This is a genomic window from Kluyvera sp. EC_51 (assembly GCF_019584505.1).
Classification (GTDB): domain Bacteria; phylum Pseudomonadota; class Gammaproteobacteria; order Enterobacterales; family Enterobacteriaceae; genus Kluyvera; species Kluyvera sichuanensis.
Genome location: NZ_VDAG01000105.1, coordinates 1 through 57,671 on the forward strand (window position 1 = coordinate 1; position 57,671 = coordinate 57,671).

General features: G+C 56.4%; 48 protein-coding genes and 1 riboswitch (1 of these 49 running past the window's edge). Of the genes, 27 read left to right on the top strand and 21 right to left on the bottom strand.

Annotated features, from left to right (window positions below; genetic code table 11):
* Positions 1 to 124 precede the first annotated feature (124 nt).
* The 6 genes from apaH to lptD are packed head-to-tail and all read right to left on the bottom strand — an operon-like array spanning position 125 to position 6,876.
* Complete coding sequence (apaH, locus tag FHC49_RS20330; RefSeq protein ID WP_185668594.1) at positions 125 to 973, bottom strand: bis(5'-nucleosyl)-tetraphosphatase (symmetrical) ApaH; 849 nt, start codon at positions 971 to 973, stop codon at positions 125 to 127.
* 3 nt (positions 974 to 976) lie between these two features.
* Entirely contained in the window at positions 977 to 1,354 is a 378-nt protein-coding gene (gene apaG, locus FHC49_RS20335) for a Co2+/Mg2+ efflux protein ApaG (protein ID WP_123650718.1), read from the bottom strand.
* Positions 1,355 to 1,357: 3 nt separating this feature from the next.
* Positions 1,358 to 2,179: a 16S rRNA (adenine(1518)-N(6)/adenine(1519)-N(6))-dimethyltransferase RsmA gene (rsmA, locus tag FHC49_RS20340; RefSeq protein WP_035895418.1), complete on the bottom strand. Its 822-nt coding sequence runs from the start codon at positions 2,177 to 2,179 to the stop codon at positions 1,358 to 1,360.
* Entirely contained in the window at positions 2,172 to 3,164 is a 993-nt protein-coding gene (pdxA, locus tag FHC49_RS20345) for a 4-hydroxythreonine-4-phosphate dehydrogenase PdxA (RefSeq protein ID WP_185668593.1), read from the bottom strand. Before pdxA ends, rsmA begins: the two co-directional genes overlap by 8 nt.
* Positions 3,164 to 4,450 (bottom strand): peptidylprolyl isomerase SurA, encoded by a 1,287-nt coding sequence (gene surA, locus FHC49_RS20350; RefSeq protein ID WP_185668592.1) that lies wholly within the window; start codon positions 4,448 to 4,450, stop codon positions 3,164 to 3,166. Before surA ends, pdxA begins: the two co-directional genes overlap by 1 nt.
* Before the next feature lie 53 nt (positions 4,451 to 4,503).
* Complete coding sequence (gene lptD / locus FHC49_RS20355; protein ID WP_220440728.1) at positions 4,504 to 6,876, bottom strand: LPS assembly protein LptD; 2,373 nt, start codon at positions 6,874 to 6,876, stop codon at positions 4,504 to 4,506.
* Positions 6,877 to 7,119: 243 nt separating this feature from the next.
* Here lptD and djlA point away from each other — a divergent pair, with 243 nt between their 5' ends.
* Positions 7,120 to 7,944 carry a co-chaperone DjlA gene (djlA, locus tag FHC49_RS20360; protein WP_185668590.1) on the top strand — a complete coding sequence of 275 codons (825 nt, stop codon included), beginning with the start codon at positions 7,120 to 7,122 and terminating at the stop codon, positions 7,942 to 7,944.
* A 52-nt stretch (positions 7,945 to 7,996) separates the two neighbouring features.
* Here djlA and rluA read toward each other — a convergent pair whose 3' ends face one another.
* From rluA to araB, 6 genes are all read right to left on the bottom strand, one after another.
* Entirely contained in the window at positions 7,997 to 8,656 is a 660-nt protein-coding gene (gene rluA, locus FHC49_RS20365) for a bifunctional tRNA pseudouridine(32) synthase/23S rRNA pseudouridine(746) synthase RluA (protein WP_185668589.1), read from the bottom strand.
* Positions 8,657 to 8,667: 11 nt separating this feature from the next.
* On the bottom strand, positions 8,668 to 11,574 hold the full coding sequence (rapA, locus tag FHC49_RS20370) for an RNA polymerase-associated protein RapA (protein ID WP_220440729.1): 2,907 nt from the start codon (positions 11,572 to 11,574) through the stop codon (positions 8,668 to 8,670).
* Positions 11,575 to 11,706: 132 nt separating this feature from the next.
* Positions 11,707 to 14,064 carry a DNA polymerase II gene (gene polB, locus FHC49_RS20375; protein WP_370631779.1) on the bottom strand — a complete coding sequence of 786 codons (2,358 nt, stop codon included), beginning with the start codon at positions 14,062 to 14,064 and terminating at the stop codon, positions 11,707 to 11,709.
* 77 nt (positions 14,065 to 14,141) lie between these two features.
* Positions 14,142 to 14,837, bottom strand: coding sequence for an L-ribulose-5-phosphate 4-epimerase (gene araD, locus FHC49_RS20380; RefSeq protein ID WP_220440731.1), 696 nt, complete (start codon positions 14,835 to 14,837; stop codon positions 14,142 to 14,144).
* A 126-nt stretch (positions 14,838 to 14,963) separates the two neighbouring features.
* On the bottom strand, positions 14,964 to 16,466 hold the full coding sequence (araA, locus tag FHC49_RS20385; RefSeq protein WP_185668585.1) for an L-arabinose isomerase: 1,503 nt from the start codon (positions 16,464 to 16,466) through the stop codon (positions 14,964 to 14,966).
* A gap of 11 nt (positions 16,467 to 16,477) precedes the next feature.
* A complete protein-coding gene (araB, locus tag FHC49_RS20390) occupies positions 16,478 to 18,184 on the bottom strand; it encodes a ribulokinase (RefSeq protein ID WP_220440732.1) in 1,707 nt (568 codons plus the stop codon).
* Positions 18,185 to 18,522: 338 nt separating this feature from the next.
* Here araB and araC point away from each other — a divergent pair, with 338 nt between their 5' ends.
* Positions 18,523 to 19,368 (top strand): arabinose operon transcriptional regulator AraC, encoded by an 846-nt coding sequence (gene araC, locus FHC49_RS20395; RefSeq protein WP_185668583.1) that lies wholly within the window; start codon positions 18,523 to 18,525, stop codon positions 19,366 to 19,368.
* A gap of 129 nt (positions 19,369 to 19,497) precedes the next feature.
* On the top strand, positions 19,498 to 20,265 hold the full coding sequence (locus tag FHC49_RS20400; protein WP_220440733.1) for a DedA family protein: 768 nt from the start codon (positions 19,498 to 19,500) through the stop codon (positions 20,263 to 20,265).
* 10 nt (positions 20,266 to 20,275) lie between these two features.
* On the opposite strand, the gene thiQ is transcribed toward FHC49_RS20400, so the two are convergent.
* The 4 genes from thiQ to sgrR form a co-directional block, all read right to left on the bottom strand.
* Positions 20,276 to 20,974: a thiamine ABC transporter ATP-binding protein ThiQ gene (gene thiQ, locus FHC49_RS20405; protein WP_185668581.1), complete on the bottom strand. Its 699-nt coding sequence runs from the start codon at positions 20,972 to 20,974 to the stop codon at positions 20,276 to 20,278.
* Entirely contained in the window at positions 20,958 to 22,568 is a 1,611-nt protein-coding gene (gene thiP, locus FHC49_RS20410; RefSeq protein ID WP_185668580.1) for a thiamine/thiamine pyrophosphate ABC transporter permease ThiP, read from the bottom strand. The genes thiQ and thiP overlap by 17 nt, the downstream gene beginning before the upstream one ends.
* Positions 22,544 to 23,527 carry a thiamine ABC transporter substrate binding subunit gene (thiB, locus tag FHC49_RS20415; RefSeq protein WP_185668579.1) on the bottom strand — a complete coding sequence of 328 codons (984 nt, stop codon included), beginning with the start codon at positions 23,525 to 23,527 and terminating at the stop codon, positions 22,544 to 22,546. The genes thiP and thiB overlap by 25 nt, the downstream gene beginning before the upstream one ends.
* A 30-nt stretch (positions 23,528 to 23,557) precedes the next feature.
* Positions 23,558 to 23,657, bottom strand: a riboswitch (TPP riboswitch).
* A gap of 35 nt (positions 23,658 to 23,692) precedes the next feature.
* A complete protein-coding gene (sgrR, locus tag FHC49_RS20420) occupies positions 23,693 to 25,348 on the bottom strand; it encodes an HTH-type transcriptional regulator SgrR (RefSeq protein WP_220440734.1) in 1,656 nt (551 codons plus the stop codon).
* An 87-nt stretch (positions 25,349 to 25,435) separates the two neighbouring features.
* On the opposite strand from sgrR, the gene sgrT reads away from it, so the two are divergent.
* The gene (sgrT, locus tag FHC49_RS20425) at positions 25,436 to 25,588 is read left to right on the top strand and encodes a glucose uptake inhibitor SgrT (protein ID WP_185668577.1); all 153 of its coding nucleotides are present in this window, start codon (positions 25,436 to 25,438) and stop codon (positions 25,586 to 25,588) included.
* Between the two features lie 83 nt (positions 25,589 to 25,671).
* Positions 25,672 to 26,850: a sugar efflux transporter gene (locus tag FHC49_RS20430; protein ID WP_220440735.1), complete on the top strand. Its 1,179-nt coding sequence runs from the start codon at positions 25,672 to 25,674 to the stop codon at positions 26,848 to 26,850.
* A gap of 103 nt (positions 26,851 to 26,953) precedes the next feature.
* Here the strand turns inward: FHC49_RS20430 and leuD are convergent, their stop codons facing one another.
* From leuD to leuL, 5 genes are all read right to left on the bottom strand, one after another.
* Positions 26,954 to 27,559 (bottom strand): 3-isopropylmalate dehydratase small subunit, encoded by a 606-nt coding sequence (gene leuD / locus FHC49_RS20435; RefSeq protein WP_185668575.1) that lies wholly within the window; start codon positions 27,557 to 27,559, stop codon positions 26,954 to 26,956.
* A 12-nt stretch (positions 27,560 to 27,571) separates the two neighbouring features.
* Positions 27,572 to 28,972: a 3-isopropylmalate dehydratase large subunit gene (leuC, locus tag FHC49_RS20440; protein ID WP_220440736.1), complete on the bottom strand. Its 1,401-nt coding sequence runs from the start codon at positions 28,970 to 28,972 to the stop codon at positions 27,572 to 27,574.
* 2 nt (positions 28,973 to 28,974) lie between these two features.
* Positions 28,975 to 30,066, bottom strand: a complete 1,092-nt coding sequence (gene leuB / locus FHC49_RS20445; RefSeq protein WP_185668571.1) for a 3-isopropylmalate dehydrogenase — start codon at positions 30,064 to 30,066, stop codon at positions 28,975 to 28,977.
* Positions 30,066 to 31,637 (bottom strand): 2-isopropylmalate synthase, encoded by a 1,572-nt coding sequence (leuA, locus tag FHC49_RS20450; protein WP_220440737.1) that lies wholly within the window; start codon positions 31,635 to 31,637, stop codon positions 30,066 to 30,068. The genes leuB and leuA overlap by 1 nt, the downstream gene beginning before the upstream one ends.
* Positions 31,638 to 31,728: 91 nt before the next feature.
* A complete protein-coding gene (gene leuL / locus FHC49_RS24795) occupies positions 31,729 to 31,815 on the bottom strand; it encodes a leu operon leader peptide (RefSeq protein WP_100249930.1) in 87 nt (28 codons plus the stop codon).
* A gap of 601 nt (positions 31,816 to 32,416) precedes the next feature.
* On the opposite strand from leuL, the gene leuO reads away from it, so the two are divergent.
* From leuO to secA, 22 genes are all read left to right on the top strand, one after another.
* A complete protein-coding gene (gene leuO / locus FHC49_RS20460) occupies positions 32,417 to 33,388 on the top strand; it encodes a transcriptional regulator LeuO (RefSeq protein WP_185668567.1) in 972 nt (323 codons plus the stop codon).
* 392 nt (positions 33,389 to 33,780) lie between these two features.
* Positions 33,781 to 35,505 carry an acetolactate synthase 3 large subunit gene (ilvI, locus tag FHC49_RS20465; RefSeq protein ID WP_185668565.1) on the top strand — a complete coding sequence of 575 codons (1,725 nt, stop codon included), beginning with the start codon at positions 33,781 to 33,783 and terminating at the stop codon, positions 35,503 to 35,505.
* A gap of 2 nt (positions 35,506 to 35,507) precedes the next feature.
* On the top strand, positions 35,508 to 35,999 hold the full coding sequence (ilvN, locus tag FHC49_RS20470; protein WP_220440751.1) for an acetolactate synthase small subunit: 492 nt from the start codon (positions 35,508 to 35,510) through the stop codon (positions 35,997 to 35,999).
* 145 nt (positions 36,000 to 36,144) lie between these two features.
* Positions 36,145 to 37,149, top strand: coding sequence for a catabolite repressor/activator (gene cra, locus FHC49_RS20475; protein ID WP_185668563.1), 1,005 nt, complete (start codon positions 36,145 to 36,147; stop codon positions 37,147 to 37,149).
* A gap of 592 nt (positions 37,150 to 37,741) precedes the next feature.
* Positions 37,742 to 38,200 (top strand): division/cell wall cluster transcriptional repressor MraZ, encoded by a 459-nt coding sequence (mraZ, locus tag FHC49_RS20480; protein WP_185668561.1) that lies wholly within the window; start codon positions 37,742 to 37,744, stop codon positions 38,198 to 38,200.
* Positions 38,201 to 38,202: 2 nt separating this feature from the next.
* A complete protein-coding gene (gene rsmH, locus FHC49_RS20485; RefSeq protein ID WP_185668559.1) occupies positions 38,203 to 39,144 on the top strand; it encodes a 16S rRNA (cytosine(1402)-N(4))-methyltransferase RsmH in 942 nt (313 codons plus the stop codon).
* Positions 39,141 to 39,506 (top strand): cell division protein FtsL, encoded by a 366-nt coding sequence (ftsL, locus tag FHC49_RS20490; RefSeq protein WP_220440738.1) that lies wholly within the window; start codon positions 39,141 to 39,143, stop codon positions 39,504 to 39,506. Before rsmH ends, ftsL begins: the two co-directional genes overlap by 4 nt.
* A gap of 15 nt (positions 39,507 to 39,521) precedes the next feature.
* Positions 39,522 to 41,291 (top strand): peptidoglycan glycosyltransferase FtsI, encoded by a 1,770-nt coding sequence (locus FHC49_RS20495; protein ID WP_185668557.1) that lies wholly within the window; start codon positions 39,522 to 39,524, stop codon positions 41,289 to 41,291.
* Positions 41,278 to 42,765: a UDP-N-acetylmuramoyl-L-alanyl-D-glutamate--2,6-diaminopimelate ligase gene (murE, locus tag FHC49_RS20500; RefSeq protein WP_185668555.1), complete on the top strand. Its 1,488-nt coding sequence runs from the start codon at positions 41,278 to 41,280 to the stop codon at positions 42,763 to 42,765. Before FHC49_RS20495 ends, murE begins: the two co-directional genes overlap by 14 nt.
* Positions 42,762 to 44,120 carry a UDP-N-acetylmuramoyl-tripeptide--D-alanyl-D-alanine ligase gene (gene murF, locus FHC49_RS20505; RefSeq protein WP_220440739.1) on the top strand — a complete coding sequence of 453 codons (1,359 nt, stop codon included), beginning with the start codon at positions 42,762 to 42,764 and terminating at the stop codon, positions 44,118 to 44,120. The genes murE and murF overlap by 4 nt, the downstream gene beginning before the upstream one ends.
* Positions 44,114 to 45,196 carry a phospho-N-acetylmuramoyl-pentapeptide-transferase gene (gene mraY, locus FHC49_RS20510; protein ID WP_035893027.1) on the top strand — a complete coding sequence of 361 codons (1,083 nt, stop codon included), beginning with the start codon at positions 44,114 to 44,116 and terminating at the stop codon, positions 45,194 to 45,196. The genes murF and mraY overlap by 7 nt, the downstream gene beginning before the upstream one ends.
* 2 nt (positions 45,197 to 45,198) lie before the next feature.
* A complete protein-coding gene (murD, locus tag FHC49_RS20515; RefSeq protein WP_220440740.1) occupies positions 45,199 to 46,515 on the top strand; it encodes a UDP-N-acetylmuramoyl-L-alanine--D-glutamate ligase in 1,317 nt (438 codons plus the stop codon).
* Entirely contained in the window at positions 46,515 to 47,786 is a 1,272-nt protein-coding gene (gene ftsW, locus FHC49_RS20520) for a cell division protein FtsW (protein ID WP_185668550.1), read from the top strand. The genes murD and ftsW overlap by 1 nt, the downstream gene beginning before the upstream one ends.
* The gene (murG, locus tag FHC49_RS20525) at positions 47,783 to 48,850 is read left to right on the top strand and encodes an undecaprenyldiphospho-muramoylpentapeptide beta-N-acetylglucosaminyltransferase (RefSeq protein WP_220440741.1); all 1,068 of its coding nucleotides are present in this window, start codon (positions 47,783 to 47,785) and stop codon (positions 48,848 to 48,850) included. Before ftsW ends, murG begins: the two co-directional genes overlap by 4 nt.
* Positions 48,851 to 48,903: 53 nt before the next feature.
* Entirely contained in the window at positions 48,904 to 50,379 is a 1,476-nt protein-coding gene (murC, locus tag FHC49_RS20530) for a UDP-N-acetylmuramate--L-alanine ligase (protein WP_185668546.1), read from the top strand.
* Positions 50,372 to 51,292 carry a D-alanine--D-alanine ligase gene (locus FHC49_RS20535; protein ID WP_220440742.1) on the top strand — a complete coding sequence of 307 codons (921 nt, stop codon included), beginning with the start codon at positions 50,372 to 50,374 and terminating at the stop codon, positions 51,290 to 51,292. The genes murC and FHC49_RS20535 overlap by 8 nt, the downstream gene beginning before the upstream one ends.
* Before the next feature lies 1 nt (position 51,293).
* Complete coding sequence (gene ftsQ / locus FHC49_RS20540; protein ID WP_220440743.1) at positions 51,294 to 52,130, top strand: cell division protein FtsQ; 837 nt, start codon at positions 51,294 to 51,296, stop codon at positions 52,128 to 52,130.
* A complete protein-coding gene (gene ftsA / locus FHC49_RS20545; protein ID WP_185668543.1) occupies positions 52,127 to 53,389 on the top strand; it encodes a cell division protein FtsA in 1,263 nt (420 codons plus the stop codon). The genes ftsQ and ftsA overlap by 4 nt, the downstream gene beginning before the upstream one ends.
* Before the next feature lie 63 nt (positions 53,390 to 53,452).
* On the top strand, positions 53,453 to 54,604 hold the full coding sequence (ftsZ, locus tag FHC49_RS20550; protein ID WP_035893043.1) for a cell division protein FtsZ: 1,152 nt from the start codon (positions 53,453 to 53,455) through the stop codon (positions 54,602 to 54,604).
* Positions 54,605 to 54,704: 100 nt separating this feature from the next.
* Complete coding sequence (lpxC, locus tag FHC49_RS20555; RefSeq protein WP_185668542.1) at positions 54,705 to 55,622, top strand: UDP-3-O-acyl-N-acetylglucosamine deacetylase; 918 nt, start codon at positions 54,705 to 54,707, stop codon at positions 55,620 to 55,622.
* Between the two features lie 260 nt (positions 55,623 to 55,882).
* Complete coding sequence (gene secM / locus FHC49_RS20560; RefSeq protein WP_220440744.1) at positions 55,883 to 56,389, top strand: secA translation cis-regulator SecM; 507 nt, start codon at positions 55,883 to 55,885, stop codon at positions 56,387 to 56,389.
* A 64-nt stretch (positions 56,390 to 56,453) separates the two neighbouring features.
* A protein-coding gene (gene secA / locus FHC49_RS20565) for a preprotein translocase subunit SecA (protein WP_185668540.1) crosses the window boundary here: on the top strand, positions 56,454 to 57,671 show its start. It continues 1,488 nt past the right edge of the window; the window shows 1,218 of its 2,706 coding nt (coding positions 1-1,218); its start codon is at positions 56,454 to 56,456; the stop codon falls past the right edge of the window.

The window sequence follows — 57,671 nt, forward strand, 5'->3', positions numbered from 1 at the left end:
CTTACTATGACCGGAAAAGCCGTAGTATTATCCGGATAGACTAGGAAAGTGTTACCTATGTTCCCGGTCTGAAGTGTTACCTATGTATCCGGTCGTACAGAAGCGCCGCCGGGGATGCACCGAACTACGACGCTACCGCCTCGCTCTCACCCGGCGCCAGCTTACGGTTCGACGGTTGTACAAAGTACTGTTTATCTTCCCAGCGCAGGCAGGTTAAATCTCCGCCCCAGCAGCAGCCGGTATCCAGCGCGTAAATCCCTTCTGGCGTACCTTTACCTTCCAGCGATGCCCAGTGACCAAAGGCCACGCTGTACTCATCGGTAATCGGCCCTGGCAGCATAAACCACGGCTTCAGCGGCGCAGGCACGTTCTCCGGTGACTCTTTGCTGTACATATCCAGCTGGCCGTTCGGGAAGCAGTAGCGCATGCGGGTAAAGGCATTGGTGATAAAGCGCAGGCGCGCCAGACCGGAGAGATCCAGCGACCAGTTGTTGGGCATATCGCCGTACATGGCGTCGAGGAAGAACGGATAGGAGTCGCTTGAGAGCACCGCTTCAACGTCGCGCGCGCACTGTTTAGCGGTTTCCATATCCCACTGCGGTGTAATACCCGCGTGCGCCATCACCAGCTTTTTCTCTTCATCGACCTGCATCAACGGCTGACGACGCAGCCAGTTCAGCAGCTCGTCAGCATCCGGTGCTTCCAGCAGTGGGTTCAGGCGATCCTTCGGCTTGTTGCGGCTGATGCCGGCAAACACCGCCAGCAGGTGGAGATCGTGGTTTCCGAGCACTACTTTTACGCAGTCGCCCAGCGATTTAACGTAGCGCAGCACTTCCAGTGAACCAGGACCGCGCGCGACCAGATCGCCCGTCAGCCACAGGGTATCGACGTCTGGGGTGAACGCCACCTGCTCGAGCAGAGCAATTAACTCGTCAAAGCAACCGTGAACGTCGCCAATAAGGTATGTAGCCATGTTTTAATGAATCAGCGTGGGAACAAAGAGACGGAAAACGGGAATGTCGATGGAGAACGGCACGCCGTCTACATCGACCATATCGTAGTGACCCTGCATGGTGCCGAGCGGAGTTTCCAGCACGGCGCCGCTGGTATATTGATATTCTTCACCGGGCTCGATGTGCGGCTGCACGCCGACAACACCTTCGCCCTGAACTTCGGTTTCACGGCCGTGGCCGTTAGTAATCAGCCAGTAACGGCCGAGAAGCTGCACCGCGCTTCGCCCGAGATTGCGAATGGTCACCGTATAAGCAAAAACGTAACGCTCTTCTTCCGGCTGGGAGTGCGTCTCAATGTAGACGCTCTGTACCTGGACGCAAACTCGCGGCGAATCGATCATGGTTTAGCTCTCCTTCGAGGGCGCATTCTCGGACAGATAGTTGGCCATCCGGCAGTACTGCGCAACAGAGATATTTTCCGCGCGCATGGCCGGGTCTACACCCAGCTCCGTCAACAGCTCAACGCTGAACAGATTGCCCAGACTGTTGCGGATAGTTTTACGACGCTGGTTAAAGGCTTCGGTCGTAATACGGCTCAGAACGCGGACATCTTTTACCGGGTACGGTTTAGTGCTATGTGGCACCAGGCGTACGACGGCGGAATCCACTTTTGGCGGTGGCGTGAACGCGGTTGGCGGTACTTCAAGTACCGGGATCACGTTGCAGTAGTATTGCGCCATGACGGTCAGACGACCATAGGCTTTACTATTTGGACCGGCAACCAGACGGTTAACCACCTCTTTTTGCAGCATGAAGTGCATGTCTGCAATAGCGTTAGTATAGCTAAACAGGTGGAACATCAGTGGCGTGGAGATGTTGTACGGCAGGTTACCGAACACGCGCAGCGGTTGGCCGAGCTTCTCAGACAGCTCGCCAAAGTTCATGGTCATGGCATCCTGCTGATAAATAGTCAGCTTCGGCCCCAGGAACGGGTGCGTTTGCAGACGCGCGGCTAAGTCGCGGTCCAGTTCGATAACGGTCATTTCGTCAAGACGTTCGCCAACCGGCTCGGTCAGCGCGGCAAGACCCGGGCCGATTTCAACCATGGCCTGGCCTTTTTGCGGGTTAATGGCCGCAACAATACTGTCGATCACGAATTGATCGTTGAGAAAGTTTTGCCCGAAGCGTTTACGGGCTAAGTGGCCCTGATGGACTCGATTATTCATTAGAGTTAACAATCATTTTGATGGCGAGATTAAGCGCCGTAATAAAACTGCCGACATCCGCTTTCCCCTGGCCTGCCAGTTCGAGGGCGGTACCATGGTCAACGGAGGTGCGAATAAAGGGTAGACCGAGCGTAATGTTCACGCCACGACCAAATCCCTGGTATTTTAGCACGGGTAGGCCCTGATCGTGGTACATTGCGAGCACCGCATCGGCATGGTCCAGATACTTTGGTTGGAAAAGGGTATCGGCAGGCAGCGGCCCGCTTAGATTCATCCCCTTTGCCCGCATCTCTTCCAGCACCGGAATAATGGTGTCTATCTCTTCCGTACCCATATGTCCGCCTTCGCCCGCGTGCGGGTTCAGGCCGCAGACCAGCACGTGCGGTTCGGCAAGACCAAACTTGTTCTGCAGGTCATCGTGCAGGATGGTAATCACTTCCCGCAGCAGGTCCGGCGTGATGGCATCGCTCACCGCTTTCAGCGGCAGGTGGGTAGTCGCCAGCGCCACGCGCAGCTCCTCGGTTGCCAGCATCATCACCACTTTCGGTGCGCCAGCACGCTCTTCGAAGAACTCGGTGTGCCCGGTAAAGGCGACGCCAGCATCGTTAATAATGCCTTTATGCACCGGCCCGGTGACCAGCGCGGCAAACTCACCGCTCAGGCAACCGTCGCAGGCGCGCGCCAGCGTCTCAACGACGTAGCCCCCGTTCGCGACGTTCAGCGTTCCTGGAATAACCTCGGCATGCAGTGCCACGGGCAGCAGCGTGAGCGTGCCAGCGCGCTGTGGTGCAGCCGGTTTTTCGGGGGAGTAGGGCAGTAGCGTGAGGGGAAGGCCGAGAAGCGTGGCCCGCTCGGTGAGCAGGCGGCCATCAGCGCAAACGACCAGTTCGAGCGGCCAGTCGCGCTGGGCCAGTTGGATCGCGAGATCCGGACCAATCCCGGCGGGTTCGCCGGGAGTGATAACGACACGAGCGTGTTGCGTCATTAGTTGCTCAGAATTTTAACGTAGGCGCTTGCGCGCTGTTCCTGCATCCAGGTCGCTGCTTCTTCAGAGAACTTACGGTTCATCAGCATGCGGTAAGCACGATCTTTCTGCGCCGCGTCGGTACGGTCAACGTTACGCGTATCGAGCAACTGAATCAGGTGCCAGCCGAAGGAAGAGTGAACCGGGCCGCTCATCTGGCCTTTGTTCAGCTTCATCAGCGCATCGCGGAATGATGGATCGTAGATATCCGGCGTTGCCCAACCTAAATCACCGCCCTGGTTAGCAGAGCCTGGATCCTGAGACAGCTCTTTAGCCGCTTTCTCAAAGGTGGTTTTGCCGCTGCGGATATCCGCTGCAACCTGCTCCAGCTTCGCACGTGCCTGGTCGTCGGTCATAATTGGCGACGGCTTCAGCAGGATGTGGCGAGCGTGGGTTTCGGTGACATTGATATTCTGCGTCTGGCCGCGCATATCGTTGATTTTCAGAATGTGGAAGCCCACACCGGAACGAATTGGACCAACCACGTCGCCTTTTTTCGCCGTGCTCAGCGCCTGGGCGAAGATAGCCGGCAGCTCCTGAATACGACCCCAGCCCATCTGGCCGCCTTTCAGCGCCTGCTGGTCGGCAGAGTAGGTGATCGCAAGCTTACCGAAGTCGGCGCCGTTGCGAGCCTGCTCAACGATAGATTCGGCTTGGCTCTGCGCTTCATTGACCTGATCGGAGGTTGGGTTTTCCGGCAGTGGAACCAGGATGTGGCTGAGGTTCAGCTCGGTGCTGGCATCGTTCTGGTTGCCAATCTGGCTTGCCAGCGCGTCCACTTCCTGCGGCAACACGGTGATGCGGCGACGCACTTCGTTGTTACGCACTTCGGAGATCAGCATCTCTTTGCGGATCTGGTTACGATAGGTGTTGTAGTTCATCCCATCGTAGGCCAGACGGCTGCGCATCTGATCCATCGTCATGTTGTTCTGCTTCGCGATGTTGGCGATCGCCTGATCGAGCTGCTCGTCAGAGATCTTCACGCCCATTTTCTGCCCCATCTGCAGGATAATCTGATCCATGATCAGACGTTCCAGGATCTGGTGGCGAAGGGTCGCATCGTCCGGCAGCTGCTGACCCGCCTGGCCGGAGTTCATTTTGACGGACTGCATCAGACCATCAACATCACTTTCAAGGACAACGCCGTTGTTCACGACGGCTGCTACTTTATCGACAACCTGCGGGGCAGCGAAGCTGGTATTCGCAACTAAGGCGATACCGAGAAGCAGCGTTTTCCAGTTCTTCATACTTTTTCCATTTCAATTAACCGCAATGCGGATGATGTGTCTAACCAGTGATATTACAGAGAGCTCTGGTACGGCATGATGTTGGAACGCAGCATCTGCTGGGTACCCAGACCGTAGTTGGAGCTCAGACCACGCAGCTCAATGTTGAAGCCGATGGAGTTGTCATATTTGGCCTGCCCGCCAGTCTTGCTGTTGCTGTCGTAGTCCCAGCCGTTGAGTTTACGCTCGTAGCCTACGCGGATAGCGTAGCAGCAGGAATTGTACTGCACGCCCAGCATCTGGTCGGCGGCGCTACCGGTGTTGGTGTCATAGTAGTAAGCACCGACAACGGACCAGCGATCGACGATTGGCCAGCTTGCCGTGGCGCCTACCTGCGAAATGCCTTCACGATACTGATCGTTGGTGGAGTAACTCGTCGGCAGCGTTGCCTGAATATATTCCGGGCTGGCATAACGGTAAGTCAACTGCACCAAACGCTCTTCGTCCCGACGCCATTCAATGGCTGTACTGCTGGTGGAGATGTTGTTCAGACGCGTATCGTACTGAACGCCGCTGCGTAAGCCCCACTGGTCGCTGATGCGCCAGTAGGTATCACCTGCCCAAACCAGCGAGCCCGTTTTGTCGTTTTTCTCCCAGTTAATGTTGTCATCACCGGTACGGGACTCGGTGAAATAGTAGATTTGACCAACAGAAACGTTAAAACGTTCAACGGCAGCGTCATCATAAATACGCGATGTGACGCCGGTCGTTAACTGGTTTGCGGAGGCGATGCGGTCAAGGCCGCTGTAGGTACGGTCGCGGAACAGGCTAGAGTAGTCGGACTGCAGGAAAGTGGAGTCGTAGTTGTTGATTTTGCTCTGGTCGCGGTACGGCACGTACAGATACTGCATACGTGGTTCCAGCGTCTGGGTATAACCCGGACTCAGCGCCACATCGCGCTCAAACACCATCTTACCGTCAACTTTCAGCTGCGGCAGGGTGCGGTTGACCGAGCTGGCCAGCGTGTTCGCGTTGCTCGAGTCGTTGTTGTAGTCGTCGATATTGCTCTGGTTATAGTGCGTTGCCAGCAGCTTCGCTTCGGTATTGAGGCTACCCCAGCGGTTGCCCAGCGGCAGACTGATGGTCGGCTCCAGGTGGAGACGCGTCGCTTCAGGCATGGTGCTGTTGCTGTTGGTAAACTTCACCGCCTGCGCATAGAGATGGGTATCAAACGGACCGACATCGTTCTGGTAGGCGTTGATATCCAGCTGCGGCTCAGCCGAATAGGAGTTGCTGTTGCTGCGGTCGAAGACCTGGAACTGTTTTGATGACACGGTGGCGTCAAAGTTTTGCACCGCATAACCGACGCTCAGTTTTTGCGTGGCGTAGCCGTCGGTACTCGAGCCATATTTCGAGTCAAAGTCGTTGAAGTAGTCCGGATCGCTGACTTTGGTGTAGTCGGCATTGAAACGCCATACCTGATCCATCACCCCGGCGTGCTGCCAGTAGAACAGCCAGCGGCGGCTATTCTCATCGTTAGGGTGTTCACTGGAGTAGACGCTGTCTGAAGGCAGGTAATCGAGCTCAAACAGACCCTGACCGGCATCGGTCAGATAGCGGAATTCGTTTTCCCACATGACGCCACTACGCTTGTCCATATAGTGCGGCGTGATGGTCGCGTCCATGTTCGGCGCGATGTTCCAGTAATACGGTAACGAGAACTCAAAGTGGTTCGTACTGCCGTATTTAGCGTTCGGAATCAGGAAGCCGGAGCGACGTTTGTCACCGACCGGAAGCTGCAGATACGGGCTATAGAAGACTGGAACCGGGCCAATTTTGAAGCGCGCGTTCCAGATCTCCGCGACCTGCTCTTCGCGGTCGTGGATCACTTCGCTACCCACCACGCTCCAGGTGTTTGAACCAGGGAGACAGGAGGTAAAGGTACCGTTTTCCAGAATGGTATAGCGGTTTTCGCCGCGCTGTTTCATGACATCTGCGGTACCGCGGCCCTGACGGCCGACCATCTGGTAGTCACCTTTCCAGACGTTAGTATCTTTGGTATTCAGGTTTGACCAGGCTTTCGGCCCTTTAAGAATAACCTGATTATCATCGTAGTGAACGTTGCCGAGTGCATCGACGGTACGAACCGGTGTAGGCTGCCCATCAGGCTGCTTTTGATGAAGCTGAACTTCATCGGCCTGCAAACGGCTATTTCCCTGATTAATATCGACATTGCCGGTAAACACGGCGTTGTCTGGGTAGTTACCGTTCGCGTGATCGGCGGTGATGGTCACCGGCTGGTCGTTAGGTTTACCACTCACTAACGGGCGATCGTAACTGGGTACGCCAAGCATACATTGAGATGCGAGATCGGCAGCCATTCCCTGCTGGCTGTACAAGGCGCTGGCGATCATAGTCGCGAGGAGAGTGGGAATACGTTTTTTCATACGTTGTATTTGTTGTTCCGTCATCTATAGCATTGCGGCTTGCAAACGGTCAGAGACTAACGTACTCATCGTGATGACGCTAGTGTTAATGCTCGTCGGCTTCTAAGTTGCATTACCGTGAGTCGCAACGTGAAATTGATCGAGTCTATCCTGCCCGTTCGTGCCAGAGGTGTTATGCACGGCATTGAATGACAGGTATGATAATGCATATTTTAGCCGCTGGCATGACGATTTGGGGAGTATATGCAGTATTGGGGAAAAGTGATTGGTGTGGCCGTCGCTCTGATGATGGGCGGAGGGTTCTGGGGCGTTGTCCTCGGGCTGCTCGTGGGCCACATGTTTGATAAGGCGCGCAGCCGTCGCATGAACTGGTTTGCCAATCAACAGCAGCGTCAGTCGCTGTTTTTTGCCACCACCTTTGAAGTGATGGGCCACCTGACCAAATCGAAAGGGCGCGTTACTGAAGCGGATATTCATGTCGCCAGCCTGTTTATGGACCGGATGAATCTGCACGGTGAATCTCGTACCGCAGCGCAGCAGGCGTTTCGCGTTGGTAAAGCCGACAACTATCCGCTGCGCGAAAAAATGCGTCAGTTCCGTAGCGTCTGCTTTGGTCGTTTTGATCTTATTCGTATGTTCCTGGAGATTCAGATCCAGGCGGCCTTTGCCGACGGTTCTCTGCACCCGAACGAACGCGACGTGCTGTACGTCATTGCCGAAGAGCTGGGGATCTCCCACGCCCAGTTCGACCAGTTCCTGCGCATGATGCAGGGCGGCGCACAGTTTGGCGGCGGCTACCATCAGCAGTCTCAGGGCGGCCAGGGCGGCGGTTGGCAGCAGGCACAGCGCGGCCCAACGCTTGAAGATGCGTGTAACGTGCTGGGCGTGAAGCCGAGCGATGATGCCACGACCATCAAACGCGCCTATCGTAAGCTGATGAGCGAACATCACCCGGATAAGCTGGTGGCCAAAGGGTTACCGCCGGAGATGATGGAGATGGCCAAGCAGAAGGCGCAGGAAATTCAGAAAGCGTACGAGTTAATAAAAGAACAGAAGGGATTTAAGTAAGGTGCATGAACCCGGGGTCGCTTGCGCTCGCCCGGGAAAACATTGGCGCAATCTAAAAATCGACCGGTGCCTTAAACGTCATGCTGTTGCCAAACTGCGGATGGGTGATGGTTAACGTCTCCGCATGCAGCTGCAAACGCGGCGCCATCGCTAACGCCTCGTCGTGCGCATAAAAGCGGTCACCCAGAATCGGGTGACCCAACGCCAGCATATGCACGCGCAGCTGGTGTGAACGCCCGGTAATGGGCTTGAGCTTCACCCGTGCGGTGTTATCTGGCGCATACTCCAGCACTTCATACTCTGTCTGCGCGGCCTTGCCGGTTTCATAACACACTTTCTGCTTTGGCCGGTTTGGCCAGTCGCAAATCAGCGGTAAATCCACCAGGCCTTCCTGCGGCTGCGGGTGACCCCACACGCGCGCGACGTACTGCTTTTTCGGCTCGCGTTCGCGGAATTGACGTTTCAGTTCTCTTTCAGCCGCTTTGGTCAGGGCGACGACGATAACGCCGCTGGTCGCCATATCGAGGCGGTGCACGGACTCCGCCTGCGGATAGTCGCGCTGTACGCGGGTCATGACGCTGTCTTTATGCTCTTCCTGGCGGCCCGGGACGGACAACAGGCCGCTGGGCTTGTTGACCACCATAATGTGCTCGTCCTGGTAGAGGATCACCAGCCACGGGTCCCGTGGCGGATGATAGTTTTCCATGCCCATAGCGGCTCCGGTTACTGGTGAGTGACGACGATAAGACGCAGCGCGTCCAGACGCCATCCCGCCTGCGACAGGCTTTCCATCACCTGCTGGCGGTTGCTTTCAATCGCGGACAGTTCGTCGTCGCGGATGTTTGGGTTCACCGCTTTCAACGCTTCCAGGCGCGACAGTTCCGCGCTGAGCTTCTCGTCCGCCTCTTCACGGGCGGCGGTAATCAGCGCCTGAGCGGCTTGCTCAATCTGTGCTTCGCCTTTTTGCAGAATGGTATGCACGTCCTGCTGTACCGCATTTACCAGCTTGCTGCCGGTATGACGGTTCACCGCGCTGAGCTGACGGTTGAAGGTCTCAAACTCAACCTGGGCGGCGAGGTTGGTGCCGTTTTTATCCAGCAGCATACGCACCGGCGTTGGCGGCAGGAAACGGTTGAGCTGCAGCTGTTTCGGCGCCTGCGCTTCAACCACATAAATCAGCTCGACCAGCAGCGTACCCACCGGCAGCGCTTTGTTTTTCAGTAGGGAAATGGTGCTGCTGCCGGTATCACCGGAGAGGATCAGATCCAGGCCGTTGTGAATCAGCGGGTGTTCCCAGGTCAGGAACTGCGCGTCTTCGCGGGACAGCGCTACGTCACGCTCAAAGGTCACGGTACAGCCGTCTTCCGGCAGACCCGGGAAGTCCGGCACCAGCATGTGGTCGGATGGGGTCAGCACGATCAGGTGCTCGCCGCGATCGTCCTGGTTGATACCGACGATATCGAACAGGTTCATGGCGAAGGCGATCAGGTTGGTGTCGTCATCCTGCTCTTCGATGCTTTCCGCCAGTGCCTGCGCTTTTTCACCGCCGTTGGAGTGGATCTCCAGCAGACGGTCACGGCCCTGTTCCAGCTGGGTTTTCAGCGCTTCGTGCTGCTCGCGGCAGCTCTTGATGAGGTCGTCGAAGCCATCGCAATTTTCCGGCGCCGCCAGGTAGTTGATCAGCTGGTCATGCACGCTGTCGTAAATAGTACGGCCGGTCGGGCAGGTGTGCTCAAACGCGTCCAGCCCTTCGTGGAACCAGCGAACCAGCACCGACTGGGCGGTTTTTTCCAGGTACGGCACGTGAATCTGAATATCGTGCGCCTGACCGATACGGTCCAGACGGCCGATACGCTGTTCCAGCAGGTCTGGGTTGAACGGCAGGTCGAACATCACCAGGTTGCTGGCGAACTGGAAGTTACGGCCTTCAGAACCGATTTCCGAGCACAGCAGCACCTGTGCGCCGCTGTCTTCTTCGCCGAACCAGGCGGCGGCACGGTCACGTTCAATAATCGACATGCCTTCGTGGAACACGGCGGCACGGATGCCTTCGCGCTCGCGCAGAACCTGCTCCAGCTGCAGCGCGGTGGCGGCCTTGGCGCAGATCACCAGCACTTTCTGCGCGCGGTGGCTGGTCAGGTAGCCCATCAGCCATTCTACGCGCGGGTCGAAGTTCCACCAGGTGCCGGTGTCGCCTTCAAATTCCTGATAAATCTGCTCCGGGTAGAGCATGTCGCGGGCGCGTTCTTCTGCGCTCTTACGGGCACCCATAATGCCGGAGACTTTAATCGCCGTCTGATACTGCATCGGCAACGGCAGCTTGATGGTGTGCAGTTCGCGTTTCGGGAAGCCTTTCACGCCGTTACGGGTATTACGGAACAGCACGCGGCTGGTGCCGTGGCGGTCCATCAGCATGCTGATAAGCTCCTGACGGGCAGCTTCTGCGCCGTCACGATCGCTGTTAGCGGTCTGCAGCAGGGCTTCGATATCCTGCTCACCAATCAGTTCGCCCAGCATGTTCAGTTCATCGTTGCTGAGCTTGTTGCCTGCCAGCAGCAGGGCGACGGCATCGGCGACCGGGCGGTAGTTTTTCTGTTCTTCAACAAACTGTTCGAAATCGTGGAAGCGGTTTGGATCCAGCAGGCGCAGACGCGCAAAGTGGCTTTCCATCCCCAGCTGTTCCGGGGTTGCCGTCAGCAGCAGTACGCCAGGCACGCGTTCGGCGAGCTGTTCAATGGCCTGATATTCGCGGCTTGGTGCTTCTTCGCTCCACACCAGGTGGTGCGCTTCGTCGACCACCATGATATCCCATTCGGCTTCACACAGGTTTTCCAGACGCTGCTTGTTGCGGCGCACGAAATCCAGCGAGCAGATAACCAGCTGTTCGGTTTCAAACGGGTTGTAGGCATCGTGCTGGGCTTCGGCGTAGCGTTCGTCGTCGAACAGCGCAAAGCGCAGGTTGAAACGACGCAGCATTTCAACCAGCCACTGATGCTGCAGGGTTTCCGGGACGATGATCAGTACGCGCTGAGCGGCACCGGACAGCAGCTGTTGGTGCAGGATCATCCCGGCTTCGATGGTTTTGCCTAAACCCACTTCGTCCGCCAGCAGGACGCGCGGCGCATGGCGACGGCCCACGTCATGGGCGATATTGAGCTGGTGCGGGATAAGGCTCGTGCGCTGGCCGCGCAGGCCGCTCCACGGCATGCGGTACTGTTCACTCTGGTATTTACGCGCGCGGTAGCGCAGAGCAAAGCGGTCCATACGGTCGATCTGCCCGGCAAAGAGACGGTCCTGCGGCTTGCTGAACACCAGTTTGCTGTCGAGCAGCACTTCACGCATCATGACGCCGGTCTCTTCGGTGTCCTGGCGGGTGCCAATGTAGGCCAACAGGCCATTTTCTTCGATAACTTCGTCAACGAGCAACTGCCAGCCTTCATGGCTTGTTACCGTGTCGCCGGGATTAAACATTACGCGGGTCACGGGGGAGTCGCTACGGGCATACAGACGATTCTCTCCGGTTGCCGGAAAGAGTAGGGTGACGGTGCGTGCATCCATTGCAACAACGGTACCAAGTCCCAGTTCGCTTTCTGTATCGCTGATCCAGCGTTGACCAAGTGTAAAAGGCATATGCGTTCGGCTCTATCTTTAATAAATTGCAGGCAATATTCATCCACCACCTTTGAAAGCAGGCGGCGAGTGAATTTGGTCCAGGAATGGAAAGGGCGCTATGGTACTGGATGGCGAGACGTTAGTCACCTGTCAAAATAGACCCAGTTGCCCTGTCACTATTGTAGCAAAATCATCGTCGACAAAGGGGAGAATTCCTTCGGCAACCGGCGCTAATTGTTTCGTCAGGTAGTGGTCGTAATCAAGCGGTGATTGCTGGTAGGCCACGGGTTCCGGGCCGTTGGTGGTCCAGACGTAACGAATGCTGCCGCGCTGTTGATACTGCTGTGGGCGCCCTAACCGCACGTTGTGCTCATCGGCAAGGCGGGCGGCGCGCACGTGTGGTGGAATATTTTTCTGATATTCCGCCAGTGGGCGGCGCAGCTGCTTGCGGTAGACCAGCTGTTCATCGAGCTCGCCCGCCATCAGCTTATCGATGGTTTCAAGGATAAAGTCACGGTACGGCTCATTGCGGAAGATGCGTAGATAAAGCGCCTGCTGGAACTGCTGCGCCAGCGGCGTCCAGTCGGTACGTACCGTTTCCAGCCCTTTGTACAGCATCCGCTGCTCGCTGCCTTCCTGGATCATTCCCGCATAGCGCTTTTTGCTGCCGGTATCGGCGCCGCGGATGGTCGGCATCAGGAAGCGGCAGAAGTGGGTTTCAAACTCCAGCTCCAGCGCGCTGGTCAGCCCTTTTTTCTGTAGTTCTTCGGCCCACCACTGGTTAACAAACTCGACCAGCGAGCGGCCAATGACCCCGGCCTCTTCCTCGCCATGAGCCCGTTTAAGCCAGACGAAGGTGGAGTCGGTGTCGCCGTAAATCACGTCATAACCCTGAGATTCAATCAGCGCTTTGGTCTGACGCATGATCGCGTGGCCGCGCATGGTGATCGACGACGCCAGCCGCGGATCGAAAAAGCGGCAGGCGCTGGTGCCCAGTACGCCATAGAAGGCATTCATAATGATTTTCAACGCCTGCGACAGGGGTTTGTTTTTATGCAGTTTGGCTTCATCACGGGCGTGCCATATCTGGCTGACGATCCCCGGCAGGCAGTGCTTGTCGCGGGAGAACCAGGCATCGAGGAAACCTTCGGTGCTGTGCTGCGTATTCGGGTGCGCCATGCCTTCAATCAGCCCTACCGGGTCAATCAGAAACGAGCGGATGATCGACGGGTACAGGCTTTTGTAGTCCAGCACCAGCACGGAGTCGTACAGGCCAGGGCGCGAGTCCATCACGTAGCCGCCGGGGCTCGCCTGCGGCGGCACTTCGCCGAGATTGGGTGCGACGTAGCCGAGGCGGTGCATGCGCGGGAAATAAAGGTGGCTGAAGGCCGCTACCGAGCCGCCGTGCCGGTCAACCGCCAGCCCGTTGACCGTCGCGCGCTCCAGTAAAAACGGCATGATCTCGGTTTTGTGGAAGATGCGCGTGACCAGCTCGCAGTCTTTGAGGTTATAGGTGGCTAACGCAGGCTTATCTTCGGCGAAACGGCGGTCAATTTCGTCCATTCTGTCCCACGGGTTATCGATAGCTTTGCCTTCGCCCAGCAACTCCCGAGCGACGTTCTCCAGTGAAAATGAGGTAAAGCTCCAGAAAGCGGATTTTAGCGCGTCGATGCCGTCGATAATCAGGCGACCGGCGGCCTGGGCGAAGAACACGCCGTTCTTAAAGCCGTGCTCGCGCCACTCCAGTTCGCTGTTACCGCGCCCAAGCAGCAGCGGCACTCGATAACGTTCGGCGCTTTTTTGCAGTACGCGCAGATCGAACTGCACCACGTTCCAGCCAATCAGCACGTCCGGGTCGTATTCGGCAAACCAGGCGTTAAGCTTCTCCAGCAGCAGCGGGCGGCTGGCGACATATTCAAGATGAAAATCCACCTGCGGTGGCTGCTCGGGCTCTGCGCCAAGCATATAGACGGTGCGCTGCCCGCAGCCTTCAAGGCCAATGCAGTAGAGCTCGCCGTGGCGGCTGGTTTCGATATCCAGCGACACCCACTTCAACGGCGGCCGGTACTCCGGGTTGGGCTTCATGCGAGCCTGCGTGAGCGTTGCCCCGTGCGGCGTGCCTTCCACCCATACCGGCGCGGTAATAAAACGCTCCATTAGATAGCGCTCTGGCGGACGAATATCGGCTTCGTAGATGGTAATGCCGTTTTCTCGCAGCAGTTTTTCCAGCCGCATCAACTGGCGATGGGCGCGGCAGTAAAGGCCGAATACCGGCTGACGGTGAAAGTCTTTGAGCGTGAGCGGGGCCAGGCGCAGGCCGTTTTCGCCCTGCAGCAGGCGTTCCACCTGTGCGCGCTGGGCTTCGGGGATAAAGGCCACTGACTCCTGCGGCGGTAGCGTGACCTGCAGCGGGCCGTTATCGGTCGCCAGCCAGAAAGCCAGTTCGGTACCCTGCGGGGTATCCCGCCAGTGACGGGTAAGAAGAAAACCTGCTTGGGGCTGGGTCACGCGTGAGCTCATCCATAAAAAAACCAGGCTTGATTATAGCCTGGTTTAAGGGAGAGTGCTGGTGGTTTATACAGGGGTTACTGCCCGTAATAAGCTTTTGCCCCATGTTTGCGCAGATAGTGTTTATCCAGTAGCGTTTGCTGCATAGCCGGCAACTGCGGAGCGAGCTGGCGGCAGAAGATGCCCATATAGGCAATCTCTTCCAGCACGATGGCGTTATGTACCGCGTCTTCGGCATTTTTGCCCCAGGCAAACGGGCCGTGAGAGTGCACCAGCACGCCGGGCATTTGCGCCGGGTCGATGTCATTTTTGCGGAAGGTTTCCACGATCACCGCACCGGTTTCCCATTCATAGTCGCCGTTGATTTCCGCATCGGTCATCAGGCGCGTGCAGGGTACCGAGCCGTAGAAATAGTCCGCGTGGGTGGTGCCGGTTGCCGGGATGGGCTGTCCTGCCTGCGCCCAGATGGTCGCGTGGCGGGAGTGGGTGTGCACGATGCCACCCAGGGTTGGAAATGCCTGGTACAGCAGGCGATGGGTTGGTGTATCTGAGGAAGGCTTTTTGCGTCCTTCCACCACTTCACCGGTTGCCAGGCTCACCACCACCATATCCTCGGCGGTCATTACGCTGTAATCGACACCGGACGGTTTGATAACCAGTACGCCACGCTCGCGGTCGACGGCGCTGACGTTGCCCCAGGTCAAGGTGACCAGATTGTGTTTTGGCAGCGCCAGATTGGCTTCCAGCACCTGGCGTTTGAGATCTTCTAGCATGTTTTGCTCCGAGTCTGAATTTCCCTCACCCCTCCCTCTCCCGGGGGAGAGGAGGAAAGGTGAATAGGTGCACGATCGGTTCCCTCTCCCCTTGGGGGAGAGGGCTAGGGTGAGGGGAAAATCGGCTTAACGTTTGAACCCGTAATACACTTCGTTCCAGCGCAGCGCGTCTTTGAACGCTGGCAGGTGGGTATCGTTGTCGATGACGGCAATTTCGATATCGTGCAGTTCAGCGAACTGGCGCATATCGTCCAGCGTCAGCGCGTGGCTGAACACGGTGTGGTGCGCGCCACCCGCCAGGATCCACGCTTCTGAGGCGGTTTCCAGGTTCGGATGGGCTTTCCACAGCGCGTTGGCCACCGGCAGTTTCGGCAGGTCGTGCGGGGTTTTCACCGTCTCGATGGTGTTAACCAGCAGGCGATAGCGGTCACCAAGGTCAATCAGGCTGGCGACGACTGCCGGGCCGGTCTGGGTGTTGAAGATAAGGCGTGCTGGGTCCGCTTTACCGCCGATGCCCAGATGCTGTACATCAAGCAGCGGTTTTTCCGCCACGGCGATGGACGGGCAGACTTCCAGCATGTGCGAACCAAGCACCAGGTCGTTACCGCCGTTGAAGTGGTAGGTGTAGTCTTCCATAAATGAGGTGCCGCCCTGTAGACCGGTCGACATCACTTTCATAATGCGAAGCAGGGCGGCAGTTTTCCAGTCGCCTTCGCCCGCAAAGCCGTAGCCCTGCTGCATCAGACGCTGCACGGCGAGGCCTGGAAGCTGCTTCAGGCCGTGCAAATCTTCAAAGGTAGTAGTGAAGGCGTGGAAACCACCTTCTTCCAGGAAGCGTTTCATCCCCAGTTCAATACGCGCCGCGTCCAGCACGTTCTGGCGTTTGTCGCCATGAACTTGGGTAGCAGCGGTGAAGCGGTAGCTGCTTTCGTACTCGTCGACAAGCGCGCTGATTTCACCGTCGGTCACAGCGTTAACCACCTGCACCAGGTCGCCGACCGCCCAGGTGTTAACGGAGAAACCGAACTTAATCTGCGCCGCCACTTTATCGCCGTCGGTTACCGCCACTTCACGCATGTTGTCGCCGAAGCGGCATACTTTCAGCTGACGGGTATCCTGTTTAGAGACGGCCTGGCGCATCCAGGAGCCGATACGCTCGTGGGCTCGTTTATCCTGCCAGTGACCGGTCACTACGCTATGCTGCTGACGCATGCGTGCACCAATGAAGCCGAACTCGCGGCCGCCGTGCGCGGTCTGGTTCAGGTTCATAAAGTCCATATCAATGCTGTCCCACGGCAGAGATGCGTTGAACTGGGTGTGGAACTGCAGCAGCGGTTTGTTGAGGATGGTCAGGCCGTTGATCCACATCTTCGCCGGAGAGAAGGTGTGCAGCCAGACGACCATACCCGCGCATTTGTCATCGTAGTTAGCATCGCGGCAGATGGCGGTGATCTCATCCGGGCGCGTACCCAGCGGTTTCAGCACCAGTTTGCACGGCAGTTTCGCTTCGGCATTTAAGGCATTGACCACCTGCTCAGCGTTTTGCGTCACCTGGCGCAGCGTTTCCGCCCCGTACAGGTGTTGGCTACCAATGACAAACCACACTTCATAATTATCAAAAACGGTCATAGTCGTATCCTTTAATGAGTCAGGGCTGCCTGAGAGGCCGCGGATTTTTCCGAGGATGCAGCAGGGAGATAGTGTTGTTCGGCGCTCACGGCCCACTGCAGATAGCGCTGATAGAGTTCTTCAAAGCGCTGAGGCTGCTGTGGGCGCGGCTGTAAGGTGTGTTCAACCTGGCTTGCCATCTGTCGCTGGGCCGCAGGAATATCGCTATGCACGCGTGCGGCAACGGCGGCAAAAATGGCCGCGCCCAGCGCACAGCATTGGTCAGAGGCCACAATTTGCAGCGGACGGTTCAGAACGTCGCAGCAGGCCTGCATGATGACGCGGTTTTTACGGGCGATGCCGCCCAGTGCCATCACGTTGTTGACCGGAATCCCCTGCTCGGTGAAGCACTCCATAATGGCGCGCGCGCCAAAAGCAGTGGCGGCAATCAGCCCGCCGAACAGCGCCGGGGCATCGGTGGCGAGGTTAAGATCGGTGATGACCCCCTTCAAACGCTGGTTCGCATTCGGGGTACGGCGGCCGTTAAACCAGTCGAGCACTACCGGTAGATGGTCGAGAGAAGGATTGCTTGCCCAGGCTTCGGTGAGCGCAGGCAGTAGCTGTTTCTGGCTGGCTTTGATCTGCGCTTTTAGCTCAGGATGTTGTGCGGCAAGCTGCTCCAGCGGCCAGCCGAGCACGCGGCCAAACCAGGCGTAGATGTCGCCGAATGCGGATTGGCCCGCTTCCATGCCGATAAAGTTCGGTACTACGCTGCCGTCAACCTGGCCACAGATGCCTTTTACCGTACGGCTACCGACGCTGTTTTTGTCGGCAATTAAGATGTCGCAGGTTGAGGTGCCGATAACCTTCACCAGCGCATTAGGCTGTGCCCCTGCGCCAACGGCACCCATGTGGCAGTCAAACGCGCCGCCGGAGATAGCCACTTTGGTGGAAAGCCCCAGACGTTCGGCCCAGTCGGCGGTCAGGTTGCCGACCGGAACATCCGCCGTCCAGGTTTCGCTAAACATTGGGCACGGCAGGTGCTGATTCAGAATCGGGTCGAGCTCATCGAAGAATGCGGCAGGTGGCAGGCCGCCCCAGCTTTCATGCCACAGCGATTTATGCCCGGCGCTGCAGCGACCGCGGCGAATATCCTGCGGGCGAGTCGTACCTGAGAGCAGGGCAGGAATCCAGTCGCATAGCTCAATCCATGAGGCGGCAGCCTGTGCCACCGCGCTGTCTTCGCGGGTAACGTGCAGGATTTTGGCCCAGAACCATTCGCTGGAATAGATGCCGCCAATATAGCGGGAGTAGTCTTCTTTGCCCGGCTGGTGACACAGACGGGTGATGGCTTCCGCCTCTTCCACCGCGGTGTGGTCTTTCCACAGCACGAACATGGCGTTCGGGTTGTTGGCAAACTCCTCTTTGAGTGCCAGCACGTTGCCGTCGGCATCAATAGGCGCGGGCGTTGAGCCGGTGCTGTCGACGCCAATGCCGACCACATCAGCACGTTGTGCGCCGGAGAGTTCGGCCAGTACGCCTTTCAGCGCGGCTTCCATTGATTCGATATAGTCGCGCGGATGGTGGCGAAAACGGTTATTTGGCGCGTCGCAGAAACGGCCTTCCTGCCAGCGTGGATACCATTCGACGCTGGTCGCGATCTCTTCACCCGTCGCACAATCTACCGCCAGGGCGCGGACTGAGTCACTGCCAAAATCGAGGCCAATTGCGATTGCCATCGTGTTACTCCATCTCAAAGAATACGTGATAGTGAAACAGTAGATATCCCCGCCAAAAACCGTCAGGCTGGAACCGCTAATCTTATGGATAATCTTGCTGTGACCATTCAAAGTGTGACGCCGTGCAAATATTCAATGTGGACTTTTCTGCCGTCTTTATAGACACTTTAGTTGTTACCCTGAAGAGGGCTGATTCGCGGATTTGCTCTCTGAATGCCTTGTTCATCAAGGGATGTCTGAAGCAAGGTCGACATTGCGCCTATAGCATGCTGGGGATAACGCTAAAAAGCCGAATATGGATAATTGGTTTCTTCTGAGATAAGCGAGAGCGAGCAGCCATGGCTGAAATGCAAAACGATCCCCTGCTACCGGGCTATTCATTTAACGCCCATCTGGTCGCCGGCTTAACGCCGATTGAAGCCGGTGGCTACCTGGATTTCTTTATCGATCGTCCGCTGGGTATGAAGGGGTTTATCCTCAACCTGACGGTGCGCGGGGAAGGAGTGATAGAGAATCAGGGCAAGCAGTTCGTCTGCCGACAGGGCGATATGCTGCTGTTCCCGCCGGGTGAGATTCACCACTATGGCCGCCATCCGGACGCCAGCGAGTGGTATCACCAATGGGTTTACTTCCGCCCGCGCGCCTACTGGCACGAGTGGCTCAACTGGCCGGCCATCGTCGCGCAGACCGGTTTTTATCGCCCGGACGAAGCACATCAGGCGGAAATCTCTGAGCTGTTTGGCAAGATTATCGACGCCGGGCAGGGCATCGGGCGCTACTCAGAGCATCTGGCGATTAACCTGCTGGAGCAGTTGCTGTTGCGCCGTATGGAAGCCATCAATGAATCGCTGCATCCGCCGATGGACAACCGTGTACGCGACGCCTGCCAGTACATCAGCGACCACCTTGCAGATAGCCATTTCGATATCGCCAGCGTGGCGCAGCACGTGTGCCTATCGCCGTCGCGTCTGTCGCACCTGTTCCGCCAACAGCTTGGAGTGAGCGTGCTGAGCTGGCGCGAGGATCAACGCATCAGCCAGGCGAAGCTGCTGCTCAGCACCACGCGCATGCCTATCGCCACGGTAGGGCGCAACGTCGGCTTTGAGGATCAGCTCTATTTCTCCCGCGTATTTAAAAAATGTACTGGCGCGAGCCCTAGCGAATTTCGTGCAGGGTGTGAATAAAAAGTAAAGAAAAGGAAATGCGGTGTGTTGGTTTTTGTCTTTGCCAGTAAACTCTAAAGACAATTGAAGGCTTGACGATAGGGGAGACGCTCTGGAGAATCCCTGCTTCGTTTTCAAACCGGACACACTATGCAAGCACTGCTGGAACACTTTATTACTCAGTCCACGACCTATTCTCTGATTGCGGTGGCGCTGGTGGCATTTCTGGAATCTCTGGCGCTGGTCGGGTTGATTCTGCCGGGTACCGTGATGATGGCCGGGCTGGGCGCGCTTATCGGCAGCGGTGAGGTGAACTTCTGGCAGGCGTGGCTGGTGGGCATTATTGGCTGCCTGCTGGGCGATTGGGTCTCTTTCTGGCTGGGCTGGCGCTTTAAAAAGCCGCTGCATCGCTGGTCATTTATGAAGAAAAACAAATCCCTGCTGGATAAAACCGAGCATGCGCTGCATCAGCACAGTATGTTCACTATTCTGGTGGGGCGCTTTGTCGGCCCGACGCGCCCGCTGGTGCCGATGGTCGCCGGTATGCTTGACCTGCCGGTCTCCAAATTTATCACCCCCAATATCATTGGCTGCTTACTGTGGCCGCCGCTCTACTTCCTGCCGGGCATTCTCGCCGGGGCAGCTATCGACATTCCTGCGGATGAGCACAGCGCGAGCTTTAAATGGCTGCTGCTGGCGGCGGCGCTGTTGCTGTGGCTGGCGGCGTGGCTGTGCTGGCGCTTATGGCGCAGCGCAAAAGAGAATCACGATCGCCTGAGCACGCTGTTAACGCGCCAGCGCCTGCTGTTGCTGGCACCGCTGATACTGGGTGTGGGCGTGGTGGCGCTGGTGAGCGTAATTCGTCACCCACTGATGCCGGTGTATATCGAGATTTTGCGTAAGGTGGTGGGGTGGTAATGTGTGAACATCACGCATGAATACCGAGCAGCGCGGATGCGCTAGCTTTCCCGCTCAGTAATTCCTGCGTGTCGCCATCCCAGGCGATACGCCCTTCCGCGACCACCATCGCGCGCGGTGCAATCCTGGCCGCGTCTTCCACGCTGTGTGAAACCATCAGCAGCGTTAAGTTTTGCCGCTGACATACTTCATCAACCAGCTGTAGCATCTCCTGACGCAGCGCTGGGTCGAGTGCCGAAAACGGTTCATCCAGCAGTAAGATCGGCTGTTCACGTACCAGACAACGCGCCAGCGCGGCGCGTTGACGTTGCCCGCCGGAGAGCTCTCCGGGCAGCCTGTCCAGCATCGATTCAATGCCCATCAGCCCGGCAATCACCTGTAACTTTCGCACCTGTTCAGCAGTGAGCGACAGGCGCGGACTCATGCCCAGCCCAATGTTCTGGCGCACGGTCAGGTGGCTGAAGAGATTGTTTTCCTGAAACAACATTGACACCGGGCGCTGCGAAGGCGGCGTATGAGTATGCACCCGGCCTTCGAGCATCAGCGTACCGCTGGCAGGCGTCAGAAAGCCGGCTATCAGGTTGAGCAGCGTCGATTTCCCCGCGCCGCTGGGGCCGAGGATAGCCACTTTTTCGCCCTGGGCAATCGAGGTGCTAAAGCGCATCGGCAGGTGCTGGTAAAGCCAGGTGACATCATTCAGTTTTAGCATGGCGTCCAGGTAACTTTTCAATAACGGTGAACAACAGGAAGCAGAGCAGCAGCAGAATCAGCGCGGTGACCGCGCCGTCCTGGCTGCGGTAGGCGCCGATTTGCTGATAGAGATAAAACGGCAGCGTACGGAAATTCTCATTGCCGAACAGCGCGACCACACCGAAATCACCAATCGACAGCACGCAGGCAAAAGCCAGCGCCTGCGCCAACGGGCGTTTCAGGGCGCGCAGTTCAACCACCTTCAGGCGATTAAAGCCAGAAAGCCCCAGCGATTCACACAGGATGCTGTAGCGGGCGGTAATATCGCGCATTGGCGTTTCCAGTACCTTGAGGGCATAAGGCACTGCCATCAGGGCGTTGGTGAAAATCACAATGCCGTCGGCGGAGTCGGGCAGGCCAACGGTATTATTGAGCAGCAGGAAGAAGCCGGTCGCCAGTACGATACCCGGCATGGCGAGGATAAGCATGCCGCTTAGCTCCATCGCCTGCCCGGCGAGCGGCTGGTTGCGGGCGCGCAGCTCGCGGCTGCTCCACAGCAGCATCATGGTCAGCGCTACGCAGATTACCCCGGCGGCAATGGCGATGCGTAACGAGGTGCCCAGCGCCTGCCAGAGTACCGGCTGAGTAAAGACCTGCAACATCGACGGATTGACTCCGTCAATCACCACTGCTAGCAGTGGGGGCAGCAGCAGCAGCAGGGTGAGAAGAATCAGAACGGAGTCAGCTATCCGGCTGTGCCAGCGGTCGTCCGGATCGCGCCAGCCGTGAACATGGCTGTTGCCGACGGCAATCGCCCGGCTTAATCGCTGGCTTAACAGCACCAGCATCAAACAGCAGCCCATCTGAATCAGCGCCAGCATCGCTGCGCGCGCCGGGTCGTAATCAAAATTCAGCGACTGGTAGATAGCCAGCTCGATGGTCGTCGCGGACGGCCCGCCGCCGAGTGATAACACGGTGGCAAAGCTGGCGAAGCAGAGCATGAAAATCAGCGTGGCGATGGGCAGAATTTGCCGGCGCATCCACGGCCATTCCACCAGACGGAAGAACGGGTAGCCACGCATTCCCAGTTGCGCAGCAAGCTGGCGCTGCTCGCCGGGGATCTGCTCCAGCGCCTGTAATAGCAGGCGGGTCGCCATTGGCATATTAAAGAAGACGTGCGCGAGCAGAATGCCCTGCAGACCGTAGGGCGAGAATCGCCACTGCCAGCCAAGCCAGGCAAAAAGCTGGGCCAACCAGCCCTGACGCCCGTAAACGCTCAGAATACCGAAGACGGCGACCAGCACGGGTAGAATTAGCGTCATGGCGCACAGCCGCAGCAGCAGCGTACGGCCGGGAAAACGTCGTCGGTAAAGCGCGCGGGCAAGGAAAATAGCGGGTACGACCGACAGCAGTGCTGACAGGAACGCCTGCCAGAAGGAGAAGCGCACCACGTGCCACAGGTAGCTATCGCCGAGCAGCGTTGACCACGACGTTTCCGGCGCGTTTAGCCACAGCGCCAGAAACGCCGCCAGCGCGACGGCAACCATCAGCGTGGTTGCCGTCAGCCCTGGATACAGCCAGCGAGGGATTAGCGGCTGGCTGCGCGAAGCCATGCGTTAATCCAGTTTTGACGTTCGGAAGCCACCTGCTGCGGGGTAAACTCCAGCGCGGTTTGCGGTTTCACCAGACCATTAAAGCCTTCTGGCAGGGTGACGTTGGTCACCGGGTACATCCAGTTGCCGGTTGGGATGGTGTTCTGGAAGGCCGGAGAGACCATAAACTTCAGGAACTCATCTGCCAGCTTCTGCTGTTTGCTGGCTGCGGTTTTCGCCGCCACTTCCACCTGCAGATAGTGGCCTTCGCTAAAGTTCGCCGCCGCGTAGTTGTCTTTCTTCTCGTCGATGATGTGGTACGCCGGAGAGGTGGTGTAGCTCAGCACCAGATCGCTTTCCCCTTTCAGGAACAGGCCGTAGGCTTCGCTCCAGCCTTTGGTGACGGTGACCGTTTTCGCCGCCAGCTTCTGCCAGGCTTCCGGCGCTTTGTCGCCGTAGACTTTTTGCATCCACAGCAGCAGGCCAAGGCCCGGTGTGCTGGTGCGCGGGTCTTCGTAAATCACGCGCCATTTCTGGTCGCTCTCAACCAGTTCCTTCAGGCTTTTCGGCGGGTTCTTCAGTTTGTTTTTGTCATAGACGAAGGCGAAGTAGCCGTAGTCGAACGGCACGAAGGTGTCGTTTTTCCAGCCGCCCGGTACGGTAACGTCGGCGGTGGAAACGTTGCTTTTGGCAAACAGTTTAGTGTCGGTTGCCGCCTGCAGCAGGTTGTTATCCAGCCCCAGCACCACATCGGCTTTGCTGTTTTTGCCTTCCATGCGCAGGCGGTTGAGCAGCGAAACGCCGTCTTCCAGCGCCACGTACTTCAGCTCGCAGTTGCAGTCGGCTTCAAACGCTTTTTTCACCGCCGGCCCTGGGCCCCAATCGGCGGCAAAAGAGTCATAGGTGTAGACGGTCAGTACAGGCTTGGCGAGAGCCGGAGCGGCAACCAGCACCAGCAGGGGGAGTAATTTTTTGAGCACTTTGCACCTTTATAAAATGGTGGCAAAGGATTTTGAGTTAGCCTCAAATCCCTTCGCCGGGATTATCCGGATCAGGTTCGACGGGTATCTCTCAGCCCGCGCACTCGGCGCAGCACCCCGTTGAGAACGGCACATTGTAATGATTACGTGAATAAATCAAAAGCCTTAAGGATCCGGCGGTGCAAACCAGGCGGATTTAAAGTCGAACCAGCCCAGGGTGTTCATGCGAACGCCGCGCATACTGCGCTGGCCTTGTAGCATCAGCCAGTGGTGGATCAGCGGCACAATGGACTGATTTGCCAGCAGACTTTGGCACCAGTCGGGCAGTGAAAGCTCTCCTTCGCGCCAGCGCTGCGCGTCCTGCTCCCAGTCGATGGGAATGCAGTGGCGAATCAGTGGCACTTCATAAAGGTAGGCAAAGATCGAGAAATCGAGCGGCAGCGTGAAGTTGGCGTTGTTCAGCCAGATATCGCTGACCACTTCGCCGCGATGCCATTCGTCGTAATCCACTTCCTGGATAACCAGTTTGACCTGGTGCGCCGCCAGCAGCGCCTCCATGATCTGACCGATCGTCCGATGTTCTACGTGATCGCGGTAGTAGGTGAGGGTGACCGACTCAAGACCTGCCGGTTTTTCACAGGTGTGGCTACGGGCATGGTGCCAGCGCGGCAGCAGGCCGTAGGCCGGGAACCAGTGGCTCTGGTGCTGCTCGCCCGCGTGATACAGCAGATTGTTCGGGTGGAAAATATGGCTCAGCCACTGGCGCACAGTCGGGTTGTTGCCGCGCGAACTGCGCGTATCAAACAGCAGATAGTAGCAGCCCTCTTCGAGGCGGCTTTCTACCGCTTTTTCACTCTGGGTGGTGCCCTGGAGCGTCAGGCCGCCATTCGGCTCATCGCTGATTTCCGGCAGCACCCAGACGTTCACCTCGTCAATCAGCGCCCGGAAACCGAAATAGTCATCAAACGCGTGAATCTTCAGCTGGTTTTGATTGTTGCGGGCGACCGCATACGGCCCGGTACCCACCGGCATGCGCGAGAAGTCGTTGAGTGATTGCCACTCGCGCGGCAGGATCATCGCCGATACCTGACCCAGCAGCCACGGTAGCCAGCGGTCAGGCTGACTCAGATGGACATCGAGCGTCCAGGCGGTAGGGGAATCAATGCGCGTGATGTTGGAAAAGAGCGACAGCGTCATGCTGCGATGCAGCGAAGTGATAACGTCGTCCATCTCCAGTTCGCGACCGTGATGAAAATGGATGCCGGGACGCAAATAAAAACGCCAGTGTAATGGGGATATGGCCTGCCAATGGTGCGCAATATCCGCTTCCAGTTCCCCATTTACCTCATTTACCCGGGTCAACGCGCTGAAAATTTGCCGCGCAATATGGGTTTCCGAGCGCCGAAGCGCCGTTCCCGGCAGCAAATTGCGCATCGGACGGTAGTAAAGCACCCGCAGAATATGTCGCCCCTGACGGAAGCTGCGGCCCAGATGCGACACCAGCATCTGACGTACCGCGGCCTTGTCGCCGACCAATTGCACCAGCTGATCGATCCTATCCTGCTCGAGCAGGTCTTCCGCGCGCTGCTGCTGAAGCGCCAGACCGGTATAGAGGAAAGTCAGCTTAGAGCGCTTGCCGCGCCCGGCTTCCGCCTCCCAGGTCAGCCATCCCCGCGCCTCCATGGTATTCAAAAGCGTGCGCATATGGCGGCGAGAGCAGTTAAGCAGCTCGGCCAGTGAGTTGAGCGTGGTCTCCTGCGATTTTCCCTCGCAGCACTGCCATAAACGGATGAACTGCTGCTGTAATCGACCTGAAGGCATAAAAGGGGAACTCCTGATAAAAACTCAGCAATTTATTAATCCCTATATTAGGCCAATAATTGATTTCGATGAAGCGAGGAGGTGTCTATGAAGAGGTCTACCATCCATCAGTTCTACCAGCGTTATTTCTCTGCTACCAAAAATGTTTCCTGGCTGGCCCGTCAGGCGACCGCACAGCGGCTTGAAGTGCTGAATTTTCTGATGCAGTGGGAAGTTACGAAACCGACCTCTGAGCATTAATTCGCCTAATCATGTGTGACTGAGTATTTGCCAGCAGGTATCATCTGCTGGCTTTTTTTTATTCTTTCGCGAAAGGATCTCTGATGCTCTGGTTAATGACGATGGGACGACGTCTCAACGGTGTGTATGCCGCCTTTATGCTGGTGGCGTTTATGATGGGCATAGCGGGGGCATTACAGGCACCGACGCTGAGTCTGTACCTCAGTCGAGAAGTTGGTGTGCAGCCGTTCTGGGTGGGGCTGTTCTATACCGTCAATGCCATCGCCGGGATCGTCGTCAGCCTCGGGCTGGCAAAACGATCCGATAACCGGGGTGACCGGCGCAAGCTGATTATGTTCTGCTGCCTGATGGCGGTGGGCAACGCGTTGCTCTTTGCCTTCAATCGCCACTACCTGACGCTGATTACCTGCGGCGTGCTACTGGCCTCGATCGCCAACGCCGCGATGCCGCAGCTGTTCGCGCTGGCGCGTGAATATGCCGATAGCTCGGCGCGTGAAGTGGTGATGTTCAGTTCGGTCATGCGTGCGCAGCTGTCGCTGGCGTGGGTGATTGGCCCGCCGCTGGCTTTCATGCTTGCACTTAACTATGGCTTTACCGCCATGTTTTCCATTGCAGCGGGGATTTTTGCCATCAGCCTGACGCTGATTGCTCTGACGCTACCGTCGGTAGCCAGAGTCGAGCAGCCTGCCGATGCGGTGCAGAACCAGATTAGCGGCTGGAAAGACAGCAACGTGCGGATGCTGTTCATCGCCTCGACGCTGATGTGGACCTGCAACACCATGTATATCATCGATATGCCGCTGTGGATCAGCAGCGATCTCGGCCTACCGGATAGCCTGGCGGGGATCCTGATGGGAACGGCGGCGGGGCTGGAAATTCCGGCGATGATCCTCGCAGGTTACTACGTGAAGCGTTTCGGTAAGCGGCGGATGATGGTAACCGCGGTGGCCGCCGGGGTGATGTTCTATGTCGGCCTGATCTTCTTCCATAGCCACACGTCGTTGCTGGTGCTTCAGCTGTTTAATGCGGTGTTTATCGGTATTGTCGCCGGGATTGGCATGCTGTGGTTCCAGGACCTGATGCCGGGTCGTGCGGGAGCGGCGACCACGCTGTTTACCAACAGCATTTCAACCGGGGTGATTCTGGCGGGGATTATTCAGGGGGCGCTGGCGCAGAGCTTTGGCCACTTCTCGGTGTACTGGGTAATAGCTGGGATTTCAGTGGTAACGCTGGTGATGACCGGACGGGTGAAGAACGTTTAGTCTGGTGCAGTCCCGGCGTCGCTGCGCTCGGCCGGGCTACTAACAGCGGTAGCCCGGACAAGGCGCGAACGCGCCGCCTCCGGGGAGGCAGCGGCGTTACGGATTACTGCATAAACGCCGGCTGCTTGTTTTCGTAAGCAGAAATCGCATCTTCATGCTGCAGCGTCAGGCCAATGCTATCCAGCCCGTTCAGCATGCAGTGGCGACGGAAGTCGTCAATTTTAAAGCTGTAGGATTTCTCACCCGCCTTCACCACCTGCGCTTCCAGATCCACTTCAAACGTAATGCCCGGGTTGGCTTTCACCAATTCAAACATTTCGTCGACCTGCGCATCGCTCAGAGTGACCGGCAGCAGCTGGTTGTTAAAGCTGTTGCCGTAGAAGATATCGGCAAAGCTTGGGGCAATCACCACTTTAAAACCGTAGTCGGTCAGCGCCCACGGTGCGTGTTCGCGTGACGAACCGCAGCCGAAGTTTTCGCGCGCCAACAGAATGGAAGCGCCTTTAAACTCCGGGAAGTTCAGTACGAACTCGGGGTTCGGCTGCTCGCCTTTGTCGTCCAGGAAGCGCCAGTCGTTAAACAGGTGTGCGCCAAAGCCGGTGCGGGTCACTTTCTGCAAAAACTGCTTTGGAATGATGGCATCGGTATCGACGTTCGCGGCATCCAGCGGCACCACCAGTCCCGTATGTTGGGTAAATTTCTCAGCCATGATGGTGTTTCCTTATTTCAAGCTACGAATGTCGGCGAAATGACCGGTTACCGCGGCCGCTGCGGCCATAGCCGGGCTGACCAAATGGGTACGGCCACCGCGGCCCTGACGGCCTTCAAAGTTACGGTTGCTGGTAGAGGCGCAGCGTTCGCCTGGGTTCAGACGATCGTTGTTCATGGCCAGGCACATGGAGCAGCCCGGCAGACGCCATTCAAAGCCCGCTTCGATAAAGATCTTATCCAGACCTTCTGCTTCCGCCTGCGCTTTCACTGGGCCGGAGCCAGGCACAACCAGCGCCTGTACGCCTGGAGCCACTTTACGGCCTTTGGCGATTTCTGCCGCTGCGCGTAAATCTTCAATACGCGAGTTGGTGCAGGAGCCGATAAACACTTTATCAATCGCGACGTCGGTCAGCGGGATGCCTGGCTTCAGGCCCATGTAGGCCAGTGCTTTCTCGGCGCTGGCGCGCTCTACCGGATCGTTAAAGGAGGCAGGGTCCGGAATATTGTCATTCACGGAGATAACCTGGCCTGGGTTGGTGCCCCAGGTCACCTGCGGCGCAATTTCTTCGGCTTGCAGGGTAACTACGCTGTCGAAGGTGGCACCATCGTCGGTTTTCAGGGTCTGCCAGTAGGCGACCGCGTCGTCAAAATCTTTGCCTTTCGGCGCGTGCAGACGGCCTTCTACATAGTTGAAGGTTGTCTGGTCTGGCGCCACCAGGCCCGCTTTCGCACCCAGTTCAATCGCCATGTTGCACAGCGTCATACGGCCTTCCATGCTCAGATCACGGATAGCCTGGCCGCAGAACTCGACCACGTGGCCGGTGCCGCCTGCGCTGCCGGTTTTACCGATAATCGCCAGCACGATGTCTTTGGCAGTGATGCCCGGCGCCGCTTTGCCGTTCACTTCAATCTTCATGGTTTTGGCGCGACCCTGTTTCAGGGTTTGGGTTGCCAGCACATGTTCCACTTCGGAGGTGCCGATACCAAACGCCAGTGCGCCAAATGCGCCGTGCGTCGCGGTATGGGAGTCACCGCAGACGATGGTCATGCCCGGCAGGGTAACGCCCTGTTCTGGCCCCATCACGTGCACGATACCCTGATAGGGGTGGTTCAGGTCATACAGTTCGACGCCAAACTCGTTGCAGTTCTTAATCAGCTCCTGCATCTGGATGCGCGCCATCTCGCCGGAGGCGTTGATGTCTTTGGTCTGCGTAGAGACGTTGTGATCCATGGTGGCGAAGGTTTTACCCGGCTGACGCACCGGGCGGTTGTGCGCGCGCAGGCCGTCAAACGCCTGTGGTGATGTGACTTCATGCACCAGGTGGCGGTCGATGTACAGCAGCGGCGTTTCGTTTGGCGCTTCATAAACCACGTGAGCATCAAACAACTTTTCGTATAAGGTCTTCGCCATGATTACACCCCTTCGGCAACATAGCGGGCGATGATGTCGCCCATTTCATCGGTACTGACTGCCGCGGCACCGCGAGCTAAATCACTGGTCCGTACGCCTTCTTCCAGCGCACGGTTAATGGCATTTTCAATGGCAGTGGCCGCGTCGTTGGCGTCCAGGCTGTAGCGCAGCAGCAGCGCCAGAGAGAGGATTTGCGCAATCGGGTTGGCGATGTTTTTGCCCGCGATATCCGGCGCGGAGCCACCGGCAGGTTCGTACAGGCCAAAACCTTCTTCGTTAAGGCTGGCAGACGGCAGCATGCCCATCGAGCCGGTGATCATCGCGCACTCGTCGGAGAGAATGTCGCCGAACAGGTTGGAGCACAGCACCACGTCGAACTGCGACGGATCTTTAATCAGCTGCATGGTGGCGTTGTCGATGTACATATGTGCCAGCTCAACGTCGGCGTACTCCTTGCTGATTTCGCTGACGATTTCGCGCCACAAAATGGAGGACTGCAGCACGTTGGATTTATCGATAGAGGTCACTTTGTGACGGCGCTTGCGCGCAGACTCAAACGCAATACGGGCGATACGTTCAATCTCAAAACGGTGATACACCTCGGTATCAAACGCTTTCTCGTGCTGGCCGCTGCCTTCGCGCCCCTTCGGCTGGCCGAAGTAGATACCGCCGGTCAGTTCACGGACGCACAGAATGTCGAAGCCGTTCGCGGCGATATCGGCGCGCAGCGGGCAGAATTCTTCCAGCCCCTGATACAGCTTAGCCGGACGCAGGTTGCTGAACAGCTTGAAGTGCTTACGCAGCGGCAGCAGCGCGCCGCGCTCTGGCTGCTGGTTCGGCGGCAGGTTTTCCCATTTCGGGCCACCCACAGAGCCAAACAAAATCGCGTCCGCCTGGTCGCAACCGTCAACGGTCGCCTTCGGCAGCGGTTCGCCATGACGATCGATGGCGATACCGCCTACGTCGTAATGGCTAGTGGTAATGCGCATATCAAAACGTTGACGCACGGCTTCCAGTACTTTCAATGCCTGTGTCATGACTTCCGGGCCAATACCGTCACCTGGTAACACAGCAATATGGTAATTCTTCGACATTACACGGTTTCCTTGTTGTTCTCGTTATTCTTAATTTTGCGTTGCAACTCTTTTTCGACTTCTGCGGCGCGCCAGATGTTGTTCAGCACGTGAACCATTGCTTTAGCCGAGGATTCAACGATATCCGTTGCCAGACCGACGCCGTGGAAGCGACGACCGTTATAGTTAACGACGATATCCACCTGACCCAGCGCGTCTTTGCCCTGGCCTTTGGCGTTCAGGTCGTATTTCACCAACTCAATGTCGTAGCCGGTAATACGGTTAATCGCCTGATAAATAGCATCAACAGGGCCATTACCGTTAGCGGCTTCAGCTTTGGTTTCTTCACCGCAGGCCAGCTTCACGGATGCGGTGGCGATGTCGCTGGATCCTGACTGCACGCTGAAGTAATCCAGACGGAAATGCTCTGGCTCTTCCTGCTGTTTGTTGATGAACGCCAGCGCTTCCAGATCGTAATCGAAGACCTGGCCTTTTTTGTCCGCCAGCTTCAGGAAGGCGTCGTACAGGTGGTCCATGTTGTAGTCGGTATCTTTGTAGCCCATCTCTTCCATGCGGTGTTTCACGGCGGCACGGCCAGAGCGGGAGGTCAGGTTCAACTGCACCTGGTTCAGACCGATGGACTCAGGAGTCATGATTTCGTAGTTTTCGCGGTTTTTCAGCACGCCGTCCTGGTGGATACCGGAGGAGTGGGCGAACGCGCCGGTACCGACGATAGCTTTGTTGGCCGGGATCGGCATGTTGCAGATCTGGCTAACGGTCTGGCTGGTACGCCAGATTTCGTTATGGTTGATAGCGGTGTGCACGTTCATAATGTCTTTGCGCACTTTAATCGCCATGATCACTTCTTCCAGCGAGCAGTTACCCGCGCGCTCACCGATGCCATTCATCGCGCCTTCAACCTGACGAGCGCCCGCATGGACCGCAGCCAGAGAGTTACCGACCGCCATGCCCAAGTCGTCATGGGTGTGAACGGAGATAATCGCTTTATCGATGTTTGGAACGCGTTCGTACAGGCCGGTAATAATGTTGGAGAATTCAAACGGCAGGGTGTAGCCGACGGTGTCTGGAATGTTGATGGTGGTTGCACCCGCGTTAATCGCGGCTTCTACTACGCGCGCCAACTGGTCAATTGGGGTACGACCGGCATCTTCGCAGGAGAATTCGACGTCGTCAGTGTAATTACGTGCCCGCTTAATCATATAGATTGCGCGCTCGATGACTTCGTCCAGCGTGCTGCGCAGCTTGGTGGCGATATGCATCGGCGAGGTGGCGATAAAAGTATGAATACGGAATACTTCGGCCACTTTTAATGACTCGGCGGCAACGTCAATATCCGCCTCTACGCAGCGAGCCAGCGCACAGACGCGGCTGTTTTTAATGTTGCGCGCGATGGTCTGTACCGATTCAAAATCGCCCGGAGAAGAGACCGGAAACCCGACTTCCATCACGTCAACGCCCATACGCTCGAGGGCAAAGGCAATCTGCAGTTTCTCTTTCACGCTCAGGCTTGCCTGTAATGCCTGTTCACCATCACGTAAGGTCGTATCAAAAATAATGACTTGCTGGCTCATGGTTTAGGTCCTTGGTTAACTTGGGGCGCCTTGCTACGAGCATAAAAAAACCCGCGCAGCGGCGCGGGTTTTTCGTTTAACTGATGATGACTTAACGTTGAACGTCGCACACCAGCCTACCGCGCACAGAAGAGGCGTTTAGTAGTAGTAGGCCGTTGAAGCGAGTGGTACGGAACATGTCATCATTCTCCAGATGAATTCGATATGCTTTTAGTGGTACTGGATATGGTTTCCGATGTCAACCCTGACGTACAAAATGAAGGAGATTTCGATATGGAAACGAAACGGATGAATTAGCTAATTGTGCTGAAAAATAACGTTATCCATAGATGATAGTTTCTTTTGTTAATTCACGAATTACATACTTTGTCGCATCTGAACACGATTCATCGTAAATGCTCATGAGTTTGACATTTCTTAAGTTTGGAACTATCTGCATGATAAATAGATGGTTATCTAAAATGGGCTCTTGTTTTGTAAATCGATAAAAGCCATTTTTGATATAAAATGTTAATTTTAAAATTGAGAAAAATAAAACACTTTAATAAAACTTAATTTATTGTTCCGATTTTGGATCGTTGTCTATTCGTCCGATCTATGGGTAAACTACATGTCATTCGCTTGGTGATATAGATGAGGTCGATTTTTACTCATCAATAATATCGCTTTGCCTCTTTATATATTCCTATTTTTTATTGAATTCTCTTCTTTGGATCTTATATGCATGGTAAATCATATAGCCTCAATATATTTTTGCTATTTTGCAAAGGGAGTTTTGTATGACATTGGAGTCTGATAGCGTAATTAATGCGCCGGAGCAGCAACGCACATCAACTAATGAAGGAAATAAACCTCAGCTCCGGATGGTTGATTTAAATTTGCTGACCGTATTTGATGCGGTGATGCAGGAACAAAACATTACGCGCGCAGCCCACATGCTAGGCATGTCGCAGCCTGCGGTCAGTAATGCTGTCGCTCGCCTGAAAGTCATGTTCAATGATGAATTATTTGTGCGCTATGGGCGCGGTATTCAGCCGACGGCGCGCGCATTCCAGTTGTTTGGCTCTGTTCGTCAAGCATTGCAGCTGGTGCAAAATGAATTACCCGGCTCAGGTTTTGAACCATTGAGCAGCGAACGCGTATTTAATCTTTGTGTGTGCAGCCCTCTCGATAATTATCTGACTTCCGTCATTCTCAATAAAGTGAATGAAGTTGCGCCGCATATTCATATGGTTTTTAAATCATCATTAAATCAAAACACCGAACATCAGTTGCGTTATCAGGAAATTGAGTTTGTGCTGGGTTATGAAGAGTTCCGCCGCCCGGAGTTTGCCTGCATTCCACTCTTTAACGATGAAATGGTTCTGGTGGCGAGCAACAAGCACCCGCGAGTGCATGGTCCGGTAACGGAAACCGATATTTATAACGAAGAGCATGCCGTTGTGTCTCTCGATCGCTATGCGTCGTTTAGCCAGCCGTGGTATGACACCATTGATAAGCAAAGCCGCGTAGCCTATCAAGGTATGGCGCTGATTAGCGTACTGAATGTGGTTTCCCAGACCCAGATGGTCGCCGTGGCGCCACGTCGTCTGGCCGAAGAGTTTGCTGAACAACTCCACCTGCAGATTTTACCGCTGCCAATGAAGCTAAACAGCCGTACCTGCTATCTTTCCTGGCATGAAGCGGCCGGTCGCGATAAAGGCCATCAATGGATGGAAGAGCTGTTGATTAACGCCTGCCGTCAGCAGTAATCGACTTCGAAGGCAAACAGGGTGCATTTGCATTCTGTTTGTTTTGTCTATTTGTGACAAATAAGAATTTTGTGCTGTTATTGCCGGTTGGTCGTCGGGGCAATAAAGTGAAAAATGCAGGTTTTGCTGTAATGGCTCCATTCGCCCGAGCATCTACGCTATTCTTTTCCTCGCATTGAAGTAATCATCCATCATTTTCCCTTTTCCCTTTATTTTTCCTCTTTTTAGTACCGCATCTACGTCAGACGTGTGAATTGCCTGCCTTGTGGCGAGCGGTTATGTTAGGTCGTTACCGATAATTTAGTGCCGGTGGACGTATCGCGTACCGCTGGCATATGGCCGTAGAGAAATGAATTCTCGGGCCATTAAGCACAGAAGCCGGGAGGCAAACCATGGAGATGTTGTCTGGAGCCGAGATGGTCGTCCGATCGTTAATCGATCAGGGCGTAAAGCAGGTATTTGGCTACCCTGGGGGCGCCGTCCTCGATATTTATGATGCGCTGCATACGGTAGGGGGGATTGACCATGTGCTGGTGCGCCATGAGCAGGCAGCGGTGCATATGGCCGATGGCCTGGCGCGTGCGACCGGGGAAGTGGGCGTGGTGCTGGTCACCTCCGGCCCTGGGGCGACAAACGCTATCACCGGTATTGCCACGGCTTATATGGACTCGATTCCACTGGTCGTGCTCTCCGGTCAGGTAGCGACGTCGCTGATTGGCTATGACGCCTTCCAGGAGTGCGACATGGTCGGGATCTCGCGCCCGGTGGTGAAACACAGCTTCCTGGTGAAGCAGACCGAAGATATTCCCGGCGTGCTCAAGAAGGCATTCTGGCTGGCAGCCAGCGGCCGCCCTGGCCCGGTGGTGGTTGACCTGCCAAAAGATATTATGAACCCGGCTAAGAAGCTCCCGTACGTCTGGCCCGATGCGGTCAGCATGCGTTCTTACAACCCAACCACGACCGGCCATAAAGGCCAGATCAAACGTGCGCTGCAGACGCTTATCGCGGCGAAAAAACCGGTGGTATATGTGGGCGGCGGCGTGGTGAACGCCGAATGCCACACGCAACTGCGTACGCTGATTGAAAAACTGAATCTGCCGGTGGCCTCTTCGCTGATGGGGCTCGGCGGTTTCCCGGCAACGCATCGTCAGTCGCTGGGGATGCTGGGCATGCACGGCACCTATGAAGCCAATATGGTGATGCACCACTCCGACGTGATTTTCGCCGTCGGGGTGCGTTTTGACGATCGCACCACCAACAACCTGGCGAAGTACTGTCCGGATGCCACGGTGCTGCATATCGATATCGATCCAACGTCGATCTCTAAAACGGTACCGGCGGATATTCCGATCGTCGGCGATGCGGGGCAGGTGTTGGATCAAATGCTGGAGCTGCTGGATCAGGAAAGCGCCGCGCAGCCGCTGGATGAGATCCGCGACTGGTGGCAGCAAATCGAGCAATGGCGTGCACGTCAGTGCCTGAAATATGACACTCAAAGCGGGCAGATTAAACCGCAGGCGGTAGTGGAAACTATCTGGAAGCTGACCAACGGTGAAGCGTACGTCACCTCCGACGTGGGCCAGCACCAGATGTTTGCCGCGCTATATTACCCGTTTGATAAACCGCGTCGTTGGATCAACTCCGGCGGCCTCGGCACCATGGGCTTCGGCCTGCCGGCGGCGCTTGGCGTGAAGATGGCGCTGCCGGAAGAGACCGTGGTCTGCGTGACCGGCGACGGCAGCATTCAGATGAACATTCAGGAGCTCTCAACCGCGCTGCAGTACGAGTTGCCGGTGCTGGTGCTAAACCTGAACAACGGCTATCTGGGCATGGTGAAGCAGTGGCAGGATATGATCTATTCTGGCCGTCACTCCCAGTCCTATATGCAGTCGCTGCCGGACTTTGTTCGCCTGGCGGAAGCCTACGGTCATGTTGGTATTCGTATCACCGAGCCCGCTGAGCTTGAGAGCAAGCTTGCACAGGCGCTGGAGCAGGTGCGCAATAACCGCCTGGTATTTGTCGACGTCTGCGTCGATGGCAGCGAGCACGTCTACCCGATGCAGATTCGCGGCGGGGCAATGGACGAGATGTGGCTGAGCAAAACGGAGAGAACCTGATTATGCGCCGGATATTATCTGTATTACTGGAAAACGAGTCCGGCGCGCTGTCGCGCGTGATCGGCCTCTTTTCGCAGCGTGGGTACAACATTGAAAGTCTGACCGTCGCGCCTACCGACGATCCGACGCTATCCCGCATGACTATCCAGACGGTCGGCGATGAAAAGACCATCGAGCAGATCGAAAAGCAGCTGCACAAGCTGGTGGACGTACTGCGAGTGAACGAGTTGGGGCAGGGTGCCCACGTTGAACGTGAAATCATGCTGGTGAAGGTCCAGGCCAACGGCTATGGCCGTGACGAAGTGAAGCGCAACACGGAAATCTTCCGCGGACAGATCATCGACGTTACGCCATCGCTCTATACCGTGCAGCTGGCGGGGACGAGTGACAAGCTGGATGCATTCCTCGCTTCGCTGCGCGATGTCGCCAGAATTGTTGAAGTGGCGCGCTCCGGCGTGGTTGGTTTGTCGCGCGGCGACAAGATTATGCGCTAATCACCTCTCATCGCTTTATCGTAGCCCGGCCTGGAGTCGGGCTTTTTTTTGCGAAATCAGCAATAAGTGCGAAGAAAAGCTATTGCCGATGAGATCAATCTGCGTTTAGATGTTACGGATTATACTTATAAAGCAAGGGGCAATTGTGAAACTGGATGAAATCGCCCGGCTTGCCGGTGTTTCCCGAACCACCGCCAGCTATGTGATTAACGGCAAAGCTAAGCAGTACCGCGTCAGCGACAAGACTGTCGAAAAAGTGATGGCCGTTGTGCGTGAGCATAACTACCACCCTAACGCGGTAGCCGCCGGTCTGCGTGCAGGACGCACTCGTTCTATTGGGCTGGTGATTCCCGATCTGGAAAACACCAGCTACACGCGCATCGCAAACTATCTTGAGCGTCAGGCCCGCCAGCGCGGCTATCAGTTACTGATTGCCTGCTCGGAAGATCAGCCGGACAACGAAATGCGCTGTATTGAGCACCTGCTGCAACGCCAGGTTGATGCGATCATCGTGTCAACGTCGCTGCCACCGGAGCACCCTTTCTACCAGCGTTGGGCGAACGATTCGTTCCCGATTGTCGCGCTTGACCGTGCGCTCGATCGCGAACACTTCACCAGCGTCGTGGGCGCCGATCAGGACGATGCGGAAATGCTTGCCGCAGAACTGCGTACCTTCCCAGCAGAAACCGTTCTTTATCTTGGTGCGTTGCCGGAGCTGTCGGTAAGTTTCCTGCGCGAGCAGGGCTTCCGTACCGCCTGGAAAGATGACCCGCGCGACGTGCACTTCCTGTATGCCAATAGCTACGAACGTGAAGCTGCGGCGCAGCTGTTTGAAAAATGGCTGGAAACGCACCCGATGCCGCAGGCGCTGTTCACCACCTCATTTGCGCTGCTGCAAGGGGTAATGGACGTGACGCTGCGTCGTGAAGGCAAGCTGCCGACCGATCTGGCGATTGCGACCTTTGGTGATAACGAACTGCTCGACTTCCTGCAATGTCCGGTCCTTGCGGTAGCCCAGCGTCACCGTGATGTTGCCGAACGCGTGCTGGAGATTGTGCTGGCAAGCCTCGATGAACCGCGCAAGCCGAAGCCTGGCTTGAGCCGTATTCGTCGTAATCTTTACCGTCGCGGTAGTCTGAGCCGTCGATAAGCTCTCTTAATGAAGGCTACGATCGGTGGCCTTCATTGAACAAAAAAATCATTCAATTCTTAATTCAGATAATTCTTCATTTTGGTTAGCCCTCTATTTAATTCCCCCGCTAAGATCGCGGAATAGTGCTTAATAATGTGAACGCAAAGTAAAATTAAATTATTTGTGTATTATTTTGTTACATTCTCGCGGCGGATTGCCGAAATAACAAACACTTCTCAGCTTACCTACCAGAATGGGCAATCTCTCTACTCCGAATTCCTCGCAGGGGCGCGCCAGAGGGACTGTTAACGAGCATCAGAATGTCCTAAAATGCCGCTCGCGTCGCAAACTGACACTTTATATATTCTTTCGATGATATTAAGTCGCGTTAACGGCTTGTGAATCCGCCTCTATTTTTCTTGCGGGTATTCATGGCGTTAATTTGCCTCGTCTGTTGGATAATTATTAATCAGGGCTATTGTCGGCCGCAAATAGTGGTTTTTTGGACTCTGTTGGCATTCATGCTGGCTTGACAAGCTTTTCCTCTGCTCCGTAAACTCCTTAAAGTGGGAATTTGTGGGGTAAAGTGGTAATCGGGGGTGAAGCTGGCATGTTCCGAGGGGCAACGTTAGTCAATCTCGACAGCAAAGGGCGCTTAGCCGTCCCTGTCCGATATCGGGACCAGCTAGTCGAGAGCGCTACCGGTCAAATGGTTTGTACCATTGACATCCATCACCCCTGCCTGCTGCTTTATCCTCTGCCTGAATGGGAAATTATCGAGCAAAAACTCTCGCGTTTGTCGAGCATGAACCCCGTTGAGCGTCGCGTACAGCGACTGCTGTTAGGGCATGCTAGCGAATGCCAGATGGATAATGCCGGGCGATTATTGATTGCGCCGGTTTTACGGCAACACGCCGGATTGACCAAAGAAGTGATGCTGGTCGGGCAGTTCAACAAATTTGAACTGTGGGATGAAACGGCCTGGTATCAACAGGTCAAGGAAGATATCGACGCTGAGCAATCTGCTTCAGGGGCGCTGTCGGAGCGATTGCAGGATTTGTCCTTATAAATATGATGGAAAATTTTAAACACACCACGGTACTGCTGGATGAGGCCGTTAACGGCCTGAATATTCGTCCTGACGGTATCTATATTGATGGTACCTTTGGTCGCGGTGGTCACTCGCGCCTTATCCTGTCGCAGCTTGGCGAGCAGGGGCGTTTGATTGCGATCGACCGCGATCCAGAAGCGATCGCGGTGGCGAAGACCATCGATGACCCACGCTTTTCCATCGTGCATGGCCCTTTCTCTGCGCTGGCGGACTACGTTGCCGAGCGCGACCTTGTCGGCAAGATTGACGGTATCCTTCTCGATCTTGGCGTTTCTTCACCGCAGCTTGATGACGCTGAACGTGGTTTCTCCTTTATGCGCGATGGCCCGCTGGACATGCGCATGGACCCAACCCGCGGTCAGTCAGCAGCAGAATGGCTGCAAACGGCAGAAGAAGCGGACATTGCCTGGGTGATTAAAACCTTCGGCGAAGAACGCTTTGGTAAACGTATCGCTCGCGCCATCGTTGAGCGTAATCGCGAGCAGCCGATGACCCGTACCAAAGAGCTGGCGGAAGTTATCGCGGCTGCCATGCCGGTGAAAGACAAATTCAAACACCCCGCAACCCGTACCTTCCAGGCGGTGCGCATTTGGGTGAATAGTGAGCTGGAGGAGATAGAGCAAGCGCTAAAAAGCTCGCTTGGCGTGCTGGCCCCGGGTGGGCGGCTGTCGATCATCAGCTTCCATTCGCTGGAAGACCGCATTGTGAAACGCTTTATGCGTGAGCAAAGCCGCGGTCCACAAGTTCCAGCGGGGATCCCGATGACCGAAGAGCAACTCAGGAAGCTGGGTGGCCGTCATTTACGAGCGCTAGGCAAGTTGATGCCGGGCGAAGATGAAGTGGCAGAGAATCCGCGTGCCCGTAGTTCAGTACTGCGTATTGCAGAAAGGACGAACGCATGATCGGCAGAGTGACAGAAGCCCTAAGCAAAGTAACCGGGTCGTTAGGAAACGGCGAGCGCCATGCCTTGCCTGGCGTAATTCGCGACGACCTTTTGCAATTCGGGAAGCTGCCACTCTGTCTGTTCATTTGCATCATTGTCACGGCGGTAACGGTGGTGACGACCGCCCACCATACCCGCCTGTTAACGGCCCAACGAGAACAGTTGGTGCTGGAGCGCGACGCGTTAGACATTGAGTGGCGAAATCTGATCCTCGAAGAGAATGCTCTTGGCGATCATAGCCGCGTCGAACGTATCGCTACCGAAAAGTTGCAGATGCAACATGTTGAACCATCAAAAGAAAACATTGTTGTGCAGAAATAAGGATTATTGCAACGCATGAAACCAGCGGCAAAAACGCTTAAGCCAAAACGTCAGGAAGAACAGGCCAACTTTATCGGTTGGCGTTTTGCGTTGCTTTGCGGCTGTATTTTTCTGGCGCTTGCGTTCCTGTTGGGACGTGCGGCCTGGCTACAAATTATTGCCCCGGATAAGCTGGTGCGTGAAGGTGACATGCGTTCCCTGCGCGTTCAGCAGGTTTCCACCTCTCGCGGTATGATAACCGACCGCTCAGGCCGCCCGCTGGCGGTGAGCGTGCCGGTAAAAGCGATTTGGGCCGACCCGAAAGAACTGCATGAAGCGGGCGGCGTGATGCTGAACAACCGCTGGAAAGCGCTGGCGGATGCGCTGAACATCCCGCTGGACCAGTTGGCAAACCGCATCAACACCAACCCGCGCATGCGCTTTATCTATCTGGCGCGTCAGGTGAACCCTGACATGGCTGACTACATCAAAAAGCTCAAGTTGCCGGGGATTTATCTGCGCGAAGAGTCGCGCCGTTACTATCCATCCGGAGAAGTAACCGCTCACCTCATCGGCTTCACCAACGTTGACAGCCAGGGGATTGAAGGGGTTGAGAAGAGCTTCGACAAGTGGCTCACCGGCCAACCGGGCGAGCGCATCGTGCGTAAAGACCGCTATGGCCGGGTGATTGAAGATATCTCCTCAACTGACAGCCAGGCCGCGCACAACCTGGCGTTGAGCATTGATGAACGCCTGCAGGCGCTGGTGTACCGGGAACTGAACAACGCCGTGGCGTTTAACAAAGCGGAATCCGGCAGCGCCGTGCTGGTCGACGTGAGCACGGGTGAAGTGCTGGCGATGGCCAACAGCCCGTCCTATAACCCGAACAACTTTACCGGCACCGCCAAAGACACCATGCGTAACCGGGCCATCACCGACGTGTTTGAACCGGGCTCTACGGTGAAACCAATGGTGGTGATGACCGCGCTACAGCGCGGCGTGGTGCGCGAAAACACCGTGCTGAACACTATTCCTTACCGTATTAACGGCCACGAAATCAAAGACGTGGCGCGCTACAGCGAATTGACCCTGACCGGGGTTCTACAGAAGTCGAGTAACGTCGGTGTTTCCAAGCTGGCGTTAGCGATGCCGTCCTCAGCGTTAGTAGATACTTACTCACGTTTTGGGCTGGGAAAAGCGACCAATTTGGGGTTGGTCGGAGAACGCAGTGGCTTATATCCTCAAAAACAACGGTGGTCTGACATAGAGAGGGCCACCTTCTCTTTCGGCTACGGGCTAATGGTAACGCCGTTACAGTTAGCGCGTGTCTACGCAACGATTGGCAGCTACGGGATCTACCGTCCGCTGTCGATAACCAAAGTTGACCCGCCGGTTCCCGGCGAGCGTATCTTCCCGGAATCTATTGTCCGCACCGTCGTTCATATGATGGAAAGCGTGGCGTTGCCTGGCGGCGGCGGCGTGAAGGCGGCGATTAAAGGCTACCGTATCGCGATTAAAACCGGTACGGCGAAAAAAGTCGGTCCGGACGGGCGCTATATCAACAAATACATTGCTTACACCGCGGGCGTTGCGCCAGCCAGCCAGCCGCGCTTTGCGCTGGTGGTGGTGATCAACGACCCGCAGGCGGGTAAATACTACGGTGGCGCCGTTTCCGCGCCGGTCTTTGGTGCCATCATGGGCGGCGTACTGCGCACGATGAACATTGAGCCGGATGCGCTGGCGACGGGCGGCGATAAAAGTGAATTAGTAACGAATCAAGGCGAGGGTACAGGTGGCAGATCGTAATTTGCGCGACCTTCTCGCTCCGTGGGTGCCAAATGCGCCGGAGCGAGTACTGCGAGAGATGACGCTCGACAGCCGTGTGGCTGCATCGGGCGATCTGTTCGTAGCGGTGGTGGGTCATCAGGCGGACGGGCGTCGTTATATCCCGCAGGCAATTGCGCAAGGTGTCGCTGCTGTTATAGCCGAGGCAAAAGATGAGGCCGCCGACGGTGAAATCCGCGAGATGCACGGCGTGCCGGTTATCTACCTCAGCCAGTTAAACGAGCGCTTATCGGCACTGGCCGGGCGTTTTTACCACGAGCCTTCCGACAGCCTGCGCCTGATTGGCGTGACCGGGACCAACGGTAAAACCACCACCACGCAGCTGATTGCACAATGGTGCCAACTGCTGGGTGAAACCAGCGCGGTGATGGGCACGGTCGGTAACGGCCTGCTGGATAAAGTGATCCCAACGGAAAACACCACCGGCTCGGCGGTCGACGTACAGCACGTGCTGGCTGGTCTGGTTGAGCAGGGGGCGACGGTTGCCGCGATGGAGGTTTCCTCTCACGGCCTGGTGCAACACCGCGTGGCAGCGCTTAAGTTTGCCGCCTCGGTGTTCACTAACCTGAGCCGCGATCATCTTGATTACCATGGTGATATGGAGCACTACGAAGCGGCGAAATGGCTGCTGTACTCCACTCACCACTGCGGCCAGGCCATCGTCAACGCGGACGATGAAGTGGGCCGCCGCTGGTTAGGTCGTCTGCCGGATGCCGTTGCGGTCTCCATGGACGGTCACATTAATCCAGACTGCCACGGCCGCTGGCTGAAAGCCGTGACGGTGAACTACCACGATAGCGGCGCGACCATCCGCTTCGACTCCACCTGGGGCGAAGGCGAAATTGAAAGCCGCCTGATGGGGGCGTTTAACGTCAGTAATCTGCTGCTGGCGCTGGCAACGCTGCTGGCGCTGGGCTACCCGTTGGCTGACTTGCTGAATACCGCAGCGCGTTTACAGCCGGTTTGCGGGCGTATGGAAGTGTTTAGCGCGCCGGGCAAACCGACGGTGGTGGTCGATTACGCCCACACCCCGGATGCGCTGGAAAAAGCGCTGCAGGCCGCGCGCCTGCACTGCTCCGGCAAGCTGTGGTGCGTCTTTGGCTGCGGCGGCGACCGTGACAAAGGCAAACGTCCACTGATGGGAGCGATTGCCGAAGAGTTTTCCGATGTGGTGGTGGTGACCGACGATAATCCACGCACCGAAGAGCCGCGTGACATCATTAACGACATTCTCGCGGGCATGGTTGATGCCGGCCACGTGAAGGTGATGGAAGGCCGCGCTGAAGCGGTGACCAACGCCATCATGCAGGCAAAAGCAGATGACGTCGTGCTGGTGGCTGGTAAAGGCCATGAAGATTATCAGATTGTGGGTAACCGTCGTCTCGATTACTCCGACCGTATTACCGCAGCGCGTCTGCTGGGAGTGGTGGCATGATTGGCGTAACGCTTGGCCAGCTTGCCAACGTTCTGAACGGCGAGCTTTGCGGCAGCGATGCCCTTATTGAAGATGTGACCACCGATACCCGGAAATTAACCCCGGGCTGTCTGTTTGTGACGCTGAAGGGCGAACGTTTTGACGCGCATGATTTTGCGCAAACGGCCAAAGAGGGCGGCGCAGGTGCGCTGTTGGTCAGCCGTAAGCTGGATATCGACCTGCCGCAGCTGGTAGTGAGCGATACCCGTCTGGCCTTCGGCGAACTGGCGGCCTGGGTACGTCAGCAGGTGCCTGCTCGCGTAGTCGCCCTGACCGGTTCTTCCGGTAAAACCTCGGTGAAAGAGATGACCGCCGCCATTCTGGGGCAGTGCGGCAACACGCTTTATACCGCGGGCAATCTAAACAATGACATCGGTGTGCCGATGACATTACTGCGCCTGACGCCGGAGCATCAGTTTGCGGTTATTGAACTGGGGGCAAACCACCAGGGAGAAATCGCCTGGACCGTGAGTTTGACCCGCCCGGAAGCCGCGCTGGTGAACAACCTGGCGGCGGCGCATCTGGAAGGTTTTGGCTCTCTGGCGGGCGTTGCGAAAGCGAAGGGTGAGATCTTCACCGGCCTGCCGGATAGCGGCATTGCGATTCTGAACGCTGATAACAACGACTGGGCCAACTGGCAGCAGGTCATCGGCGATCGTACCGTCTGGCGTTTCTCACCCAACGCGGCGGGGAGCGATTTCAGCGCTGCTGACGTGCGCATAACCTCGCAGGGTACGGAATTTACGTTGCATACGCCGAACGGTAGCACCGACGTGCTGTTGCCGCTGCCGGGTCGCCATAACATCGCCAATGCGCTGGCTGCAACCGCGCTGGCAACCGCTGTGGGCGCTGACCTGAACGCGGTGAAAGCCGGTCTGGCGCATCTGAAAGCGGTGCCGGGTCGCCTGTTCCCGATTCACCTGACGGACAGCCAACTGGTGCTGGATGACTCCTACAACGCTAACGTTGGTTCGATGACGGCCGCGGTACAGGTGCTGTCTGAAATGCCGGGCTACCGCGTACTGGTGGTCGGCGATATGGCTGAGTTGGGCGCTGAGAGCGAGGCTTGCCACATTCAGGTTGGCGAAGCGGCGAAAGCGGCGGGTATTGACCGCGTACTGAGCGTTGGCAAATTAAGCCAGGCGATCAGCGATGCTAGCGGGGCAGGGGAGCACTTCACCGATAAAGCATCGGCAATTGCTCGTCTTAACATGCTGATTAACGAACACAAATCTATCACCATTCTGGTGAAAGGATCACGCAGTGCTGCCATGGAAGAGGTCGTACGCGCATTACAGGAGAATGGGACATGTTAGTGTGGCTGGCCGAACATCTGGTCAAATATTATTCCGGCTTTAACGTCTTTTCCTATCTGACGTTTCGCGCCATCGTCAGCCTGCTGACCGCGCTGTTCATCTCTTTGTGGATGGGCCCGCGCATGATCGCCCGTCTGCAAAAAATGTCGTTTGGTCAGGTTGTTCGTAACGACGGTCCTGAATCTCACTTCAGTAAACGCGGTACCCCAACGATGGGCGGGATCATGATCCTGACCGCGATTACGGTCTCCGTGCTTCTGTGGGCCTACCCGTCAAACCCGTACGTCTGGTGCGTACTGACGGTGCTGATTGGCTACGGCATTATTGGTTTTGTCGATGACTACCGCAAAGTGGTTCGTAAAGACACCAAAGGGCTTATCGCGCGCTGGAAATACTTCTGGATGTCGGTGATTGCGCTGGGCGTCGCCTTCGCGCTGTACCTTGCCGGTAAAGATACGCCGGCTACCGAGCTGGTGGTGCCGTTCTTCAAGGACATCATGCCGCAGCTCGGCTTGCTCTACATCCTACTGGCCTATTTCGTGATCGTGGGTACCGGCAACGCCGTTAACCTGACCGATGGCCTCGACGGCCTGGCCATTATGCCGACCGTCTTTGTGGCGGCGGGCTTTGCGCTGGTGGCGTGGGCGACCGGTAACATGAACTTTGCGAGCTATCTGCACATTCCTTACCTGCGCCACGCCGGTGAGCTGGTGATCGTCTGTACGGCGATTGTCGGTGCAGGCTTAGGCTTCCTGTGGTTCAACACCTATCCAGCGCAGGTCTTTATGGGCGACGTTGGTTCGCTGGCGCTGGGCGGCGCGCTGGGCATTATCGCCGTGCTGCTGCGTCAGGAGTTCCTGCTGGTGATCATGGGCGGCGTCTTCGTGGTGGAAACCCTGTCGGTGATTCTGCAGGTAGGTTCCTTCAAGCTGCGCGGTCAGCGCATCTTCCGTATGGCGCCGATTCACCACCACTATGAACTGAAAGGCTGGCCGGAGCCGCGCGTTATCGTGCGCTTCTGGATTATTTCGCTGATGCTGGTCCTGATTGGCCTGGCAACGCTGAAGGTACGTTAATCATGGCAGATTACCAGGGTAAAAACGTCGTCATCATTGGTCTTGGACTGACCGGGCTCTCCTGCGTGGATTTCTTCCTTGCGCAGAACGTTACGCCACGCGTGATGGATACCCGAGCGACGCCACCCGGTCTGGATAAGCTGCCGGAAGCGGTTGAACGCTACGTCGGCGGGCTAAATGAAGACTGGCTGATGGCGGCCGATCTGATCGTTGCCAGCCCCGGTATGGCGCTGGCAAACCCGTCGCTGAGTCTCGCGGCGGATGCCGGTATTGAAATCGTCGGTGATATTGAACTGTTCTGCCGCGAAGCGCAGGCACCGATTGTGGCCATTACCGGCTCCAACGGTAAAAGCACCGTCACCACGCTGATTGGCGAGATGGCTAAAGCGGCGGGCGTAAATGTCGGCGTTGGCGGAAACATTGGCCTGCCTGCGCTGATGCTACTGGACCCGGCCCGCGAACTTTACGTGCTTGAGCTTTCCAGCTTCCAGCTGGAAACCACCTCAAGCCTGCATGCCGCGGCGGCGACCATTCTGAACGTCACCGAAGATCATATGGATCGCTATCCGCTGGGGCTGCAGCAGTACCGTGCGGCGAAACTGCGTATCTATGAAAACGCCAAAGTCTGCGTTGTGAACGCCGATGACGGCCTGACCATGCCAGTGCGTGGTGCGGACGAGCGCTGCGTAAGCTTCGGCGTGGACGTTGGTGACTATCACCTGAATCGCCAGCAGGGGGAAACCTGGCTGCGCGTGAAGGGTGAAAAGGTATTGAACGTTAAAGAGATGCCGCTCACCGGGCAGCATAACTACAGCAACGCCCTGGCGGCGCTGGCGCTGGCGGATGCCGTTGGCCTGCCGCGCGCGACCAGCCTGAAAGCGCTGACCACCTTTACCGGGCTGGCTCACCGTTTCCAGATTGTGCTCGATCACCGTGGTGTGCGCTGGATTAACGACTCGAAAGCGACCAACGTCGGCAGTACCGAAGCGGCCTTAAACGGCCTGCACGTAGCGGGAACGTTGTATCTGCTGCTGGGCGGCGACGGTAAATCGGCCGATTTCGAACCGCTGCGCCGCTACCTGACCGGCGATAACATTCGTCTTTACTGCTTTGGCCGCGACGGCGGTGAACTGGCCGCGCTGCGTCCGGAAATCGCCACCCAAACGAACACCATGGAAGAGGCAATGCGCCTGATTGCGCCGCAGGTCAACGCGGGCGATATGGTGCTACTGTCTCCGGCCTGCGCCAGCCTCGATCAGTTTAAAAGCTTTGAACAGCGCGGCGACGTGTTTGCTCGCCTGGCGAAGGAGTTAGGTTGATGCGTTTATCGCTCCCGCGCCTGAGACTGCCTCGACTGAGGCTGCCGCGTCTGCCGGGCATGCGTATTTTCGCATGGCTGTTTGGTTGGATGTTTGCCGCGCTTAAGGGCTGGGTGATGGGCTCTCGGGAGAAAGATACCGATAGCCTGATTATGTACGACCGCACGCTGCTGTGGCTGACGCTTGGCCTGGCGGCGATTGGTTTTATTATGGTGACCTCGGCGTCGATGCCGGTGGGTCAGCGTCTGGCGAACGATCCGTTCCTGTTCGCCAAGCGTGACGGTCTCTATATTTTGCTGGCGTTTGTGCTGGCGCTGGTGACGCTGCGGCTGCCGATGTCGTTCTGGCAGAAGCACAGTACGTTCATGCTGATTGCTTCTATTGGTATGTTGCTGATTGTACTGGTGGTCGGGAGCTCGGTTAACGGGGCATCGCGCTGGATTGCCTTCGGCCCGCTGCGTATCCAGCCTGCCGAGCTGACCAAGCTGTCGCTGTTTTGCTATATCGCCAACTATCTGGTGCGTAAAGCCGACGAGGTGCGCAACAACCTGCGCGGCTTCTTAAAGCCGATGGGCGTGATTTTCGTGCTGGCAATTTTACTGCTGGCGCAGCCGGACCTCGGTACCGTCGTGGTGCTGTTTGTGACCACCCTGGCGATGCTGTTCCTCGCAGGCGCCAAGCTGTGGCAGTTCATCGCCATCATCGGCATGGGTATCTCGGCCGTGGTGCTGCTGATCCTCGCCGAACCGTACCGTATTCGCCGCGTGACCTCGTTCTGGAACCCGTGGGAAGACCCGTTCGGCAGCGGTTACCAGCTGACGCAGTCGCTGATGGCCTTCGGGCGCGGTGAGATGTGGGGCCAGGGGTTAGGCAACTCGGTGCAGAAACTGGAGTATCTGCCGGAGGCACATACCGACTTCATCTTCGCCATCATTGGCGAGGAATTGGGTTATATCGGTGTGGTACTGGCACTTTTAATGGTATTCTTCGTCGCTTTCCGCGCCATGTCCATTGGTCGCAAAGCGCTGGAGATAAACCAACGTTTTTCTGGCTTCCTGGCTTGCGCAATTGGCATATGGTTCAGCTTCCAGGCGTTGGTCAACGTAGGGGCGGCGGCCGGGATGTTACCGACCAAGGGCCTGACCCTACCGTTGATAAGCTACGGTGGCTCCAGTCTTCTGATTATGTCGACAGCCATCATGTTCTTATTACGTATTGATTATGAAACGCGTCTGGAAAAAGCCCAGGCGTTTACCCGAGGTTCTCGATGAGCGGTCAAACAAAGCGGTTAATGGTGATGGCGGGCGGTACCGGTGGACACGTGTTCCCGGGGCTGGCGGTTGCGCACCATTTAATGGATCAGGGCTGGCAAGTACGCTGGCTGGGAACCGCGGATCGTATGGAAGCCGACCTGGTGCCAAAACATGGCATCGAGATTGATTTTATCCATATTTCCGGCCTGCGCGGCAAAGGTTTGAAGGCGCTACTGCTGGCGCCGATGCGTATTTTTAACGCCTGGCGTCAGGCGCGCGTGATCATGAAACGCTTTAAGCCGGACGTGGTGCTGGGAATGGGCGGGTATGTTTCCGGGCCGGGCGGTCTGGCGGCGTGGTCACTGGGTATTCCGGTTGTCCTGCACGAGCAGAACGGCATTGCTGGCTTGACGAACAAATGGCTGGCGAAGATTGCCACCAAAGTGATGCAGGCCTTCCCGGGCGCGTTCCCGAATGCGGAAGTGGTCGGCAACCCGGTGCGTGTTGATGTGCTGGCGCTGCCGCTGCCGGAACAGCGTCTGGTCGGCCGCGAAGGCCCGATTCGCGTACTGGTCGTTGGCGGCTCTCAGGGGGCGCGTATTCTCAACCAGACTCTGCCTCAGGTGGCGCAACGTTTGGGTGAGGCGGTGACCATCTGGCACCAGAGCGGCAAAGGCGGTCAGCAGACCGTTGAGCAGGCTTATGCCGATGTCGGTCAACCGCAGCATAAAGTAACCGAATTCATTGATGACATGGCCGAAGCGTACGCGTGGGCTGATGTCGTCGTCTGCCGCTCCGGCGCGCTGACGGTCAGTGAGATTGCGGCAGCGGGGCTGCCTGCTATCTTCGTGCCGTTCCAGCATAAGGACCGTCAGCAGTACTGGAATGCGCTGCCGCTGGAGAAAGCCGGCGCGGCGAAGATCTTCGAGCAGCCGCAGTTTACGGCGCAAGCGGTCGCTGACACGCTGGCAAGCTGGGATCGCAACACATTATTAGAGATGGCTGAGCGTGCTCGTGCGACGGCCATCCCGGACGCTACCGAACGGGTAGCAAAAGAAGTAAGCCTGGCTGCAAAGGCTTAATCATCGCGGCGCAGTTGCGTCGCCCGAATTTCAGAAGTGATGGCGTTTAGAGAATGAATACACAACAACTGGCGAAACTGCGTTCTATTGTGCCCGAGATGCGTCGCGTCCGGCACATTCACTTTGTTGGCATCGGCGGCGCCGGTATGGGCGGTATTGCTGAAGTACTGGCCAACGAAGGGTATCAGATCAGCGGTTCCGACCTGGCGCCGAACCCGGTGACGCAGCAGTTGACGAAATTGGGCGCCACCATCTATTTCAATCACCGCCCGGAAAACGTTCGCGATGCGAGCGTGGTGGTGGTCTCTACGGCAATCTCTGCTGATAACCCGGAAATTGTTGCCGCGCATGAGGCGCGTATTCCGGTGATTCGCCGCGCGGAAATGCTGGCGGAGCTGATGCGTTTTCGTCACGGCATCGCCATTGCCGGGACACACGGTAAAACCACGACCACCGCGATGGTCGCAAGCATTTATGCGGAAGCCGGGCTGGACCCGACCTTCGTCAACGGTGGCCTGGTGAAGGCGGCAGGCGTGCATGCGCGTCTGGGTCATAGCCGCTACCTGATTGCGGAAGCCGATGAGAGCGACGCGTCGTTCCTGCATCTGCAGCCGATGGTGGCGATTGTCACCAACATCGAAGCCGACCATATGGATACCTACCAGGGCGACTTCGAGAATTTAAAGCAGACGTTTATCAACTTCCTGCACAACCTGCCGTTTTATGGCCGTGCGGTGATGTGCGTTGATGACCCGGTTATTCGCGAGCTGCTGCCGCGCGTAGGCCGTCAGACCACCACTTACGGTTTCAGCGACGATGCGGATGTTCGTGTGGAAAGCTACCAGCAGATTGGCCCGCAGGGACACTTCACGCTGGTGCGTCAGGATAAAGAAGACCTGCGCGTGACGCTGAATGCGCCAGGCCGTCATAACGCGCTGAATGCCGCTGCGGCGGTTGCAGTGGCGACGGAAGAGGGCATTGAAGACGAGGCGATTCTGCGCGCGCTGGAAAGTTTCCAGGGCACCGGTCGTCGTTTTGACTTCCTGGGGGAATTCCCACTGGAAGAGGTGAACGGTAAAGAAGGCACCGCGCTGCTGGTGGACGACTACGGTCACCACCCAACGGAAGTCGATGCGACGATCAAAGCCGCCCGCGCTGGCTGGCCGGACAAAAAGCTGGTGATGGTATTCCAGCCGCACCGCTACACCCGTACGCGCGACCTGTACGATGATTTTGCTCACGTGTTGACTCAGGTCGATGCGCTGCTGATGCTGGATGTGTATCCGGCGGGCGAAGCGCCGATTCCAGGGGCCGATAGCCGTTCACTGTGCCGTACCATTCGTGGACGTGGAAAGGTGGACCCGATTCTGATTTCGGATAGCGCTCAGGTCCCGGAAATGCTGGCATCAGTACTGACGGGTAATGATCTTGTTCTAATTCAAGGCGCGGGAAATATTGGTAAAATCGCGCGTAACTTAGCTGAAATCAAACTGAAGCCGCAAACTCAGGAGGAACCGCGCCATGGCTGATAAGATCGCGGTTCTTTTGGGTGGAACCTCAGCCGAACGCGACGTGTCGTTAAACTCCGGCGCGGCGGTGCTGGCCGGTCTTCGCGAAGCGGGCATTGATGCTCATCCGGTAGACCCAAAAGAGACTGATGTTACCCAACTGAAAAATATGGGTTTTCAGAAAGCGTTTATTGCGCTGCACGGCCGTGGCGGCGAAGATGGCACGCTGCAAGGATTACTGGAACTCTTAAAACTTCCGTATACCGGCAGCGGCGTGATGGCATCGGCCATTTCAATGGATAAACTGCGCAGTAAATTGCTGTGGCAGGGGGCCGGATTACCGGTCGCTCCTTGGGTTGCCGTTGAGCGCGAAGCCTTTAATGCCGGGCTTTCCAGCGATGTTCAGACGCAGATTGCGGCGCTTGGCCTGCCGCTTATCGTTAAGCCGAGCCGCGAAGGCTCAAGCGTTGGGATGTCGAAAGTCATCGAGAGTGCTGACCTGGCTGAAGCGTTAACGCAGGCGTTTCAACACGATGACGAAGTTCTGGTAGAAAAATGGCTCAGTGGGCCGGAATTTACGGTTGCGGTGCTTGGTGAAGAAATTTTACCGACAGTTCGCATCCAACCTGCCGGAACCTTCTATGATTATGAAGCGAAGTATCTCTCTGATGAGACGAAATATTTCTGCCCAGGCTGTGAAGATTCATCCCAGGAATCGGCAATGCAGTCTTTAGTACTGAAAGCCTGGAAAGTCTTAGGCTGCCGTGGATGGGGTCGCATTGACGTGATGCAGGACAGCGATGGCCAGTATTATCTGCTGGAGGCAAACACCTCTCCGGGGATGACCAGCCACAGTCTGGTGCCGATGGCGGCGCGTCAGGCGGGAATGAGCTTCTCGCAGCTGGTAGTACGAATTCTGGACCTGGCGGGGTGATATGTCGCAGGCTGCGCTGAATACGCGGAACCGTGAAGAAGAGGAAGAGTATGCCGCTTCACGGCGCAATAATGGAACGCATCTGGTGGGAATTGTTTTCCTGCTAGCGGTGTTGTGTACCGTGTTTGTTAGCGGCTGGGTAGTGCTGGGCTGGATGGAAGATGCGCAACGATTGCCCATCTCAAAACTGGTGGTGACTGGCGATCGTCATTACACGCGTAACGATGATATTCGGCAGTCCATTCTGGCATTGGGATCGCCGGGAACCTTTATGACCCAGGATGTGAATATCGTCCAGAGTCAGATTGAACGTCTGCCGTGGATTAAACAGGCAAGCGTCAGAAAGCAGTGGCCGGACGAATTGAAGATTCATCTGGTTGAATATGTGCCCATTGCACGTTGGAATGATCAGCACATGGTGGATGCCGAGGGGAATGCCTTCAGCGTTCCCGCCGATCGTACCAGTAAGCAAACTTTACCTATGCTCTATGGCCCTGAAGGCAGCGCAAGCGAAGTATTGCAGGGCTATCACGACATGGGGGCGATGCTCGCGAAAGGGAAGTTCACGTTGAAGGTTGCGGCGATGACCGCGCGCCGTTCGTGGCAGTTGACGCTTGATAACGGTATCAAGCTGAACCTGGGACGGGGCGATACGATGAAGCGGCTGGAACGTTTTTTAGAACTGTACCCGGTTCTACAGCAGCAGGCGCAAACAGACGGTAATCGGATTAGCTATGTTGATTTGCGTTATGACTCGGGGGCGGCAGTAGGCTGGGAACCTGCTCCTGCGGCGGATACTAATCAACAACAGAATCAGGCACAGGCAGAACAACAATGATCAAGGCGACGGACAGAAAACTGGTAGTTGGACTGGAGATTGGCACTGCAAAAGTAGCCGCTTTAGTAGGGGAAGTTCTGCCCGACGGAGTGATTAATATCATTGGGGTTGGCAGTTGCCCATCCCGTGGTATGGATAAAGGCGGGGTTAACGACCTTGAGTCGGTAGTGAAATGCGCACAGCGCGCTATCGACCAGGCGGAGCTGATGGCGGATTGCCAGATCTCTTCGGTATATCTGGCGCTTTCCGGTAAGCACATTAGCTGTCAAAATGAGATAGGTATGGTGCCTATCTCAGAAGAAGAGGTCACGCAGGAAGACGTGGAGAACGTCGTTCACACGGCGAAATCCGTTCGCGTACGTGATGAACATCGTGTTTTGCACGTCATTCCGCAAGAATACGCAATTGATTATCAGGAAGGGATCAAAAACCCGGTAGGCTTATCCGGTGTGCGTATGCAGGCGAAGGTACATCTGATTACCTGTCACAACGACATGGCGAAAAATATCGTCAAAGCGGTAGAGCGTTGTGGCCTGAAGGTCGATCAGCTGATTTTTGCCGGCCTGGCTTCCAGCTATTCCGTGTTAACGGAAGATGAACGTGAGCTGGGTGTCTGCGTTGTGGACATCGGCGGCGGTACAATGGATATCGCGGTCTACACTGGCGGCGCACTGCGTCACACCAAAGTGATTCCTTATGCAGGGAACGTGGTGACCAGTGATATCGCCTATGCCTTCGGCACGCCGCCGAGCGATGCTGAGGCCATTAAAGTGCGCCACGGCTGCGCGCTGGGCTCCATTGTGGGCAAAGATGAGAGCGTTGAAGTGCCAAGCGTGGGCGGTCGTCCGCCGCGTAGCCTGCAGCGCCAGACATTGGCAGAGGTCATTGAGCCGCGTTATACCGAGCTGCTGAACCTCGTCAATGAAGAGATTTTACAGTTACAGGAACAGCTTCGTCAGCAGGGTGTCAAACACCACCTCGCGGCGGGGATTGTATTGACCGGTGGCGCAGCGCAAATTGAAGGGTTGGCGGCTTGCGCGCAGCGGGTGTTCCATACGCAGGTTCGTATCGGTGCGCCGCTGAATATTACTGGTCTGACGGACTATGCCCAGGAGCCGTATTATTCAACGGCGGTGGGCCTGCTGCACTACGGGAAAGAGTCCCACTTAAGTGGTGAAGCAGAGGTAGAAAAGCGCGTCACCGCATCGGTCGGATCGTGGATCAAACGACTGAATAGCTGGTTACGCAAAGAGTTTTAATTTTTAAAGAGACCCATGCACAATTCAGGGTCTCGGGCGACAGGCACAAAACGGAGAGAAACTATGTTTGAACCTATGGAACTGACCAACGACGCGGTGATTAAAGTCATCGGCGTCGGTGGCGGCGGCGGTAATGCCGTTGAACACATGGTGCGCGAACGCATCGAAGGTGTTGAGTTTTTTGCTGTTAACACCGATGCGCAGGCACTGCGTAAAACGGCGGTTGGCCAGACTATCCAGATTGGTAGCGGTATTACCAAAGGTCTGGGTGCTGGGGCAAACCCAGAAGTCGGTCGCAACGCGGCTGATGAAGACCGTGAAGCACTGCGCGCTGCGTTAGATGGTGCAGACATGGTGTTCATCGCAGCAGGCATGGGCGGCGGTACCGGTACCGGTGCAGCGCCAGTGGTTGCTGAAGTGGCTAAAGATTTAGGTATCCTGACCGTCGCTGTCGTGACTAAGCCTTTCAACTTTGAAGGCAAGAAGCGTATGGCGTTTGCGGAGCAGGGTATTACCGAACTGTCCAAGCACGTGGACTCCCTGATCACCATCCCGAACGACAAGCTGCTGAAAGTTCTGGGCCGCGGTATCTCCCTGCTTGACGCGTTTGGCGCGGCGAACGACGTGCTGAAAGGCGCGGTACAGGGTATCGCTGAGCTGATCACCCGTCCTGGCCTGATGAACGTCGACTTCGCGGACGTCCGTACTGTAATGTCCGAAATGGGCTATGCAATGATGGGCTCCGGTGTGGCAAGCGGTGAAGACCGTGCGGAAGAAGCGGCTGAAATGGCTATCTCTTCTCCGCTGCTGGAAGACATCGACCTGTCCGGCGCACGTGGCGTTCTGGTCAACATCACCGCGGGCTTCGACCTGCGTCTGGATGAGTTCGAAACCGTAGGTAATACTATCCGTGCGTTCGCGTCGGACAATGCCACCGTGGTTATCGGTACGTCCCTTGACCCGGATATGAACGACGAACTGCGTGTTACCGTTGTTGCCACCGGTATTGGCATGGACAAGCGTCCTGAGATCACCCTGGTGACCAACAAGCAGACGCAGCAGCCTGCGCTGGATCGCTATCAGCAGCACGGTATGGCGCCGCTGACGCAAGAACAGAAACCGGCAGCTAAAGTGGTTAACGACAATACGCCGCAGACCACTAAAGAACCGGATTACCTGGATATCCCGGCATTCCTGCGCAAGCAAGCTGATTAAGAATTAGCTGGAAGTTGGGAATCTGCGCTCTTTGTGCTAAACTGGCCCACCGAATGTGTTATACACTTCGGTTGGATAGTTAATTTGGCGAGATTATACGATGATCAAACAAAGGACTCTTAAACGTATCGTTCAGGCGACTGGCGTCGGTTTACACACCGGCAAAAAGGTCACACTGACGTTACGCCCTGCGCCGGCAAATACCGGGGTCATCTATCGTCGCACCGACTTGAATCCTCCGGTAGATTTCCCGGCCGATGCCAAATCTGTGCGTGATACTATGCTCTGTACTTGCCTGGTCAACGAGCATGACGTGCGGATTTCTACCGTAGAGCACCTCAACGCCGCGCTGGCGGGCCTGGGTATCGACAACATCGTTGTTGAAGTCGATGCACCAGAAATCCCGATTATGGACGGTAGTGCTGCGCCATTCGTTTATCTGTTGCTGGATGCCGGCATCGATGAACTGAACTGCGCGAAGAAATTCGTCCGTATTAAAGACACCGTTCGCGTTGAAGATGGCGATAAGTGGGCTGAATTCAAACCGTACAATGGTTTCTCGTTGGACTTTACCATCGACTTTAACCACCCGGCGATTGATTCCAGCACGCAGCGTTATGCGATGAACTTCTCCGCAGATGCGTTCATGCGCCAGATCAGCCGTGCCCGTACTTTCGGTTTCATGCGTGATATCGAATATCTGCAGTCCCGCGGCCTGTGCCTGGGCGGCAGCTTCGATTGTGCCATCGTTGTTGACGATTATCGCGTACTGAACGAAGACGGCCTGCGTTTTGAAGATGAATTCGTTCGTCACAAAATGCTGGATGCTATCGGTGACTTGTTCATGTGTGGTCACAACATTATTGGTGCATTTACCGCGTACAAATCCGGTCATGCGCTCAATAACAAACTTCTGCAAGCGGTCCTGGCAAAACAGGAAGCTTGGGAATTCGTGACCTTCCAGGACGACGCAGAACTGCCGCTGGCGTTCAAAGCACCATCAATGGTTCTGGCGTAAGCCTGACCATCGCGTAAATTCGACTGGCAACCTGGCACTCTCTCCGGTCAGGGAACCAGTCGTTTTTCTTTTTAGCGCTCGAAATTTCTCTTTCCCGCCGTCAGTGTCTTTGTAAAGATCACACACTTGTGCAACCGCTGCTTTCTTAACCCGTTTTTCGGTGATGATTTCGTCATTCCTGCTGTCGCAGCGCTGCATTAATGATAATATCTTGGCGCGAAAATAGAATAACGGTACTTAAACCGAAGGTGGAACATTACGTGAGTGGAATGCTGACGCGTTGGCGACAGTTTGGCAGACGCTACTTCTGGCCGCATCTCCTGTTGGGGATGGTTGCTGCCAGCTTTGGCTTGCCTGCACTTGCGAGTAATACCGAGCCAGCGTCGCCTGCCCGCGAGACCACCAGTAACCATCATCCGTCGCAGAAAATCGATTTCACGCAGCTGGCGCGCCTTGAGAACAACCGCCGCCCATCCTTTAGCGTGGACTACTGGCATCAGCATGCCATTCGCACGGTTATTCGCCACCTCTCTTTTGCCATGGCGCCTACCGCGTCACCGGTTGCCGAGCCCGCGTCGCCGCTTCAGGCTGCACAGCATCTGGCTCTGCTCGACACGCTCAACGCGTTACTCAATGTTGAAAGTCAGCCGCCGGCGGTGATCGCCCAGGCTGTCATTTTACCTGCTTTACCCCCTCACGCTTTTAGCATCCCGACCTGGATAAGCCAGGTGCAGGGCATCCGCGCCGGGCCGCAGCGCCTCGTCTGAAAATAACCGCTTTATATCCTTTATTTTTCTGACTCCGAAATGTCGGGGCGTTTGAGATTTTATTATGTTAATCAAATTATTGACCAAAGTTTTTGGTAGTCGTAACGACCGTACCCTGCGCCGCATGCGTAAAGCTGTAGGCATCATCAATGCGATGGAACCGGAGATGGAAAAACTCTCCGACGACGAGCTGAAAGCGAAAACCAACGAATTCCGTGCGCGCATTGAGAAAGGCGAATCCGTTGAGAGCCTGATCCCAGAAGCGTTTGCTGTGGTTCGTGAAGCGAGTAAGCGTGTGTTTGGCATGCGTCACTTCGACGTACAGCTGCTCGGCGGTATGGTTCTGAATGACCGCTGCATCGCGGAAATGCGTACCGGTGAAGGTAAAACCCTGACCGCAACGCTACCGGCTTACCTGAACGCACTGTCCGGCAAAGGCGTGCACGTGGTGACCGTCAACGACTATCTGGCGCAGCGTGACGCCGAAAACAACCGTCCACTGTTCGAATTCCTCGGCATGACCGTTGGTATCAACATGTCCGGCCTGCCAGCACCTGCTAAGCGTGAAGCCTACAACGCGGACATCACCTACGGTACCAACAACGAATACGGTTTTGACTACCTGCGTGACAACATGGCATTCAGCCCGGAAGAGCGCGTACAGCGTAAACTGCACTATGCGCTGGTCGATGAAGTTGACTCCATCCTGATCGATGAAGCGCGTACGCCGCTTATCATCTCCGGTCCGGCGGAAGACAGCTCCGAAATGTACAAGAAAGTGAACAAAATCATTCCTCACCTGGTGCGCCAGGAGAAGGAAGATTCCGACACCTTCCAGGGTGAAGGTCACTTCTCCGTTGACGAAAAATCTCGCCAGGTAAACCTGACCGAACGCGGTCTGGTGCTGATTGAAGAGCTGCTGGTGAACGAAGGCATTATGGAAGAAGGCGAGTCCCTGTACTCTCCAGCTAACATCATGCTGATGCACCACGTTACCGCTGCGCTGCGCGCCCACGTGCTGTTCACCCGCGACGTTGACTATATCGTCAAAGATGGCGAAGTTATCATCGTCGATGAACACACCGGTCGTACCATGCAGGGCCGTCGCTGGTCCGATGGTCTGCACCAGGCGGTGGAAGCGAAAGAAGGCGTTGAGATCCAGAACGAAAACCAGACTCTGGCGTCCATCACCTTCCAGAACTACTTCCGTCTGTACGAAAAGCTGGCCGGTATGACCGGTACGGCGGACACCGAAGCCTTCGAATTCAGCTCTATCTACAAG

Bases quoted from the DNA above. Each gene is read 5' to 3' on its own strand.
- rsmA (WP_035895418.1), bottom strand. From the start codon at position 2,179: ATGAATAATCGAGTCCATCAGGGCCACTTAGCCCGTAAACGCTTCGGG.
- murG (WP_220440741.1), top strand. From the start codon at position 47,783: ATGAGCGGTCAAACAAAGCGGTTAATGGTGATGGCGGGCGGTACCGGT.
- rluA (WP_185668589.1), bottom strand. From the start codon at position 8,656: ATGGGCATGGAAAACTATCATCCGCCACGGGACCCGTGGCTGGTGATC.
- rsmH (WP_185668559.1), top strand. From the start codon at position 38,203: ATGATGGAAAATTTTAAACACACCACGGTACTGCTGGATGAGGCCGTT.
- apaH (WP_185668594.1), bottom strand. From the start codon at position 973: ATGGCTACATACCTTATTGGCGACGTTCACGGTTGCTTTGACGAGTTA.
- leuC (WP_220440736.1), bottom strand. From the start codon at position 28,972: ATGGCGAAGACCTTATACGAAAAGTTGTTTGATGCTCACGTGGTTTAT.
- murC (WP_185668546.1), top strand. From the start codon at position 48,904: ATGAATACACAACAACTGGCGAAACTGCGTTCTATTGTGCCCGAGATG.
- djlA (WP_185668590.1), top strand. From the start codon at position 7,120: ATGCAGTATTGGGGAAAAGTGATTGGTGTGGCCGTCGCTCTGATGATG.
- ftsQ (WP_220440743.1), top strand. From the start codon at position 51,294: ATGTCGCAGGCTGCGCTGAATACGCGGAACCGTGAAGAAGAGGAAGAG.
- apaG (WP_123650718.1), bottom strand. From the start codon at position 1,354: ATGATCGATTCGCCGCGAGTTTGCGTCCAGGTACAGAGCGTCTACATT.
- leuL (WP_100249930.1), bottom strand. From the start codon at position 31,815: ATGTTCCGTACCACTCGCTTCAACGGCCTACTACTACTAAACGCCTCT.
- pdxA (WP_185668593.1), bottom strand. From the start codon at position 3,164: ATGACGCAACACGCTCGTGTCGTTATCACTCCCGGCGAACCCGCCGGG.
- araC (WP_185668583.1), top strand. From the start codon at position 18,523: ATGGCTGAAATGCAAAACGATCCCCTGCTACCGGGCTATTCATTTAAC.
- FHC49_RS20430 (WP_220440735.1), top strand. From the start codon at position 25,672: ATGCTCTGGTTAATGACGATGGGACGACGTCTCAACGGTGTGTATGCC.
- mraZ (WP_185668561.1), top strand. From the start codon at position 37,742: ATGTTCCGAGGGGCAACGTTAGTCAATCTCGACAGCAAAGGGCGCTTA.
- ftsL (WP_220440738.1), top strand. From the start codon at position 39,141: ATGATCGGCAGAGTGACAGAAGCCCTAAGCAAAGTAACCGGGTCGTTA.
- ftsA (WP_185668543.1), top strand. From the start codon at position 52,127: ATGATCAAGGCGACGGACAGAAAACTGGTAGTTGGACTGGAGATTGGC.
- FHC49_RS20535 (WP_220440742.1), top strand. From the start codon at position 50,372: ATGGCTGATAAGATCGCGGTTCTTTTGGGTGGAACCTCAGCCGAACGC.
- leuA (WP_220440737.1), bottom strand. From the start codon at position 31,637: ATGAGCCAGCAAGTCATTATTTTTGATACGACCTTACGTGATGGTGAA.
- leuO (WP_185668567.1), top strand. From the start codon at position 32,417: ATGACATTGGAGTCTGATAGCGTAATTAATGCGCCGGAGCAGCAACGC.
- mraY (WP_035893027.1), top strand. From the start codon at position 44,114: ATGTTAGTGTGGCTGGCCGAACATCTGGTCAAATATTATTCCGGCTTT.
- lpxC (WP_185668542.1), top strand. From the start codon at position 54,705: ATGATCAAACAAAGGACTCTTAAACGTATCGTTCAGGCGACTGGCGTC.
- FHC49_RS20400 (WP_220440733.1), top strand. From the start codon at position 19,498: ATGCAAGCACTGCTGGAACACTTTATTACTCAGTCCACGACCTATTCT.
- sgrT (WP_185668577.1), top strand. From the start codon at position 25,436: ATGAAGAGGTCTACCATCCATCAGTTCTACCAGCGTTATTTCTCTGCT.
- thiP (WP_185668580.1), bottom strand. From the start codon at position 22,568: ATGGCTTCGCGCAGCCAGCCGCTAATCCCTCGCTGGCTGTATCCAGGG.
- araB (WP_220440732.1), bottom strand. From the start codon at position 18,184: ATGGCAATCGCAATTGGCCTCGATTTTGGCAGTGACTCAGTCCGCGCC.
- ilvI (WP_185668565.1), top strand. From the start codon at position 33,781: ATGGAGATGTTGTCTGGAGCCGAGATGGTCGTCCGATCGTTAATCGAT.
- ilvN (WP_220440751.1), top strand. From the start codon at position 35,508: ATGCGCCGGATATTATCTGTATTACTGGAAAACGAGTCCGGCGCGCTG.
- thiQ (WP_185668581.1), bottom strand. From the start codon at position 20,974: ATGCTAAAACTGAATGATGTCACCTGGCTTTACCAGCACCTGCCGATG.
- ftsW (WP_185668550.1), top strand. From the start codon at position 46,515: ATGCGTTTATCGCTCCCGCGCCTGAGACTGCCTCGACTGAGGCTGCCG.
- araD (WP_220440731.1), bottom strand. From the start codon at position 14,837: ATGCTAGAAGATCTCAAACGCCAGGTGCTGGAAGCCAATCTGGCGCTG.
- ftsZ (WP_035893043.1), top strand. From the start codon at position 53,453: ATGTTTGAACCTATGGAACTGACCAACGACGCGGTGATTAAAGTCATC.
- murF (WP_220440739.1), top strand. From the start codon at position 42,762: ATGATTGGCGTAACGCTTGGCCAGCTTGCCAACGTTCTGAACGGCGAG.
- rapA (WP_220440729.1), bottom strand. From the start codon at position 11,574: ATGCCTTTTACACTTGGTCAACGCTGGATCAGCGATACAGAAAGCGAA.
- leuD (WP_185668575.1), bottom strand. From the start codon at position 27,559: ATGGCTGAGAAATTTACCCAACATACGGGACTGGTGGTGCCGCTGGAT.
- FHC49_RS20495 (WP_185668557.1), top strand. From the start codon at position 39,522: ATGAAACCAGCGGCAAAAACGCTTAAGCCAAAACGTCAGGAAGAACAG.
- sgrR (WP_220440734.1), bottom strand. From the start codon at position 25,348: ATGCCTTCAGGTCGATTACAGCAGCAGTTCATCCGTTTATGGCAGTGC.
- lptD (WP_220440728.1), bottom strand. From the start codon at position 6,876: ATGAAAAAACGTATTCCCACTCTCCTCGCGACTATGATCGCCAGCGCC.
- surA (WP_185668592.1), bottom strand. From the start codon at position 4,450: ATGAAGAACTGGAAAACGCTGCTTCTCGGTATCGCCTTAGTTGCGAAT.
- murD (WP_220440740.1), top strand. From the start codon at position 45,199: ATGGCAGATTACCAGGGTAAAAACGTCGTCATCATTGGTCTTGGACTG.
- araA (WP_185668585.1), bottom strand. From the start codon at position 16,466: ATGACCGTTTTTGATAATTATGAAGTGTGGTTTGTCATTGGTAGCCAA.
- leuB (WP_185668571.1), bottom strand. From the start codon at position 30,066: ATGTCGAAGAATTACCATATTGCTGTGTTACCAGGTGACGGTATTGGC.